Consider the following 56,961-nt stretch of genomic DNA (forward strand, 5'->3'; position numbering starts at 1 on the left):
GTTCTTGACTCTTTTTGCTTTGGTAGTGAGAGGATCTAGGGTGTGGTCTAAAGATTTGATCTTTTTACGCCATTTACTTATGGCAATTTGGAAACTGTCCCCTACAATAGAAATAGCGGAGACGCACGTTTCCGTTCACTCCTCACACCACACCCCGCCTGGACAGTTATTGGTTCGGGCGGCTTCCTTTTAGATATGAAATGGAATACCGCATTTATCATCAAACTAGCTACACCTACAGCGCCCCTGTTGCCCTTGCCCCCCATGATTTACGCTTGATCCCGCGTAGTGATGGCCACCAACGCCTGCGATCGCTCTCCCTCCAAATTTTACCAACTCCCCAAGGCCAAAGTACTGTCCTCGATGTCCATGGCAATCACATTCAACGCTACTGGTGGTCACCACAGCCCACCACCTCCCTGATGATTCAGGTCACCTCTGAAGTAGAAACCTATTGCGACAACCCCTTTAACTATCTGCTTGACTCGTGGGCAGTCACCCTCCCTTTTAACTATCCGCAGCGACTGGCAACTAGCTTGCATCCCTATCTATCACCGTCAGTGGATCCTGTTGCCTATGAATTGGCTTGGCAAATTTTAGCCAGTGGCGATGGCAGTGTCCTCACATTTCTCAGTGACCTCAATAACAAAATTTACCGTACCTGTCAGCACCAAATTCGTGAAACCGGTGCCCCTTGGCCCCCCTGTGTGACTTGGGCAAAACAAATGGGTTCCTGTCGCGATACAGCCGTCTTGTTTATCCATGCCTGTCGGGCTGTGGGCTTAGCGGCGCGGTTTGTCAGTGGCTATCAGGAAGGAGACTTGGATAATCCTGAACGGCACCTCCATGCCTGGGTAGAAGTGTATTTGCCGGGGGCAGGCTGGCGCGGCTATGATCCCACCCACGGCCTAGCGGTGAGCGATCGCCACATTGCCCTTGTGGCTGCCGCTGATCCGACGGATGCTGCCCCCATTCAAGGTACCCTGCGGGGACAAGGGGTGACCTCAACCATGACCTATCAACTACAGATTCAGCGCCTCTCCTAGGTATGGAAGAAAAAGGCGGTGCCGAGAATCCCATAGGTGGCCAACAGCAGCGCCCCCTCCAGCCAGTTGGAGCGGCCATCTAGGCTAATCACATTAGCAATCACGACCGCAATAATCACCGTCACCACTTCAAAAAGACTAAAGTTTAAATCCATCGGCTGACCAATAAACTGGCCAATCAGCACCAGCACAGGTGCCACCAAGAGCGCCACCAAGAGGGATGAACCCAAGGCGATGGACACGGACAAATCCATATTGTTTTTCAGGGCAACCCCCACCGCAGTCACATATTCCGCTGCACCGCCCACCAACGGCAAGAGGATGACCCCAGTAAATAGGGGCGTTAGACCCAAGCCCTCCGTTGCTGCTTCAACTGCGCCGACAAAAATTTCTGACTCAAAGGCTACGCCAATCGTGGCAATCATTAGAACCGTGATCCACAGGGGCAGGTTCGGCTTTTCATGGTGCCCCGCTTCGTCCCCCAGTTCCACCTGACTGACATCGTAAAGATAGCTGTGGGTTTTCAAAGAAAAGAGTAACGTTAGTCCATAGACCAGAATCAGAATGATGGCGGCCACCACTGACATTTTGGAAATTGCGGTTGGCGGCACACTGCTGGAGGTGTAAATGACCATTGCCGGTAGGAGAATCGCGGCGATCGCCACCGTCATTGAGGAAGCATTCACCCGTGCCACCACTGGGGCAAAGGATTGCTCCTTGTAGCGAATGCCCCCCAGCAGCATGGATAACCCCATCACCAGCAAAAGGTTCGCCATCAGGGTGCCCGTAATACTGGCTTTGACAATATCCACTAAGCCCGCTCGCAGCGCCACAATAGCAATAATCAGTTCCGTTGCATTGCCAAAGAGGGCATTCAAGAGGCCACCTATGGTTGGTCCTGTGGCAAGTGCCACCTCCTCTGTTGCGGTGCTCAACCAAATCGCCAAGGGCACGATCGCCAGTGCTGCCAAAATAAAGACGGTGAGGGCACCCCATGCCAGTTTTTCAGCGGCAATAGAGAGGGGAATAAACACCAAAAAACCAATCGAAACCAGTCGCTTCATGGGGGCACCCCTTACATGGTGAACGGAGAAAAATCTCCTCTATCCTAGCCTGCGGTTTGATGAATCCAGCCCAATTCGCGGGAAATGATGCTGATGCCTAACCACTGCGCAGGATCACCCGCTGATTTTGGCGGGCGACAAGGGAAAGGGTGAGAGGGCCAGCGGTATAAACAGAGGTGGGGGTAACTGCACTAATATCAATCGTCCCTTGGTGATCTTTGAGGTCGAGGACAAATTTCACCAGTTCAATTTGGCGAAAGGAGCCAACACTGCCAGTGACCGGATCGGGGAGGACACCCGAGGCGATCGCCCGCTGATTACTGACCGTAAACAACTGATCCAAGCGTTGCAAAATTTGCTCATCGGTCATCTGGCTCGGATCCAAGGAAATGGTAGCTAGATTCTCACCCTCGCGGAAAACCTCCTGATTGCGCGCCACTTGGGGCACCACAAGAATATTACTTTCCCCCTGTAGATAATTGGCCGCAGCTAAAATGCGCACCACATAGGGCTGGCCATCACTAATTTGGCTGCGCAGGCGGTTCACGTCTTCGGTGGTAATTTGAATCACCTGATCCGTCGGTTTGAGGTTCTGGGGACGATTCAGGACAATGGCATTGCGTCGCGCCTCCCGCAGGAGCTCTTCAATAACTTGGGTGGCCTGAGCCGGATCCTTGACATTTTGAATCACCGCAGAGGCCAAGACTTGCCCCGTGCGAATGGCGATCGTCCCCCGCCGTAATCCTAGCAAAAGGATGCTCACGTTTTCCTCAAGGCGTTGGCGACTGGCCTCAAGGGCAGCAATTTCCTGCTGAAGCGTGCGCTGTTGATTGCGTAACACCTGCTGCTGCTGATTGGCAACGGCCAGTTGATCCTGAATGCGATCAATCTCTGCTTGGAGACGATCCTTTTGACCTTCCACCTCGGCAAGGCGCTGTTGAGCCGTGCGAATGGCAGTTTCTAGGGCTGCTTTTTGGCTAGCCACATCCTCGAGGCGGCCTTGGATGGCTTGTCGCTCCCGTTGCAAACGCTGAATTTCTTGCCGCAGGCGTGCCCCTTGGGCTTCAAAGTTTTCGAGGTCTTTTTGGGCTTGGGTGTAGCGGTCTTGAAGTTGCTTGAGTTCTGCTTCTGTGAGGGTTTGACGATTGACGGCCTGCTCTAGGACTTGGTTGGTTTGACTAAGGCGTTGGCGAATGTTGGCCAGTTCAATTTGGGATTGTGCCAGTTCCGCCTCAATTTCATCCTTTTGGGCACGGGTTTCGGCGAGTTCTTGTTCAGCCGCCGCTTGTTGACGGCGAATCGTATCAATGCGCAGCACGCCATCGCGCAATTCACGGCTGAGGGCAAAGAGGATGGCAAGGGTGGAGGCAGAAATTAAACTGCCTGTGAGAATGGTAATCAGGACAGCCGTCTGTCGAGGCCGCAAATTAAACCAGCTCAATCGGGCTTTGCCCACTTTTGAGCCAAGGCGATCGCCCACCGTCGCGATCGCGCCCCCAAGAATAATCACGGCCAACACCAAAACATACCCAGCCATATTTCGGGTACTGCTGCCACTCCCCAACTATACTTTCTACAGTATGTGCCGATGCTGCCCCCTATAACGGTTTGGGCAAATCACTTTGACTGAAATCAACCGATGCCAAAAATTGCTACTTGGAACGTCAACTCAATTCGCACTCGCCTTGACCATGTGTGCCAATGGTTAGACACCACTGGAGTGGACTATCTCTGTCTTCAGGAGACCAAAGTCACAGATGCTGAGTTCCCGCGTCAGCCCTTTCTGGATCGTGGGTATCAAGTTTATTGTAGTGGCCAAAAGGCCTACAACGGGGTGGCCATTCTCAGTCGTCAGCCTCTTGCGGGCGTAGAAGCAGGCTTTGCCCCCCAATTACCCAGTCACAGTGAGTTGGATACGCAAAAACGACTGATTCGCGCCCAATTAGCTCCTGATGTCACCTTGGTAAATGTCTATATTCCCAACGGTGGAGAGTACGACAGTGAGAAATACCACTATAAGCTGCACTGGTTAAAAACCCTCCATGTCTATCTCGAGCAGCTCACTGCCCAAGGGGAGGTGATTCTCTGTGGTGATTTTAATATTGCCCCAGAAGATAAAGACCTTTTTGATGCCAGCGATCGCGCCACAAAAGTGGGAGCCACCGACGCCGAACGCAACCTTTTAGCGGCCATTCGTAACCTTGGCTTCCACGATGCCTTTCGCCACTTTACCGAGGAGCCTGGGCACTACTCTTGGTGGGATTATCGGGCGGGTGCCTTTCGCCGCAATCACGGCTGGCGCATTGATCACCTCTACCTTACCCCTAGCATCACAGCCCGGGCCTGCAACTGTTACATTGATATTGCCCCGCGGCGCTTACCCAAGCCCAGTGATCATGCACCCGTGATCCTAGAGATTGAATAGAGGCTGTACAGTGGGCTGGCGCAGCCATTCCGTTAAATCCTGCACCCCTTGGCCGTAGGTGAGATCAAAGGTCAACGGCGTAATACTAATCAAGTTTTGGGCAATGGCTTCCACATCCGTGGGGGCTTGATTGGGGTCTTGGGGATATTCTTCAACCACTTCACCAGCGAGCCAGTAGTAGGTTTTGCCGCGAGGGTCAATGCGCTTCTGGAACAGGTCATGGTAGCGCCGAATCCCCTGTCGTGTAATGACAACGCCAGCAATTTCACTGGCAGGCAGCGCCGGTACATTCACATTGAGGAGCATCTTTGGGGGCAGGGGGGCGGTTTCCAGCGCCTTGAGCAGACGACTGGCAAAGTCAGCGGCTGGCTGAAAGTCATGAACTGTGAAACTGGTGAGGCTAATGGCAATACTGGGAATTCCCTCAATCACCCCCTCCATGGCAGCAGACACCGTGCCGGAGTAAAGAATATCCGTGCCGAGGTTGGAGCCTTGGTTAATCCCAGAAACAACAAAATCTGGGGGTTCCTCTAGGAGGGCACCAAGGGCGAGTTTGACACAGTCAGAGGGGGTACCGGAGCAGGCCCACGCCTTAATACTGGGGTGAAAGCGATCGCTAACGACTTCGGCGCGAATCGGATCAAAGACCGTGAGGCTATGCCCTGTAGCAGAGCGTTCGCGATCCGGACACACAACCACGACTTCATGGCCAGCGATCGCCAGCGTATCTGCTAACGCCCGAATACCGGGGGCAAAGACCCCATCATCATTAGCAATGAGTAACCGCATTTCCTGCCCCCTGAATCGTGAAGTATTGGCAAAACATTACAGTTGATTGCAAATCGCAACACCCTCCCTGAGAAATGTTAACCTCTAAAAGGGTTAAGTGACGCACCCCACCCTGCCGAACAGTTTGAACGCACCATTCCTGACATGACCGCTTTTGGGGATTGACAGGATCTATGGAACGCCTACTGAACTATCAGTTGAAGGAGAACACTGTGTCTGTGCATCAAAGTCATCCGCTACTCCGCGAAGACCTCAGCGAATACGTTGCCCATTTGCAACTGCACATGGCACTCCAAGCGCGCAATTTGGTGCCTGCCCTGAAACACACCAGCGACAGCCGCGAGCAACTTCTCCATCAAACCCAAGCCACCTTTGAGAAGCACGTCTCCCGTCAAAGCTATATTGGCTAAAGCAATTTTTCTCTGTGCTCAAAAATTAAAACCGATGATATCTAAGCAGGAGTGATCTTGCTGCTTTTTGCGTTCGTTGGGGGAGTTGCTCCTCTCACCACTTTGAGGAACGATCGCAACAGAGTACACTAGGGACGATATTGCTATTTGTAACACTCTTGCCAGCGTTCTCAGGAGGTTTTATGGCGCGGACAGAGTCCACGATGCTTGCCCTTGGTACTGTTGCTCCCGATTTTCAGCTGCCCGATGTGGTGAGTGGGCAAACGATTTCCCTCAGTAGCTTTGCCGATAAGAAAGCCCTACTGGTGATGTTTATTTGTCGCCACTGCCCCTACGTAAAACACGTCCAAGAGGAACTGGCGAAGCTGGGGCGCGACTACAAAGACACAGACTTAGGGATTGTTGCCATTAGTGCCAATGACGCTGCCAACTATCCCGATGATGCCCCAGAGTCCCTGAAGGCGATGGCCACTGAACTAGGGTTTACATTTCCGCTTTGCTACGACGAGAGCCAAGAAACGGCCAAGGCTTACACGGCAGCCTGTACACCGGACTTTTTCCTGTTTGATGGCGATCGCAAGCTTGTGTATCGTGGACAGCTCGATGATAGCCGCCCCCAGAATGGCTTACCGGTGACTGGGAAAGACTTGCGTGCAGCCATTGATGCCGTGTTAGCTGGTCAAACCCCCAGCGAAGATCAAAAACCGAGTCTCGGCTGTAATATCAAGTGGAAAGCGGGGAATGAGCCCGCCTATTATGGCTAAGGGTCAAGGGCAAACAGGGGGGCACTTTTGTTGCCACTTCTGAGTCATTAACCTACTGTTATAGGAATGCCAATGGGTTTGGCTGTGTTGACGCGATTTGTTTTTTAGGTGTGAGCAGTGAATAACCAACTTTTTTCGCCAGTGCGAATGCAGCCAATGGGGGCTGCCCTGAAAACGGTAGCAGTGGCAATGGCAACCGTGGCGATCGCCCTCGGTTCTTTGCATCCCAGTCGTGGCCAAGAAGCCCCGCCGCCTGAAAACCAACCTGCGGAAACTCCAGCATCCCCAACGCCACCAGCGGCAGAGCCTGTGCCTGAAAGCCCTCCCGCAGCAACCCCAGCACCGCCCACCCCGCTACCTGTGAGCCAGCCCCCCGCTGATGAACCTCAAGTTCTCATTGCCGAAGTGGTGGTTGAAGGCGCCACACCCGAACTTGAGCAATTGGTGTATCAAGTCATTCGCACTCGCCCTGGCAGTACCACCACCCGCACGCAACTACAAGAGGATACCAACGCCATCTTTGCCACGGGCTTTTTTGCTGATGTCAATGCCGTCCCCAGCGATACTCCCCTCGGTGTGCGGATTACCTTTGTCGTGCGCCCCTATCCAGTACTGCGAGCCGTTCAAGTAGCGGGCAACCAAGTGCTCACCCCAGAAAAAGTCAACGAGATTTTTGCACCGCAAATTGGTCGCACGCTCAATCTAAGAGAGCTACAGTCTGGCATTGAGCAAATCAACCGGTTCTATAGGGACAATGGCTATATCTTGGGGCAGGTGGTTGGTACACCCCAAGTCGATCCCGATGGGGTTGTGACATTGCAGGTGGCTGAGGGTGTGGTTGAACAGGTCACCTACCGCTTCCTGAATAAAGAAGGAGAGCCGACAAAACAGCGTACCCGTGACTTTGTGATCAGCCGTGAAATGGACACCCAGCCCGGCGTGGTTCTCAACCAAAATACCGTGCAAGCAGATTTGCGACGCCTTTTTGAATTGGGACTCTTTGAGGATGTGCAAGTTGCCCTTGAACCCGGTCAAGATCCCCGCAAGGTTAACTTGATTTTGAATATCAAAGAGCGCAATACGGGCAGTATTTCTGCTGGGGCGGGCTATAGTTCCGCTGCGGGGCTATTTGGCACAGTGGCATTCCAACAAAACAACCTCTTTGGTCGCAACTGGAAATTTGGTGTTGAAGCCCAAGGGGGGACGGAAGGGGAGTTTCTCTTTGACATTAACTTTACCGATCCTTGGATTAAGGGGGATCCCTATCGCACCTCCTACACCGTGAGTGCCTTTAACCGCCTGACAGTGCCCACCACCTTCACCAATGGCCCAATTGATGTTCGCTTGCCCAATGGTGACTTTCCGCGGATTAACCGCTTGGGGAGTGCCGTTTTCTTTACGCGACCCTTTACGAAGGATCGGGATCAGATACGCACCGCTTGGACCGGTTCCTTGGGGCTGCAATATCAGCGGGTTACCTCCCTAGACAGTGGTTTTAGCCGCTTTAATACGGATGCTTCAGGCAACTGCTTAACCTTTCCAGACAATGGTGTTTGCCGTGGTTTTAATGACCTGTTTACGGTGCAGGCGGCAATTCTGCGAGACCTGCGCAATGATCCGCTGCGGCCAACGAGTGGTCAGGTGATTCGCTTAGGGGTGGATCAGTCAATCCCTGTGGGGGCAGGCAACATCTTAATGAACCGGGTGCGCGGCAGTTATAGCTTTTATATCCCCGTGAAGTTTCTGCGCATTGAGGGGCCACAAACCCTTGCCTTCAATATCCAAGCGGGCAACATTTTTGGCGATTTGCCTCCCTATGAATCCTTTACAATTGGCGGCGCTAATTCGGTGCGCGGTTGGGAAGAGGGGGCAATCGGCTCCGGGCGCGCCTTTGTGCAAGGAACAATAGAGTATCGGTTCCCCATTTTTAATATTGTTGGTGGCGCCCTCTTTGTGGATGGGGCCAGTTTGCTCGGTACCCAACGCAGCGTACCCGGTCAGCCGGGGATTGTGCGCGGTAAACCCGGAGAGGGGCTAGGCTATGGCGGCGGCCTGCGGGTGAATACCCCCCTAGGCAATATCCGCATTGACTTTGGCTGGAATAATGAAGGGGGCAGTGCCTTCAGCTTTGGCATTGGCGAGCGCTTCTAGGAGAAATACCCATGGTAACGACCTCTGTACCAACGGCACCGACTGCAACTGCACAGCAAACTCTTGGAAAGGCTGCCCAATGGTCAGGGGTAGGTTTGCATTCTGGTCAATCAGTTGAAGTGACCTTGAAACCCTCACCCGCCAACACGGGGCGACAGTTTGTGCGCCTTGATCTGGAGAGACAGCCCGTGATTCCTGCTCAGATTGATGCGGTTCAATCCACTCAGTTGGCAACGGAGTTGGTCGCCAATGGCGCCAGTGTGCGCACGGTTGAACATCTCTTGGCAGCGCTGGCGATCGCTGGTATTGATAATGTCACGATTGAGATCACAGGCTCTGAGGTGCCGGTGCTCGATGGCTCGGCGCAACCTTGGTTAGAAGGCATTCAAAGGGTCGGTGTTGTCCCTCAGGAGATTCCTCGGCCAGCAGTCATCTTGAAGGAACCTGTCACCATTTACGAAGGAGCAGCCTTTGTCAGTGCCATTCCTGCTCCTGAGCTACGCCTCACCTATGGCATTGACTTCCCCTATGCGGCGATTGGTCGCCAGTGGTGTAGCTTTACCCCTTCAGAACTAGCGGTGGCCGTTGCCCCTGCCCGTACCTTTGGTTTTGCCGAACAAGTGGAGTATCTGCGCAGCCAAGGCCTGATTCAGGGGGGCAGTTTAGAGAATGCTCTGGTGTGCAGTGCCAGTGGTTGGGTCAACCCGCCGTTACGCTTTGCCGATGAACCCGTTCGCCACAAATTACTCGATCTTTGGGGAGATTTAGCCCTCCTAGGGACACCCCCCATCGCGCATTATGTCGCCTATCGGGCGAGTCATCATCTGCATACCCAATTGGCACGGGCGATCGCCCAACAGATGGTTTAGTCGGCAACCATTCTCCCCTATGATTTGTGTATATCTTTGATGTGAAGCTGACCCCTATCCCTATGCCAACGTTGACTGACTCCCCACCCACCACTGTGCTGACGGTAACGGATCTCCAGCAATTGCTCCCCCATCGCTATCCCTTTCTGCTGGTGGATCGCATCATTGACTATGTTCCAGAAAAGTATGCCGTGGGGCTGAAAAACGTCACGATCAACGAACCCTTTTTCCAAGGGCACTTTCCCGGTCGCCCAATTATGCCGGGGGTGCTCATTGTGGAAGCCCTTGCCCAAGTGGGAGGGGTTGTCCTGATGCAGATGAATTGGGCAAAGGATAAGCTCTCTGTGTTTGCGGGCATTGATAAGGTGCGCTTTCGCCGTCCCGTCCTCCCCGGCGATCAGTTAATCCTGCGGGCCGAGCTTCTTGTTGTCAAGCAGCAGCGCATCGGCAAAATGCAAGGACGGGCTGAGGTGAATGGTCAATTGGTCTGTGAGGGCGAGATGATGTTCTCGCTGGTGGACTAGTCACAATCAATGATGCAAACACTGATCCATCCTACTGCTGTCATTCATCCCAGTGCCGAGCTACATCCCACAGTTCGGGTCGGCCCCTATGCCGTGATTGGCGAACAGGTGCGCGTTGGTGCCCATACTGAAATTGGTGCCCACGTGATTATTGAAGGGCCAACGGAGGTGGGGGTAGGTAATCGTATCTTTCCGGGAGCGATCATCGGCACGGCTTCTCAGGATCAAAAATATACGGGTGCCAATAGTGCCCTACGTATTGGGGATTACAACACCATTCGCGAGTTCGTGACGATCAACCGTGCCAACGGCGAAGGGGATGCCACAATTATTGGTAACCACAATCTGTTGCTGGCCTATGTCCATGTGGCCCATGATTGTGTGATTGAGGATCAGGTGGTGATTACAAATGCGGCCTCGATCGCGGGCCATGTTTGCATTGAATCAAAGGCTCGCATTGGCGGTATGGTGGGCATTCATCAGTTTGTCCATATTGGCCGCTTGGCAATGGTGGGAGCTATGGCACGGGTAGATCGCGATGTGCCCCCCTATATGCTGGTGGAAGGTCATCCGGCGCGGGTTCGTGCCCTCAATCAAGTGGGGCTGCAAAGAGCGGGGGTGACGGAGGCAGAAATGCGCAACCTCAAGGAAGCCTTTCGGATTCTCTATCGGCGGGACTTGCCCCTTGCCCAAGCGATCGCCCAATTAGCAACCCTACCCCCTTCTGAGCATTTAGAGCATCTACAGCGCTTTTTAACCTATGCCCGCGAAGAGGGACGGCGCGGCTTAACCCCCAGTGGCCGGGCGACAACGGATTAAGTCTCTAGTTGCCACCGACTCAACGCCATGCCTGCTGTGGTGCTTGTCCATCCCCAAATTCCCCCGAATACAGGCAATATTGCCCGCACCTGTGCTGCCACCCACACACCGCTGCATCTGATTGAACCCTTGGGCTTTGAACTCAGCGATCGCTACCTCAAGCGAGCTGGTCTTGATTACTGGCCCTATGTCACCTTGCACTGCCACCCCGACTGGCCGACGTTCCTCAAAACCACCCATAGCGGGGGGCGTCTGATTGCCTTTGAGCCTTCAGCCCAACAGATTTACTGGGACTTTAGCTTTGCTGAGAGTGATTGGCTGATCTTTGGCAGCGAACCCGATGGCATCCCCGCCGAAGTCTTAGCGACCTGTGACGCCTTTTTGAAAATTCCCATGTGGCAGCCGGCGGTGCGCAGTTTGAATCTCTCGGCTTCGGTGGCGATCGCCCTCATGGAAGTTTACCGCCAACTCTATTCCTCAACTGCTTGATGACCGAATCACTCCCCCTTGATGATTCCCATATTTTAGACAACGGCTGTATCTGGTACTTTGCCTACGGCAGCAACCTCTGTACCGCCCAAAAAAAACGTCGCATCGGTACCGTCCCCACTGCTGAAGTTGCTGAACTGCGGGGCTATCGCCTTGTGTTCAATAAACGCAGTAATGATGGCACTGGCAAAGCAAATGTTGTCCCTGATCCTCACCGTTCTGTTTGGGGTGTGATTTATCGCTGCACAGAAGCAGACATTGAACGCTTAGATTTTTACGAAGGTGTTAAGTGGGGACATTACCGCCATGAATTTGTTAGAGTCATAACGTCCACGGGTCAGGCGATAACAGCTCTGACTTATGTGGCAGGGGAGGATTTTATTGATGAAACCCTGTGGCCTTCAGCCGACTATTTAGAGACAATTCTCCAAGGGGCAAAGGAGCATGGGTTTCCTGTTGAGTATGTTGCTGAGCTGTGGCAGTGGAAAAACCGAATATGAATACCTCATCATCTTCCAGTGCAGTTGCCACCAAACCCCCACAAACTGAGAAACGGCGCCGCATTTTTCGGATAGTGCGGATTGGCTTGGGGGTGACGCTCATTGGCTTAGCGGTCTATCTCCTCTGGTGGCGACAGCGCAATGTGGTCAGTCGTGTCGGCTACCTCAATGGCACAGTGATTACCCTCTATGCCACGATCCCCGGCACCCTAACCCTAAAAGACTTGCGCCCTGGCGAACGCCTGAATGCCGGTACGGAAATTGGTACCATCCGCAACGATCGCAATCCCCAACTGGAAACCGATCGCCAAAATCTAGAAACTCGACTCAATGTCGCCCTTTCCCAGCAGCAGGGACTGCAACAGAAACGCAACAGCCGTATGGCTCTGATTTCTCAACTCGATCGCTATCAGCAGAGTCAGCAAACCCTTGAAGTTCGCTTTGCCCAAGAGGCAGTGCAGCGTACCCTAGGGGAACTGCGCCAAGCCCAAGAAGCTCTGGCCATTGCCCGCATTGAAGCCGATCGCTATACCAGCTTAGTGGAAACAGGGGCTGTGGCGCGCCAACTCGCCGATGAAGCCGTTTCCCGTGCCAAGCAAGCAGCGAAATTTGTTGAGAGTAAACAGGCCGAACTGCGCCGCCAACAAACAGCCCTACAAGCGGCTCGCCAAGGACTGCAACTCGATGCATCACGCACCTTTAGTTTTCCCCAGATCCGTTTGATTGATTTGCAAGTTGAACTGGTCGATATTGAGGTTGAACGCTTGGCAGTGGCCACAACGATTGCCGAGCTACGCCGTGAAATTGCCAATATCAAACAGCAACTCTCCCTGCAACGCCTTGCCCCCGTGACAGTACCGACGACCGCAGTGGTTTGGTCAGTGATCCACAAAACAGGGGATTTGGGTATTCCCCTGACCGCAGGGGATCCGATCGTTAAAATTCTCGACTGTAGCGATGTTTGGGCAACGGGCTTGGTGGCGGAGCGGGATAATCCTCGCCTGCGGGTGGGTCAGGAAGCAACAGTGCGCTTATTGGATGGGAGCGATCGCCGGCTAACGGGGATTGTCCGTGCCATTCGCGGCGGGCCAGGTAAAGTCGAAGTGGGTGAAAATGTGGCTGTGCCCCCTCCCGATCTAGTGCGCAATGAACTGGCGGTTGATGTTCAACTCTACAACCTACCAGAGGACTTAACCGCTGAGCGTTTCTGTGGTGTGGGTCAAAGTGTCGAAGTGGTGTTTGGAACCTAAATCATGCGCCTCAAGTCGTTGCAAGCCGATGGCTGGCTCTTGCTCTTAGGCATTCTCGCCCTCCTAGGGGTACTGCTGTGGCAAGTGAACTGGCGGGATTTACTACCGAATCTTGTCGGTTTTTGGCAGGGCGGACAAGCCATCATGCGCCCCCAAGGAACCACACTTGAGGCTTTACTGCTGCCGGCGTTTGTCTGGTTGGCAATCACGTTTCTCCTAAAGGAACTCTCCCCTAAACCGACCTTCTGGTCACGGCTGATTGTCAGTGTGGGTCTTGCCCTATTGGGGATTCGCTATGAACTCTGGCGCCTGTTGAATAGCCTCAACTTGGATGATCCCCTCAATGGCACGATCTCCGTCGTTCTCTTTTTGGCAGAATTGCTGACAGTTCTCAATAGTGTGGCCTTTTTCTTTCACTGTATTTTCTCCATTGACCGCACACCCGCCGCCGATCGCCTGAGTCAAGCCGTGATTCGCGGTGAGTATTTGCCTTGGGTGGATGTGATCTTACCGACCTACAACGAAGGGGTGGATATTTTGCGGCGTTCAGTCATTGCCTGCCAAGCCATGGACTATCCCCACAAGCGCGTCTACTTGCTGGACGACACCCGACGGCCGGCGGTGCGTGCCCTAGCTGCAGAACTGGGCTGTGAATATCGCGATCGCCCCGACAACCGCCATGCCAAAGCTGGCAACATTAACCATGCACTGCCCACACTCACGGGGGAGTTGATTGCCGTCTTTGATGCCGACTTTGTGCCGAGTCGCAACTTTCTCACCCGCACCGTGGGTTTTTTCCAGGATGCGAAAACGGCAATGGTACAGACCCCCCAACACTTTTTCAATGAGGATCCAGTGACTGTGAATCTAGGGCTAGAGGGGATTCTCAACAACGAGCAGACGCTGTTTTTCCGCTTTATTCAGCCCAGCCGCGATTACTGGGACTCTGTGGTGTGCTGTGGCACCTGTTTTGTGATTCGCCGCCGTGCCCTCGATGAAATTGGTGGCATTCCCACAGACAGTATCACCGAAGACTACATGACAACCATTAAGCTGCAAAGCCTTGGCTATCGCGTCAAATACCTCAATGAAGCCTTGGCGGCGGGGATGTCGCCGGAGACGATTAGTGCCTACATTAACCAACGCTTGCGCTGGGGGCAGGGCACACTGCAAATGCTCTTTTTGGGGGGCAACTTTTTCACTGCCCCTAATCTGCGGTTAACGCAGCGCCTCTCCCATTCCTTGAGTATCATCTACTGGTTTCTTTCCATTCCGCGGGTGATCTTTCTTTTGGCACCGTTGGCCTTTTTGCTCTTTGGTATTGCTCCCTTGCGAGCAACGGTGAACGAGATTCTTTACTTTTACTTTCCCTACTATCTGGGGAATATCATGGCGTTTTCTTGGCTGACTGAGGGTCGCCGCTCCGCTTTTTGGTCGGATGTCTATGAAACAATTATTGCCTTTCCCATGGCCATCACGGTGATTCGCACCCTCATCAATCCGCGGGGCAAAACGTTTAAGGTAACGCCCAAGGGGATTGTGGATCCCCACCGCATCAATGTTAATTGGCCACTCATTCGCCCCCTGCTGGTGATTGCCCTTTTGACGATTGGGGGCTTGATTTGGCGCAGCTCTTCCCTTCAAGAGACGAATGTCAATCCCGATAGTTTGGCGGTGAACATGGTCTGGTCAATCTATAATTTGTCACTTTTGTTGGTGTGTATGCTGGTGGCCATTGATGTACCGCAGCGCCGTTTTACCCGCTTCCTGCGGACTGAACCCTGCGAACTCATTGTTGGGGGCGATCGCTATGTCGGGCAAACTGTGGATATTTCTGAAGAGGGCGCCCGCTTACAAATCCGCCACTGTGACACTTGTCAGGAAAACCATGCTTCACCGCAGGGATTACGAACCTACAGTGCCCAATTTCGCCTCTTGCCTCCTAGCGAACTCGCAGATCTATGGCTCTCGGCAGAGCTGCGCTGGCACGATCAGGAGCGCCTGATTCAACTTCAGCAGGGGGCGAGCAGCAACCCTGTCGAAATGCGCATTCGCTTTCTGGATCTATCCTTGGCAGAGCACCGTCGTCTCATCCCCTACCTCTACTGCCAACCGGGACAATGGGATGAAATTCGTGTGCCTGAAATTAAGACCGCTTGGGCAATGATTCAAAGCGTCTTTCGCCTGCATCCCCTTGCGGAAAGTCGCTAGCCCATTGTTGAATTTTTGCTTTAATTTTTCGGTATAGGCTTAGTTTTGCTAAAGCATTGGGTACACTAGAGGTAAGTTCCCTAAATGGATTAGCACCATGGTGAAAAATTACATCTGTCCCATTCTTGCCAAGCCAAAGCGGCCATATTTTTTAGCCTACGAATTCGCTGCAATTATTCTAGGCAGTCAGAAATTTTGCTGATAATTAGTCTTGCATGTAGAAGCATTGTTATTCATCAAATCAATTAACACGACTGCTACATCCAAGATTCATTGATCAAAGCATTGAAAATAGTTGAAATCTAAAGAGTTGCTCACCCGATCGTAATTTTGAGGTCGTGGCGTTGTTCAACTCTGAGTGAGTACAGGATGTAGAGCTTCATCCCAACTGACTGTGTTCCCATGAAGCTACTTGAAACTAACAACCTATCCCCTAGGGTTTCTCAGCCATCGAGGCCGCCTACGCCACAGGCACCTGCGCGATCGCGACGTATTAGCCCTGATCTGTGGCTTTTACTGTTGGGCAGTGGCACATTTCTGGCCGTCCTGCTGAGTCAACTGGATTGGCAAAACTTTCTACCCAACTTAGTCGGTCTTTGGCACGAGGGGAAAGCGCTGCTGCGGGCTGACGGCACGACGCTTCAAGCACTCCTATTGCCCACACTAGTCTGGATTGCCATTACGTTCTTCCTGAAGGAGATTTCCCCCAAGCCCAATTTTTGGTCGCGTTTTATTGTGGGTTTGGGGCTGACCCTGTTGGCACTGCGGTATATCCTCTGGCGTTTTTTTAACAGCCTCAACCTAGATGATCCCCTCAATGGCACGATTTCGATTCTTTTATTTATTGCTGAACTACTGACCCTAACAAATACCATTTGCTTTTTTGCCCTGTGTATCTTTTCCAAAGACCGCAGCTCTGAGGCCGATCGCCTAAGCCAAGCCGTGATTCGGGGGGAGTATTTGCCTTGGGTGGATGTGATTCTGCCCACCTACAACGAAGGGGTGGACATTTTGCGGCGTTCAGTCATTGCCTGCCAAGCCATGGACTATCCCCACAAGCGCATCTACTTGCTGGACGATACCCGACGGCCGGCGGTGCGTGCCCTAGCTGCAGAACTGGGCTGTGAATATCGCGATCGCCCCGACAACCGCCATGCCAAAGCTGGCAACATTAACCATGCGCTGCCCACGCTCACGGGGGAGTTGATTGCCGTCTTTGATGCCGACTTTGTGCCGAGTCGCAACTTTCTCACCCGCACGGTGGGTTTTTTCCAGGATGCGAAAACGGCAATGGTACAGACCCCCCAACACTTTTTCAATGAGGATCCAGTGACTGTGAATCTAGGGCTAGAGGGGATTCTCAACAACGAGCAGACGCTGTTTTTCCGCTTCATTCAGCCCAGCCGCGATTTCTTTAACGCCGTTGTGTGTTGTGGCACCTGTTTTGTGATTCGCCGCCGTGCCCTCGATGAAATTGGCGGTATCCCCACCGACAGTATCACCGAAGATTACCTCACCTCGCTCTATTTGCAGGGGCGTGGTTATCAGATCAAGTATCTGAATGAAGCCCTCTCAGCAGGAATGTCACCAGAAACCATCAGCGCCTATATTAACCAGCGATTGCGGTGGGGACAAGGTACCCTGCAAATACTGTTTCTCAAGGACAACTTTTTTACCATTCCTAACCTCAACTTCCTGCAGCGTTTTTACCATAGCCTTGGCGTGCTCTATTGGCTGCTGTCGATTCCCCGCCTGATTTTTCTCTTGTCACCTTTGGCCTTTTTGCTCTTTGGGCTGGCGCCGCTGCGCGCCACAATTAACGAGGTAGTGTACTTTTACTGTCCCTACTATTTGGGCAATATCATGGCCTTTTCTTGGCTTACCGAAGGCCGCCGCTCCGCCTTTTGGTCCGATGTTTATGAAACCATCATTGTCTTTCCCATGGCCATCACAGTGATCCGCACCCTGATCAGTCCTAGGGGCAAAACCTTCAAAGTCACGCCTAAGGGGATTGTGGATCCCCATCGCATCAATGTTAATTGGCCAGTCATTCGTCCCTTGTTAATCATTGCCGCTCTGATGATGTTTGGTCTCATTTGGCGGAGTTCGCCTTTGCAAGAGACGCTGGTCAATCCCGATAGTTTGGCCATTATCATGGTCTGGTCTAGCTACAACTTTCTCTTGATTTTGGTCTGTGCTCTGGTGGCCATTGATGTGCCGCAGCGACGACATCCGCGGTTCCTGCGTTCTGAACCCTGTGAACTCATCGTTGGGGACAACTGCTATGGCGGACAAACGGTTGACCTGTCTGAGGAGGGGGCACGAATACGCCTCAATAGGTTGCCGGCGGAGTTGTTAGATGACCCCCGAGGCGAACTGCACTTTCTAGCGCCGAGCCCTTTGGTCTACTTGCGCTTACCGATCCAACTGCGGTGGTCAAGAATGGTGGCGTTAGGAAAAAACGCCACGGCTCTAGAGATTGGTGTGCAGTTTCTTCCCTTTTCTTTGCCAAAGCAACGTCGCTTTATTCGTTATCTTTACTGTCAACCCGGCCAATGGGATGAAGTTCGTGTGCCTGAGATTAAAACCGCTTGGGCAATGATTCAAAGTGTCCTTCGCCTGCATCCCCTCGCCGAGAGCCGCTAACCATTGAGAAGGGTGAGGAGATTTTGAATCGCCATACTGGTAGCGCGAATGGCTGCATGGATATTGGCGTTTTTTGGCTCCACTTGTAGCAGATAGGCCAAGCTGGATTGGAGATACGTCAGCGCCATCTGAATGTTGGGATCAATGTGCTGGTAGGTTTGGGGCGGGTAGGGCTGACCATAACTGGGATGGGCATAGCCAACGGAGTGCTCGTAGTTGGCCGCTGGATACCCTTGGGAATAGTCATAGTTGGGGTGGGGATAGCCCACAGAATGCTCGTAGTTGGCCGCTGGATACCCTTGGGAATAGTCGTAGTTGGGGTGGGGATAGCCCACGGAATGCTCGTAGTTGGCCGCTGGATACCCTTGGAAGTAGTCATAGTTGGGGTGAGAATAGCCGACGGCGTGCTCGTAGTTGGCCGCTGGATGGTCTTGGGTGGCTTCAACCGGTTGTGCAGGCTCAGAGGGGGTTGAAACTGTTGCTGCAACTGCAGGTACTGGTGGCGCTGACGGCAAAATGACGGCGTGATCTTCTTCCTTCTCCGGTTCGCCAGCAGGGGAGGCAATTGGCGTTGATGGGGTGCCACTGGCCTTGGCAGCCATAATTTCCGTAGCCTCAAGGATTTGGGTGGGGGCGCTGTCAATGTCTCCCATGCGTTCTCCCCGTTTGTAGGCACTGATCTGACTGGGACTCTCGGCGGTGTCTTTTTCCTCTTTTTTTAGCCATACCAGAAAGTCAGAGGCACTGTAGGTGGCTTCCCCGCCCAAGGTACGAATGGCAACAAAGCCATTGGCCGCATTGACGCTTTGAATGGGATACCAAGTGCCCCGATAGAGAATCATCGCATCCATCCCAAGGGAGTTACCCCCTGTCAGAGCGCCGCGTCGCTTACCCCGTGCCCAGCGGTCTTTCCACAGCACTCCCGCTTCGGTGTATTGGATCACATAGCCTTCGGGAACGGTGCGATGTTCGTAACGTAAACATCCGGGGGTTTGAGCCACGCCGACTTGGAAGATCTCATAGTCTACCATTACCTCTTGAATCAGAGGCCGATAGGGGGAGGCATCTCGTACTTCAATGGCAAGGGTGGGGGCATCTGTTTTCACCCGAGCAACAATGCCATCTTTGTAGGAAATCAACTGAACTTCATCAAAGGTGGTTTCGACGCGCAGGTGCCGATTCGAGAGCATTCGCGAATTTTTCTGAATCAAGTCTTTAATAAATTGGTCTATTAATTCGCGATCGCCCATAGTTTTTGCTTTGAATCACGGCAAGAAGACTGCCACTGGGCCTAAGGGACGTGCCCCCTTCCTTTCATTATATTCCCTATGAACTTCTTTCTATGAAGGGCATTGCTGAATGCAACTTTGCGACGCTAGACCCGTTCTTGCATAGTGGCCACAGGTTGGTTGAGGAACACTATTGGCGTCAGTGTAGGACAAAAAGCTTGCTGCCAACAACCGTGAATCTACGGATGAAAGGTTTGCAAATACTCCCGCAGCCGCTGCAATGCCTGACCCCGATGACTGACCTGTTGCTTTTCAGTGGGACTCATCTCGGCAAAGGTACGCTGCTGACTGGGCACCCAAAAGATAGGATCGTAGCCAAACCCCCCCCGACCGCGGGGCGCCGTTAAAATCTCGCCTGCACACCGTCCTTCGGTCGTAACGGCAATCGTGCCATCGGGACGCGCGAGGGCAATGACACAAATAAATTCAGCGGCGCGATCGCTGACACCGGCCATTTCCCGTAATAGACGCTCAATACGCTCAGCATCCGTCGCACCGTAGCGAGCCGAGTAGATCCCCGGTGCCCCCTCAAGGGCATGAACGGCTAGCCCCGAGTCGTCGGCGATCGCCCACGTTCCCAGCTCCTGAGCGGCAGTGGTGGCCTTCAAACAGGCGTTGCCCACAAAGGAATCCGCAGTTTCAGCAATCTCAATCGTGGCTGGCAGGGGCAGCAACTCCCCAATCCATGGCTGTAACCAGCCTTGAAACTCTCTGACTTTACCGGCATTGTGACTGGCTAAGACCGCTTGGGCGAGAATGGGCATTTCCTAAGGACGACGCTGCAACTGAATATGATCTTGCCGCAAACTGACATCAAAGTGCTGGAGAAAATCCTGCCCCAATAGGCCAATGGTCATTTCAGGCCCAGCGACAGCAACGGGCACTTGCTTCCGATGAAAACCGCCGACGCTGATGGATTGGACATAGACCACTGGCAGCACCACTTGACCATTCGCGGTATGAAACAGGCGATTATCCACCACTTGAGCGGGGGTAATGCCTAAAGCGCGTGCCATCGATCGCGTAATCACTGTCATACTGGCGCCTGAATCCACTAGCATCTCAAACCGTAACCGTTGATTAAACATCACTGGGATAACGGGAATTCCTCCCTGCCGCCGCAGAATCGGTACGATGCCACTGGGCTGGGTGATCACTGTTGCCATGGGCGGAGCAGGGGTTCGGGGAAGTTGTTGCAGCCGCACCAATTCTTGACGATAGCTAGTAAGGGCTGGCGCCTGTTGGGGATGGGCACGAATGACCTGATCGAGAATTTGCACCGCTGTTGCCCAGTCTTGGCTGGCGATCGCCCGATAAAAACTTTCTGGCAGTGCCACCACAGGCACCCCCTTGGCCGGGGCAATCAGGAGCATCATCCCCGCCAGCGTTGCCAGTGCCCAATATCCGTGTTGTTGGGTCATAATTTTCTTCGTACCCTAGGATCAATAGTAGCGAGATAAGCGTTGGCTATTCTAGGCTGCCAATGAGCACGCAACCTTCGCCACAACTGAGTCCTGAAGACTATCTGCAACGGGAAACCCAAAGTGGGGTCAAGCACGAATACATCAACGGTCAGATCTACGCAATGGCAGGGGCAAGCGATGCCCATGTCACCTTAGCCTTAAATTTGGCAACTCTGCTACGACCAACGGTGCGCCAACGGGGCTGTCGTCTCTACATTTCAGATATGAAAGTGCGTCTGGAGCAGCGAAATTGCTTTTACTATCCGGATCTTTTTGTTACCTGCGATCCACGGGATCGGCAAACCTCTCTCTATAAATCTTTTCCTTGCTTGGTGATTGAGGTGCTCTCTCCTTCAACAGAGGCCTTTGATCGCGGCGATAAGTTCCTTGACTATCAAAGCCTTGAGACGCTAGAGGAATACGTGCTGGTCAATACTCGTCAGCAGCGGCTAGAGACCTTTCGTCGCAGTACCTCGGGCTTATGGGTTTGGCAGGCCTATTCCCCGCCACAAAATTCGGTTGAACTCAAGAGCATCGCTTGGCAAGGCCACTTGTCTGATATCTATCAAGACGTGACCCTTGAGGAGGAGTTGAGGAGTTGAATTAAAAGTTGGTGTGAATCGCCTCCATCGGACACGCGGTCACACATTGCTCACAGACAATGCAACGGGAGCGGGTAAATTGGAGTTGAAACGTCTCTGGATGCAGCGTCAGCGCCTGAGTGGGGCATACCCCCGTACAGAGGCCACAGTGGACACAGGCCTGCTCATCAATCACAATTTCACGGCTGGCAAGGGAAACCTCAATATTCTGTTGCCGCAACCATTCTAGGGCGGCCTCCATTTGATCAATGTCCCCAGCCAACTCTAGAACCAGTTTGCCCACTTGGTTAGGTGCCACTTGGGCGCGAATGATATTGGCAGCAATGTTAAAGTCCTTGGCTAGGCGATAGGTGACGGGCATTTGAATCGTCCGTCGAGGGAATGTCAATGTGACTCGCTTTTTCACTGGTTGAAGCTTTGCATCGCAGTACAGCCCTTTCCACAAGTATCGCACACTCGCAACGCTGTGAAAGTTAGTGCACAGCCCTTTTCATAGGAATTGAAAATGAAAAACCACTAAATTTTGTTTACTAGTCTATAAACCTAAAAGCCATCTCCAAGGTGAAATTGTTACCCTGCTAGATAGGGATGAGATAGAGAATTTTTGTCAAAATTTAATAAATTATTAAAAATGAACATCGCAAAGAAAAACGAATCTCAAATCAAGCTAGAAGGTTCATCCGTTGCTGATGAAATGGCTCTTTTATGGATGCTTGCTGGCTTGATAATCATCTTCTTAAAATTATACTTTTCTCCCATCCTTTCAGTACAGTTGAGTTGTCAGCGCACTGAAACGAAAGATATGACCGCCACTGCCCAGTGCTGAGTTAAAGAATATTGGTTTTGGGGATTGTATAAACGAAATGAAATGTTAGTTGAATACGTCTCAGGGAGTAACATTGAAATCAAAGAGGAAATAGTTCGACGTGGTCACCGACGGAAATATTGCGCTTCTTGGAGCCTAGAGGATCATGGGGGTTCCTCTGTTGGTGGATGGGGTGGGGGAGATTGTGGTGCGATGAAAGCGGCACAAGACTGATTATCAAGATTCCTGTAGTCTAATCGAGAAACCTAGACGTATACCTATAGAAACCGTGATTGGTTACCGAGTGCAATTATATCTATTTTGACTTTGCCTTTGACGGTTAACTTCTTAGCAGTCTCTTATCAGCGATTCTACTATCCTCGTATGTCAGAGTTGTTGAAATATAAGGAAACATTAATCATTGATCGGTCTACAAGAAAGATTATATGGGAGAATCCGAAAACCAAATTTCGCAGAGAATATGACTTTCCCGATATAGAGGCAATGATTGTCCAAAAATATGTCGAAGTGATACAAGGCAGGCATGACCGTTCTTGGGAACAGAATCATTTCAAGATTTACTTCACTCTTAATGTGCCGGGGCCTCCTCGCAGAGTGCCTCTTTATCAAGGATGTAACGATGCCATAGCCGAATCCCTTATTACACAAATTCCTAAGTTTCTACCGGTCAAAATTGAGCACCAACAGTTGTCTCACCGACCAGAGGAAGACTAGGATTGGGAATCGGTGCTGACAATTTCACCGAGGCGTTCAATCTGCAAGGGAGTGTTGGGAAAGTCGGCTTGGGTTAAACGGCGAATCAGTTGCACACTGGCAAAGTTTTGATCAATGTGGGGAATCCCCTTGGCATCGAGGCGTACAGGAATGACTTTACCTTGAAGGAAGCGGCCAGAACCGTCGAGTTCAACATCTAGGATTAAGGACTTGCCAAGGGTGCCGTGACTGCTCAGGGTCTGATAGCCGACAAAGTTCCCTAGGGAATAGGCAATGAGGCGGCCTTTATACAATTCAAGGGCACGGGGGACATGGGGGCCATGACCTAAGATTAAATCGGCACCGTTATCAATCATGGTGCGGGCAAACTGAACCACATTGCCGCGGTCTTCGCCATAAAAGTACTCGGTGCGATCGCGGGTGTGAATTTGATCGCTGCCTTCGGCGCCACCATGGAAACTAACAACCACAATATCAGCGTTTTGCTTGGCCTTCTGTACAAGAGCGGCACCGGCCTTGAGGTCTTGAATGCGATTTTGGCCGTAGTAGGTGGCAAAGCCAATAAATGCGGTTTTCAGGCCATTGACTTCGAGGTAGGTAATTTGATTGAGATCACCAATGGCGGTCATGCCAGCGGCGTTGATGTGGCGAATCGTATCGCGAAATCCCTGCTCATGAAAGTCGTAGCTGTGGTTGTTGGCAATGTTGAGGACATTGAAACCAGCTTGGCGCAACACCTGTGCATAGCTGGGCGGTGAGCGAAAGGCAAAACTACGACCACTACTGGTGTTTTTGAAGGGATGGGGATGATCGGTGAGGGTACTTTCATAATTGCCAAAGAGGAGATCTGCCCCCTGAAGATAGGGTTTCACTTGGGCAAAGAGCTTTTGTGGATCCGCAGGCAAGCGGTTACTCGGAAAATTGGTGCCAAGGACAATATCGCCAACGGCCTTAATCCGCAGCCGGCGATCGCTCGGGGCGGGTGGGGGGGGCACAAGGGGAACGTCGGGTTCAGGGGTTGTAATGGCTGGACTGGGTTCCGCACTCGGCGGGGCATCGACACTGAGTTGATTTTGCAGGGTAAGGGCAACGGCACTCGTGCCCGCGATCGCCAGTAAACTGAGGGCAAAAGCACTGACCGCTTGATGGGATGGCGTGGTGGCAGGTGTTGTTGGATTTGAGCTTGCCTGCACAGACGGCGCCGCTGGTAAGGTCTCCTGTAAGTCAACGGTCTGTGTCCATTCTGGCCATTCTTCGCCAAGGAGCCGAGCATGGAGCCGTACACGTAGAACGCCTTGGGGCGCCAATTGCTTGAGGCCTCGGCAAACAAACTGAACGCAGACTTGGGGAGGGAGCGATCGCGCCGCTTCAAACATAATTTGTAAACAGTCACCCCGTCGCCGAACGAGGGCACGCACTCCCTTGGCCTGAAGCGTGCGGTTCATCAAATGGGCAATGGCCTCTGCTTGACCCTGCCGTGCCTGCTGCCAAATCAAATCAAGGGAAGCGGTCATGATCAAAGAACCCTCAGGCGATCGCGAGCGAACCTGTGGTTATTCTATGGGAGGTCACCAATCTTGAAAGTTAGTGTCAGGCCAATTTGACAAACGTCACGCAGAAGTTTCTTGGGTATGCAGGGCGCGCAACAGATCATGACGGCTAATAATGCCGACCAATTCTCCTTGGGCATTCAAGACCGGCAGGCGACTAATGTGGTGATTCACCATGAGGCGAGCCGCTTCGGCAATGGGGGCATCCACTCCAATGGTGTGGGGGTTAGGGGTCATCACATCCTGCACCTGTTGGCCAAGGGTTTTCTTGAGGTGTTGATGAAAGGATTCTGGAGACTCAAAGTAAATGATGCTGCCGAGGAACGTAATGTACAACGGTGGCTCGAGAGGCGCTTCGCGCACGATCAGGTCAGCTTCAGACACCAAGCCCACCAATTTGCCCTTATCATCCACCACGGGGAGGCCGCGCACCTGTTTTTCTTCCATCAGGCGAACTGCCTCAGAAATCGGGGCATCGGCACGAATGGTAAAGGGGTTGGGGGTCATGTAGTCACGGACAAGAGCGGTCATAGTTAACCTAGGGAATGAGAGGACAGATGGAGGGGATGGTAGTCGCCGTGCATTGCCAGATCGGGACGGAGGCTCTGGGCATGGCGCAGGTAGGCATGGTAAATCGGTTGATCGGGGTTGGGGGTGTTGAAGTAAATCAAGCAGCGGATACAGCGGGGTAAGCCTCCCTCCACATGCATTTGTTGAACATCGAGGAGAGGAATGTTGCGCCAATGGGGACATTCCCGGGCGATCGCCGCCGGAAAGATTTGATCGAGGTCACGGGTCACAGAGAAGGTCACACTAATCACTTCCGAGAAATCGAGGGCATTGCGCCGCTCAATCTCGCCGAGGAGTTCCAAAACCGCCTCACGGATTGCTGGAATTGAATTTTCAGTGGCGGTAGTTGCTCCACGAATTGCTCGGACGCGCCAGCCCACAGTGTGCTCCTCCATCAAGATATCCGCAAGGGTACTGTATCCAGCTTAGGGGCGATAGAGCCATAGGGGAAGTCCATTGGTGGCCATTTCAAATTCCAACCAGTCGAGACCCGCTTGCCACGGAAAGGGGAATCGTTCCTGCTGACGCGGAAACAGCCGAGCCAAGGGCGACTTGGGTTCTTCAATGGTTTGCACCTTGGTTTTGTCGGGGTCAAGTCCTGCCAATTCCGCCAGCCAGCGACGGGCATCCTCCTCGGTTCCCAAGCGATCCACCAGTCCGAGAGCAAGGGCCTGTTCACCGGTAAAGACACGGCCATCGGCAAAACTGCGTACCGTTTCCACATCGAGGTTACGGCCTTCGGCCACGGTTTGGACAAATTGGTGATAGCTGGTGTCAATGAGGTCTTGGAGAATGCGGATTTCTTCCTCAGTGAGGTCGCGATCGAAAGCAAGAATGTCTTTGTAGGGGCCAGACTTGATCACCTTGAATGAGACCCCCACCTTGTCGAGGAGCCGTTGCAAATTGTTGCCCCGCAGGATGACGCCAATACTGCCTGTAATGGTGCCGGGGTTGGCCATGATGTGCTGTGCCCCCATACCGATATAGACCCCGCCAGAGGCAGAGATATTGCCAAAACTGGCAACGATTTTCATTTTCGACTGCAAACGCTTGAGGGCCGCATAGATTTCTTGGGAATCCCCCACGGTTCCGCCGGGACTGTCAATGCGCACCAGTAGTGCCGGATAGCTCCGTTCTTCAATGGTTTTCAGGGCTTTGAGGACACGACGGCGAGTACCCCCAGCGATCGCCCCCGTAATTTCGAGGCGGGCAATTTGACGATGGTAACCACGGGATAAGGGCCAAGGCATAGGCAGCAATCAGTTCAGCAAATCGTAACAATTGACTCGGATTTCTAATCTAGCAAGGTTCTAGGAGGCAGAGGGCGGTGCTTGCTTCACCATCGCTGCTGAGAGTCCCTCGGTCCCGTTGCCGATATACCACAGGGCTGCTGCGGCTTCGGCGTGGGTGACGGGTTTTTGGGGCTGGAGCAAGAGGGTTTCTCCCCAAACGCGGCGAATGTTTGAGAGATCCCCCGCGAGATAGTCAGCGGCCACGGCATTGATGGCGGGGGGAGCAATCCGTTGACTGTCCTTGAAGCCCCATGTTTGCTGAATGCGGTCAATCGTGCTGGGACTGAGCCGCCCCTGTTGATCGAGGGGCACTTTCCACTGCAACAGCGTTTCGCGAGTAAGGGGAGCATTGGGGCGAAAGAGGGTACTAGTATCGCCGGTGAGGGGGCTGGGCAAAAATCCTGCCATCGCCAGTCCCTGAATATAGGGAAAGTCGGGATGATCACGGGGCACATCTTGGAAAATGGGTGTGTCGTTGCGGCTGCCCAAGCGGATTTGGCGTGCGGGGCGATCGGCATAAAAGCGGTTGTAGGTGGTCACCAACCAACGCACAAACTGAGCACGACTGATGGGGGTATTGGGTTGCAGGCGATCGCCGGTGGTGCTGAGAACCCCCAGTTCTGCCAAGTCACGAATGGCCGGCTGTAGGGGGGCAGGGGCGTCCTCTAGATCAGCGAACGTTTGGGGGGAGGAATGGGTGGGCTGGGGAGACGGTGTGGCCGTGGTGCTATTGACGGGTGTGTAGGCCACGGTGAAGGTTGTCAGGTTATTTTCTGGCACCGTGTTGATGGTGACGCTCACTTCCAGTTCAGCACTGCGCCCCTTGAGGGTGATCGTATTGTCGGCTACCTGTTGCTCCACCAGTTGCCAGCCCGACTGTTGAAATTGTTGGCTATAGAATTGCTGGATGGCGATCGCCGGCGCGGGTGCTTGCCAGCGGGTTTCCGTCGTCTGGGGTGACCCCGCTTGGGGCTGATTGGCTACAAGCATCGCATTAGGAAACCGTAAATTCTCTGGTAGCGTTGTCGTCGGTTCTGGCGTGGGTGCCTTCCCTGCCCATTGATCAGCATTGGGGTCAGCAGCAAACCAACTTTGTAGCCCACTGCCCTCACAACTGCTGAGAAGCAGGGCACTCAAGAATAAGATCCATCCCAATTGGCGCGATCGCTTCAACGTTCTTCGACCCTCAGCTTGCTACCGTTTCACTCAGCACTGATTTCAACCGCCATAGGAGGAAAGTCTGCCCCAACTCTAGAGGCAGCGGTGTCACCCCCTCAATACAGGACTGTACCCAGCCCTCTCCCCACGACCATTCTTGCCAGCCCTCAATGGCCTGCCGCAGCACCAATACCAGTCGCTCTGCTGTGAGTAGTTCCACGCGATGTTCCAGTTTTAACCACAGGAATTCACTGGTGAAGGTATCCCCCACTTGCAGGCGATCGCCCGTCGTCTGAATCTGTAGGGGCCACAACCACCGCCGTAACTGTGCTGGCTGCGTCAAATACTCCCGCAGTTGGTCTGCGGTGGCCGGCACCTCAATGCGCAAATGGCTTGACTGAAATGTTCCCAGCATCGCTTTCCCTAAGAGGATAGATACGTGTAGCTGCGCAAACTCCGCTCATAGTTTTCTAGCAGGTGCTGCGCTTCTGCCAATGTAATTTGCTGTTCTGCCAGCGCTGCCTCAGTGCGACGGCGAATTTTTTCTAACAGGGCATCCCCTTGGTACTGCACATAACCGAGGACTTCTTGCATTGTATCGCCCCGCACTAGGTGCTCAATTTCATAACCCTTGGGAGTTAGACGGATATGGACGGCATTCGTATCCCCAAAAAGATTGTGGAGATTGCCCATGATTTCCTGATAGGCACCGTTGAGAAAGAGACCAAGGTAGTAGGGTTCCCTTGGGCGAAAGGGATGCAGTTCCAAGACCGATTTCACATCCCGCAGGTCAATAAATTGGTCAATTTTGCCGTCGCTGTCGCAGGTGAGATCTGCAAGGATGCCCCGTTCTGTGGGTTCTTCATCGAGGCGGTGGATTGGCATGATTGGAAACAGTTGATCGATCGCCCAGCTATCAGGCACCGACTGAAACACCGACAGATTGATGTAGTAAATCGAAGCCATGATTTTCTCAAGATCTTCGAGATCGTCGGGCACATATTCCTGCTGGCGAGCAATGCCGAGGATTTTGGCACAACAGGCCCAAAAGAGACTTTCTGCCCGTGCCCGCTCTGGCAAACTCAAGTAGCCAAAGTTAAAGAGACTGATGGCCTCCCCCTTGAATTGCAGGGCGTCGTTGTAGGCCTCTTGGTAGTTGTTCTCATCAATCGTTTGGTAGGTGTCGTAGAGGTTGCGGATAATCAGGTGCTCGTCCTCCGTGGCCGGTTCGGGGGTAATTTTGGGCACTTCACTGACCCCCAAGACATTGAAAATCAATACCGATTGATGGGAGGCAATGGCGCGGCCACTCTCACTGATGAGAATGGGATCGGGAATGCCCCGCTGCCGACAGGCGTCCTTAATGCCGGCCACGACATCACTGGCGTAGTTTTGCATGCTGTAGTTTTTCGAGGCATGGAAATTGGTTTTGGAGCCGTCGTAGTCCACCCCCAAGCCGCCGCCCACATCGAGGTATTGCATATTGGCACCGAGGCGCACCAGCTCGCCATAAATTTGCCCCGCCTCACGAATCGCATCCTTAATGACGCTAATGGCAGAAATTTGCGAGCCAATGTGAAAGTGCAACAGTTGCAGGGAATTGAGCATTCCTGCTTCTCGCAGTTGTTCGACTGCCGTTAAAATCTCTGGCACCGTCAGACCAAACTTGGCGCGATCGCCCGCAGAAGTGCCCCAGCGCCCCACCCCTTGGGTACTGAGTTTTGCCCGCACCCCCACAATGGGTTCAATGCCCAAAGCCTGACTGACAGCAATCACTTCCGCGACTTCTTCGGGCTGTTCAAGGACAATGATCGGGGTGTGGCCAAGGCGACGCGCCAGAATAGCCGTTTCAATGTAGCCGCGATCCTTATAGCCATTGCAGATTAGCAGTGCCCCCGGTGTATTGAGCATGGCCAAGGCAATCAGCAATTCCGGTTTTGATCCTGCCTCTAGGCCAAACTGATGGGACTGGCCAAAGCGCACGAGGGCTTCAATGATGTGGCGTTGTTGATTGCACTTAACGGGAAAGACCCCCTTGTAGGCTCCCTGATAGCCATAGCGGGCAATGGCGCGGGCAAAGCAGGCATTCAGTCGCTCAATGCGATCCTCAAGGATATCGGAAAACCGCAGTAGCAGGGGGAGGCCAATGTTGCGCTGTTGGAGTGCCTGCACCAATTCATAGAGATCCAATGACCCACCGCGATCGCCCTTGGGAGAAACGGTGACATGACCCGCCGCATTAATCCCAAAGTAGGGTTCGCCCCAGCCCTGAATGCGGTAGAGCTGCTCGCTGTCCTCAATTGTCCAATTACTGGTTTTCGTAACGGTCAAGGCCATCGTGGGTGACACAGCAGCCATAGTGCGCTCCCAAATAAAACCCTGCTGATCCTAACTTGTTTTTGCCAGTGGCACCAATGCAATTGCCGTCGCCTTTTCGGAAGCGTTCGGCTGGCATGGTAGCATTAGGGATCGCTTCCCCTACCGTTGACCGCCATGGCCTTTACGAAAATTTTGATTGCCAATCGTGGCGAAATTGCACTGCGGATTCTGCGTACCTGTGAGGAATTGGGCATTGCAACGGTTGCCGTCTATTCCACCGTAGATCGCCATGCCCTGCATGTGCAATTGGCCGATGAGGCGGTGTGCATTGGCGAAGCCCCCAGTAGCCGCAGCTATCTCAATATTCCCAACATTATTGCTGCTGCCCTCACCCGCCATGTCTCGGCGATTCACCCGGGCTATGGCTTTTTGGCGGAAAATGCCCGCTTTGCCGAGATCTGCGCCGACCACAAAATTACCTTTATTGGGCCGAGTCCCGCTGCCATGCGTGCTATGGGGGATAAATCCACCGCCAAAGCGACGATGCAACAGGTGGGGGTGCCGACAATTCCCGGCAGTGATGGACTGGTGCAAGATGAGGAAACTGCTCGGGCGATCGCCCGCAAAATTGGCTATCCCCTGATGATTAAAGCCACGGCTGGGGGGGGTGGCCGGGGGATGCGCTTGGTGCGCTCTGCTGAAGATTTAGGACGAGCCCTCAGTGCCGCCCAAGGGGAAGCGGAAGCCGCCTTTGGCAATGCCGGCGTCTATCTGGAGCGGTTTATTGAAAATCCCCGCCACATTGAGTTCCAGATTCTGGCGGATAGCTATGGCAATGTCATTCACCTTGGGGAGCGCGATTGCTCTGTACAGCGGCGTCATCAAAAGCTCCTTGAGGAAGCGCCTAGCCCTGCCCTCACCCCCGAACTGCGTGCCAAGATGGGAGCTGCTGCTGTCACTGCCGCCAAAGCCATTAACTACGTCGGTGCCGGCACCATTGAATTTCTCCTCGACGGCCAAGACAACTTTTACTTTATGGAAATGAATACTCGCATTCAGGTGGAGCACACCGTCACAGAAATGATTACGGGGCTGGATCTGATTGCCGAGCAAATTCGCATTGCCCAAGGGGAACCCCTCAGCTTGACCCAAGAGCAGGTTGAGTTGCGCGGACACGCGATCGAGTGCCGCATCAATGCCGAAGACCCAGAGCGCAATTTCCGTCCCCATCCCGGTCGTATTAGTGGTTACTTGCCCCCCGGTGGCCCTGGGGTGCGCATGGACTCCCATGTTTATACCGACTATGAAATCCCCCCCTACTATGATTCGCTGATCGGTAAATTGGTGGTGTGGGGGAGCGATCGCCCCGCTGCCATTGCCCGCATGAAGCGTGCCCTAAGAGAATTTGCGATTATGGGGGTGCCGACCACCATTCCCTTTCATCAGCAGGTGATGGACACACCAGAGTTTCGCAGCGGTATTGTCTATACCAACTTTGTCGATAAGCTCATGACCACATTGGGCTGGAATGTTTAATGCTTGGGCAAAGGAAACTACTGATTGCAGCGAGTGGTACCGGCGGGCATCTCTTTCCCGCACTAGCAGTAGCAGAAGAGTTACCTGAATATGACATCCATTGGTTGGGGGTGCGCGATCGCCTTGAACAGAAATTAATTCCGCCCCATTACCCCCTGCATACGATCAACTTCGCTGGTGTCCAAGGCAAGACCCCTTGGGCAAGGCTGCGCCCCCTCTGGCAATTTTGGGGAGCTTTTTGGCAAACGCGCCAGTTGTTAAAACAGGGACACTTCCAAGGGGTGTTTACCACCGGTGGCTACATTGCAGCGCCAGCTATTTTAGCAGCTCGCAGTTTGGGGCGTGTCGCCCTGCTCCATGAATCCAACGCCCTACCGGGCAAAGTCACCCGCTGGCTGGCGCCTTGGTGTACGCTGGTTGCCTTGGGTACTCCCGCGAGTTTAGCCTACCTCAAATCCAAACGGCTGAACCTACGGGTCACGGGCACCCCGGTGCGTCCCGATATTCTCCATCCCGGCGACTTGGAGTTGCCGATTCCCAAGGAGGTACCCCTGATTCTAGTGATGGGGGGGAGTCAAGGGGCAGTGGCCATCAATCGCCTTGTACGGGAAACGGTTCACCGCTGGCTCGAGGCGGGGGCTTGGGTGGTGCATCTCACGGGCAACAATGATCCCGATGCCCAAAGTGTTCAGCATCCCCACTATCTCGTCTTTCCCTTCTTTGAACCCATGGGATCCCTGCTGCACCGCGCGGATATCGTCATTAGTCGAGCTGGCGCCAGTGCCTTGGCGGAACTAACCCTCACAGGAACCCCAGCGCTGTTGATTCCCTATCCCTATGCGGCTGAAGATCACCAAACGGTGAATGCTGAAGTGCTGGTGAGTGCCGGCGCTGCTGAAATGATCCCGCAGTCGGCATTGACGGGCGATCGCCTCGGGCAGATCATTTTAGAATGGCTAGGGCAGCCGCAAAAATTACAAGCCATGGCCGAGAATGCCCGCCAATTGGCGATGCCCAACAGCAGTCAGCAGGTCGCTGATCTCATCCGTACGTTGATTCCCGCCCCCTAGGAAATGTCCTATGCCCATCCGTCTTCTTTTTGTTTGTCTTGGTAATATCTGTCGCTCCCCTGCTGCCGAAGGGATCATGCAAGATCTGATCAAAAAGGCAGGTTTAGAGTATGAGATTCAGTGTGACTCTGCCGGCACCAGCAACTTTCACGTTGGCGATCCACCGGATGCCCGCATGGTAATGACGGCACGGCAACGGGGACTGCACTTGACCCATCGAGCACGCCAATTTCATGCCGCCGACTTTGAGGAATTTGATCTGATTTTGGCGATGGATCGGGAAAACTACTATGATATCTTGCGCCTTGACCCCGAAGGGAAATACCGCGATAAAGTGCGGTTAATGTGTGATTTTTGCCGTCACCACGACGCGAGGGAAGTGCCCGACCCCTACTACGGTGGCCGTCAGGGGTTTGAGAAGGTGTTGGATCTGCTCACCGATGCCTGTGAAGGCCTCCTAGAGTATCTCAAGGCTCACTACCCCCAACTACAGGAGCAGCATTGATGGACTACCGCAGTGCCGGTGTAGATGTGGCCGCTGGCCGTGCCTTTGTCGAGCAGATTCGCCCCTTGGTGCAGCGCACCCAACGACCGGAAGTAGTGGGACGACTGGGAGGCTTTGCTGGGCTATGTCAAATTCCCAAGGGCTATCGTCAACCCCTTTTGGTGTCGGGAACTGATGGAGTGGGCACGAAGCTAAAACTGGCTCAAGCCCTCGATCGCCACGATACGGTTGGCATTGATCTGGTGGCCATGTGCGTCAACGATGTCCTCACCTGTGGTGCTGAGCCGCTCTTTTTCTTGGACTACATTGCCTGTGGTCGTCTGGCGCCAGAGATGATGACCGCTGTGGTGGCGGGTATTGCCCAAGGGTGTGAAGCGGCGGGTTGTGCCCTCTTGGGGGGGGAGACAGCGGAAATGCCGGGATTCTATGCCGAAGGGGTCTATGACCTTGCGGGGTTCTGTGTTGGTGTCGTTGAGCAGGATCAGGTGCTGGATGGCACGCAGGTGCAGGTGGGGGATGTGGTCTTGGGATTGGCCAGTTCTGGGCTGCACAGCAATGGCTTTAGTTTGGTGCGTAAAATTGTTAGCGATCGCCAGCTCAGTTGGCAGGATACCCCCCTTGGCTCCACCCCCCTTGGCGAGCTGTGCTTAGAACCGACGCGCCTCTATGTCCAACCCATTCGTGCTGCTTTGGCGCAAGGGATTCCCATCCACGGCATGGCTCACATCACCGGCGGTGGTCTGCCGGAAAATTTGCCCCGCTGCTTGGGTCAAGGGCAATCCGCACAACTGGATCCTCAGGCTTGGCCAATTCCGCCACTCTTCCACTGGCTAGGGGAAATGGGAGGGGTCAGTTTGGGCGAACTTTTCAACACTTTCAATATGGGGATTGGGTACACCGTGGTTTTACCGCCGTCAGCGGTTGCAGCGGCGCAGGCCTGCTTTGCCGAGTGGGGGGTTGAGAGTTGGCCAATTGGCACCGTTGTTGCGGGCACCAGTGAGGTACTGGGATTACCTCCTGCTTAGTTGATGCGCATGTACCATTCACCATTTCGCTGACGCCTAGAATAAAGGTGCTGGCTGCTATCACGGACGGTTGCGAAAAATGACGGCTCCTCTCCTCACCCTTGAAAGTGGCGATCGCCTAACCCGCGAGGAATTTGAATACCGCTATGAGCACTCTCCCCACATCAAAAAAGCGGAACTCATCAATGGAGTCGTGTTTGTGGCCTCCCCAATTAGAGTAAGAAAGCACGCTCAACCTCACGGACACATGGTTGTGTGGCTGGGTACCTATGCGACACTGATGCCCAGTTTGATGATGTGTGACAATGCTACTGTACGGCTGGATGACAGCAATGAAGTGCAACCTGATGTGCTATTGCGCCTCGAAGAATCGGCGGGGGGACAATCACGCATTAGTGCCGATGACTACATCGAAGGGGCACCGGAGTTAGTGATTGAAATTGCCTCTAGCAGTGCCGCCTACGATCTCCACGACAAGAAAGACCTCTATTGCCGCTTTGGCGTCAAGGAATATCTGGTGTGGGTGGTCTCAGAACAGGCCTTTTACTGGTATCACCGCGAGCAGGGGAGCTACGTTCAACAACAGCCCGATCGCGAGGGAGTGCTGCGTAGTCAGGAATTTGCCGGCCTCTGGCTGAACTTGCCGGCCCTTTTACAAGGGGATATGAAAAAGGTGATGCTCACATTGCAACAGGGGTTGTCAACAAGAAGTGATCACCCCCTCAGTGAAGGATAGATCATGGAACGCTGGCAGTGGCGACTCAAGAGTTATAAAAAAGCGTTTCAGAGGCTTCAGGAAAGGGTGGAACTGTGCCGTACTCGCCCCTTGAGCAATATAGAAAAGCAGGGAGTGATTCAAGGATTTGAGTACACGTTTGAACTGGCGTGGAACTTGCTCAGGGACTATAGCTATTCCAATCAAGAATGAGATATTATCCAGCACAATAACTGTGAATGCGTCAGGACACCTTTGTAAAGGTCAGCGTCAAGGCAAAACGTTTGAGAGCAGGATGGGACGATGACTATCTCGCTCATCTCCTTGCTACTGCCTGAGTATGCGTTTGCCCTGCGAGGATTTCGGAGCAGCCTCACTGCTTGCCTGTACTGCTTGCCTGTAAGGCTTTGAGATCTAGCAAACTGACGATCGTCCCCGTCATCGGAATGGCAAGGAAAATACCGACAATTCCTGCGACTGTTGCCCCTACTAGGAGGGAAAAAAATAAAACCACTGGATTCAGGTTGACGGTGTTGCGCATGACACGGGGCATGAGAATATTTTCTTCCACCTGTTGCAGCAGAATACAGCTAATCAGCACTTGTACACTCAGGGCAATACTCTTGGGCAGCAGGATCAAGCAGATGAGGGAAATGCCCATCGTTGAGCCAATCCCTGGAATGAGATCCAAGCCACCGGCGATCGCCCCAAGGGCAAGGGCATAGGGGGCACGTAACACCAGCAAGACAAGGAATGTGGCGGTACCAAAGAAGAGAGAGAGAAGCAAACGGCCACTAAAGAAGCCCAAAAAGTTCCGCTCTAAGGCTTGGGGCACGCGATCGCGCCACGGATCAGGCAAAAAACTCAGTAGGTACTGCCATAGCCGCTCCCCCTCCAGCAGCATAAAGAAGGTAATCACAGCCAGAATAATGCCGCTGAGCAACAGCGCAAAGACAGACTGCAACTTGCCAAAACCAAACTGCAGACCCGCAAGGGCAAAGTTGCGTAATTCTGACTCCAGTTGCTGGAAATTGATGTCTAGATTCCATCGCGCCAGAAACTGCTGCATCCTCTCAAGGGAGTCAATCCACAGATCAATTTGGCTGGGCAAATTGGTGATCAAGTCCTGCAACTGGCCAATGATCGCCAACCCAAGGGTAATCCCCAAGCCGATTAGAATTGCCAATGTCCCGAGAAACACAATGGTAACCGCCAAACCATGGGGCAAGTAACGCTTGAGCCAGCCCACGGGATAGTTGAGTAAAAACGCCAGAATGGCTGCAAAAAGAAACATCAGTAAGACGTAGGCAAAGTAGTGCAAAAGTTGCACGCCAATCCAGCCAAGAGCAAAGAGCAGCAGCAGGCGCAGTAGACGGTGGTTTTCGAGGCGATCGAGCCAATTGAACATAGATTGATGTCGGATGCCCTCAACGCCTTGACTATAGCTCATAGGCTGCGTTTTGCGGCTTAGTTACATTACTTTACAAAGCGTCTGACCCTTTGGGATCATGGGATGGGGTTTTAATCGTACGGAGTAGATCGGCGTGGATCAGCACAGTTGGCAAACCAGTTCGCAGTGGATCATGGTGGGGTTATTGCTCTTGTTTGCGATCGCCCACAGTGGATTGGCAAGCTTACGTCCTTGGGCAGAAAAGCGCGTCGGTGCCCGCCTTTATCGCATTTTTTTTGCCTTAGTGAGTCTACCCTTAGCGACAATCTTGATTCTCTACTTTTTGGCCCATCGCTACGATGGCGTGCAACTGTGGCAACTCCAAGGGGTACCGGGGATGGGGGCGCTCGTGTGGGGGCTATCGGCGATCTCGTTTCTCTTTCTTTATCCGGCCACATTTAACTTGCTAGAGATTGCCGCTGTACAAAAGCCAGAAGTGCACCTCTACGAAACGGGCATTATTCGCATTACCCGCCACCCGCAGTTATGGGGACAGGTGATCTGGTGTGTGGCGCATACGCTGTGGTTGGGCACGTCCTTTACACTGCTGACCTCCCTTGGGCTGATTGCCCATCACTGCTTTGGAGTTTGGCATGGCGATCGCCGCTGGTACGCACGGCATGGAGAAGCGTTTACTGCCCTGAAAGCCCGCACCTCAATCATTCCCTTCAAAGCCATTTGGCAGGGCAAGCAACAACTGATGTGGCAAGAATTTTTGCGCCCCGCCTATGGGGGAGTAGCCATCTTTGTCGCCTTGCTGTGGTGGCTGCATCCCTACTTTTACCGTGTGACACCGCAACTCTTGCCCTTTTAGCGTCTCCCCTGGAAATTGCGCATAATTGCGCATAATTAAGTTAGAGCTATCCCGTTTCAGGCAAATTTTTTCCACCAGTGTCCTCCCTCTCCCCCCTTTTTGCTGCTGAATCTCGCCTCACTCGTCTTTTCAATCAATTACAACCGCCCCCGGAAACCGTCGTACTGGTCTTGGCAGTACTCATTGGCGGTAGTGCAGGGCTGAGTGTGCTGCTGTTTCGTTACCTGATTGAGACAATTCATCACATGGCCCTTGAAGACTTGATGGGGCTTATTGGTCGATGGGGCGCTTGGACACTGGCCTGCGTTCCGGCCTTGGGAGGCTTGCTGGTGGGGATCATCCGCTGGTTTGTCCAAGAGTTTAGTCCCAACCTGATGTCATTGATGGGTGCTGTAGAAGCAGGCAAGGAAATTCCCTTCATTCGCCCCATTGCCAAAACCCTTGCGGCGGCGATTTCCCTTGGTACAGGTGCGTCCCTTGGTCCAGAAGGCCCCAGTGTGGAAGTGGGTGCCAACATCGGCATTCTCTTGGGTCAAGCGCTGAAGGTTTCCCGAGAACGGCAAAAGTTGCTCCTCGGTGCAGGGGCGGCGGCAGGGTTGGCAGCAGGCTTCAATGCCCCGATCGCTGGCGTGTTCTTTGCCCTAGAGGTGGTATTGGGCACCACGTTTGAAACAACGGCTGTGAGTGTGGTGCTTTTGGCTGCTGTGATTTCTGCCCTGATTACCCAAATTGGCTTGGGGGCACAACCCGCCTTTGATTTGCCCACCTATGAGGTGCGCAGTTCCCTTGAGTTGCCCTTGTATTTGGGCTTAGGACTGTTGGCCTACGGCGTTGCCATTGTCTATACCCAGTTACTTCAGTGGCTCCCCCAAGTCTTTCAGGGGAAGATTCCACCCATGCAGTTTTTAGGTCGTATTCCCCTAGCGCTGCGTCCCCTAGTGGGTGGCCTCTGCGTTGGCCTTGTGGCTCTGCATTTACCGCAAGTGCTGGGCATTGGCTATGAAACGGTGGAAGCAATTCTCAGGGACGTGAACCTCTCCCTTGGTTTGTTGTTGGTATTGCTGCTAGCCAAAATGGTACTGACAGCAGTGAGTCTTGGCAGTGGCTTGGTGGGGGGCATCTTTGCACCAGCCCTATTTCTGGGGGCTTCTCTAGGAGCTGCCTACGGTAAGGTGTTGCCGATCCTGCTACCCATGTTTGCCAACAGTATTGCTGCACCAGCAGCCTATGCCACAGTGGGAATGGCAACTGTCCTCGCGGCAAGTGTCAATGCTCCCTTAACAGCTATTTTGCTGCTGTTTGAAATGACGCGGGACTACCGCATTATTTTGCCCTTGATGGCAGCGGTGGGCTTAAGTGTCTGGTTGGTGAATAGTTTGAGTGTTCAAAAACGGGGCGAACTGCCCGCATTGGCACCCAGCGCTCAGACCCAGAAGGAGGAGCAGGAGGAAAGTCCCCCCAATCTTTCTGTGGCGGAAGCCATGCAATCGGAGGTGCTGTTTCTTAGCGAAGCAATGCCTGTGGTTGAAGCTGGCTTGCAACTGATTGAAAAAAAAGCCTACTGCGCCTTTGTGACCGATAGTCAGCAGGACTTGATGGGGTTGGTCACCCTTGGGGATATTAATCGGGTGCTGACCCGTTGGGAAGCGGATCAGGAAACAACCGCCTATCAAACGCAAATGGTGGGGAGTGTCTGTACGCGAGACTTGTTACTGGCCTATGGGGATGAACCCCTGAAGGACGCCCTCGATCGCATGGCAGCGCGGGATTTAAGGCAGTTGCCCGTGGTCGATCGCAACAATCCGCAACGGGTTTTGGGACTGCTCACCAGAGAGAATATCCGCCTTGCCTATTCTCTGGATCAAACGCGACGTAAGCTTTTGCCCTATTTGGAGCAGGCGATGCTGTCGCTGCCCCTAGAACCCGCTGTTTCAGATCTGGTGGAGACCTCCCATTAGCTGGCAGCGCAGGTGAATGACCTCACCAATCACAATCAAGACAGGCGTTTGAATCTGTGCCTCGTCATAGGTGGCGATCGCTCGCTCTAGGGTTGTCACCACCACCCGTTGCTGCGGTGTTGTCCCTGATTCAATAAAGGCCAAGGGCGTCTGGGGCGATCGCCCCCCTGCCAGGAGTTGCGGCACAATTTCCCGCAGATGATGGAGTCCCATGTAAATCACAATCGTATCCACCGCCGTAGCCAGAGCCGACCAATTTACACGCGGTTGATAGCGACCAGCAGCCTCATGGCCCGTGACAAAAACCACCGAAGAACTAAAATCCCGATGGGTGAGGGGAATGTGCGCATAGGCAGGTGCAGCCACCCCACTGGTGACCCCCGGCACCACTTCGACAGTAATGCCAGCCTCGACAAGGGCAAGACACTCTTCACCCCCTCGGCCAAAGACAAAGGGATCACCCCCCTTGAGGCGCACAATCACCGCATGGCGCTGAGCCAAGTCAATCAACAGGCGACAAATCTCTGCTTGGGAGAGGGTATGGTTGCCCCGCCGCTTGCCCACATGAATTTTTTCCGCTTCGGGGTTGATCAAGTTAAGAATTTCGGGGCTAATCAGCGCATCGTAGAGCACCACATCCGCCCACTCCAGTAGCGTCTTGGCACGCACCGTCAGTAGCCCCACATCGCCGGGACCTGCGCCCACTAAATATACTTTGCCAATTAATTGCGATGAACTCATTCTTGAATCAAACCTTGTATAACGGTTTCTATCTGCTGAAAAGCTGGAGTGGCTCACTCAACAGTCACCAGTTCTGCTGGCAGCGCTTCCCACCCTTGTCCCTTGCGTACCAGTAGCGGGGGGTCAACGGTGAGATCAAGGATACTCGACATTTGCTGTCCGGGGGGTTCGCCGGTATCAATAATTAAATCCACCCGTTTGTCAAAGGCATCGAAGAGATCTGCGGTATTCACGTAATACGTCTCGTCGTCGGGCAGTCGTGCTGAGGTGGAAATAATCGGATTCCCCAAGGCGGTCAACAGCGCTTGGCTCACAACGTGGTCAGGTACGCGAATCCCTGTGGTTTTGCGTTTGGGATTTTGGACAAGGCGGGGCACCAGTTTGGTAGCGGGGAGCAAAAAGGTGTAGGGGCCTGGGATCAGGCGACGCATGAGGCGATAAGCGGCATTGCTGACATAGGCATACTGGGCAATGTTGGAGAGGGAAGAGCACAAAAAAGTGACGGGTTTATCGTTGGAGAGTTGCTTGAGTTGGCGTACCCGTTGCACCGCTCCTTTGTGGTTCATGTCGCAGCCAATGGCATAGACGGTATCCGTGGGGTAGAGCATGACTGCCCCTTCCTTGAGGGCCTCAACAATTTGGGCGATCGTGCGGGGCTGGGGGTTAACCGGATGAAGCTCAAAAATCGCTGCCATTCAAAGATCCGCAAGGGCACTGCCGCTATAACGTAGTTTTAGTTTAACGGCAATAGCACGGGCGAATGCACCTCATCTAGTGTTTTGAGCTAAGTGTCCGTTTCGGGGAGCCAATTCTGGGTCAAAACCCTCTCTAGGGGATAAGGGCAGGTTTCAGGAAAGGTGCTCAGCGGTAAACCCGTTTGCTCTGCTGCTTGGCGGCGAGCGCGTTCATAGTTTATGGCAAGTTGGCTGGCCGGATAATCCCGCAAGCTCGGACTATCAGCTATGGTCAGCTCAATTTGAGTGCGGGCATCCGTGATCGAATCCAACCAACTATCGGATCGGCGCTGGGGTTGATATTGCCACTTTAAGAGGTGTAGCAGCAGACGAGTTAACTGGCTATTGATGGCGCGCCGTTCACTTTTGCCCAAGTCCTCTACCTCAGCAATGAGATGGGGCAGATCCAACTCTTGCCATCGTCCTTCTCGCAATAATGCCACTGTTTCTGCAATCCACGCACTGTAATCTTGGTCGTACTGCTGCTTCATTGTTCCTAGATAAGGCGTGCCAGCATGATTCTTAGATGCAATTTTCAGAATAGCGGAACTACAAGACGGTACTCGCGGTCTTTAGCTCTAGCACTATGTGGAGTACAGTACACTAGATTCGGTTAGTGGATGGTTCTCAATGAAAAACTCCTTGCGCTATCTCCTGTTTGGCTTGGGTGTGGGGCTGGCGATCGCCCTTGTGCCCCGTTTACCTGTTTTGCACTCTCCCGATATGGTCATGGCGCAGGGAACCAGTCAGACCATTTCCCCCCAAGGGCTGGCGAACCACCTCAAGAAAATCAATGCCAAGATGTACGGTGCCTACTGGTGTCCCGCTTGCATGAAGCAAAAAGAACTCTTTGGCAGCGCTTTCAAAAGTATCAACTATATTGAGTGCGATGCCCGCGGTACCAATGGCCAGCCAGAACTGTGCAAGCAGGCCAATATCCGTGCCTACCCCACATGGGAAATCAACGGTAAACGCTATGAGGGGGTCTATCCCCTAGAGGGTCTAGCTCAGCTTTCGGGGTATCAGGGGCGCTAATGCTCGCGAAGCCTAAAAACTCTTTATGAGGAGAGAACTTGGCACCAATTTTTATCGTCGGTTGTCAATTGATTGTCTTGTTGTTTATCATCAAAAAGTAGTAGGGTGTTTGCGCTAGTCAGCGATCAAAGGTACCTAAGTCATTCTTGTGATTAGGATCACGGGAAAAACGTGCTTTCGATCACCAGTTAACGATATGTTGCCTTCTATGATGCAGGTATGTTAGACCCTCTCAATTGTGCCCCTGAATTCCAGCACGGTCGGTAGCGGCGTGGCTTAGGAGCGCATTATCCCCTATGAATACTTGGATAAAGACAAACGACTACCAACTGATTTATGAACACTTGCTGGAATGCGTGCAGCACGAGAGTCCACAGCAAGTCATTGAGCGGTTTCGTGCCCTTTTTCTCATGGGCTATACCTATCCCGATCGCCAGATTCAAGAAGTGATGGATCGGATTGTGACGGGGGCACGGGTGGCAGATAATTTTCGTCCCTTTATGAACCGCTGCTGCCACATTTTGATTAACCGCTGGCAGTCGCGTCCTTTGCTCCAAGGGGCAGTTCCCGAATTTCTGGCTATGCTGCAAACGCCTGTGGCGATGCCGGCGGGGGGTCTGAGCCGGGCACCGATTGTGCGTAAGCTGCGGCTGCTCCTCAAGGATTATTTAGAGAGTGAAGCCTTTCAGAAGCTCCAGCGCATGGTGCAATTTCTGCAAGAAGATGCCCAAGACGTTTCACAGATTCAGCAAAATAGCGATCGCCCCCTTGCTACCTTAATTCGCCGCTATCCCTATCTCTATAACCACTGCTTGGTGGGCGATGACACGACACCCGAAGACCTGCGCTACATTCAAGACTTTCAGCAAAAGGCCACTCAGCAGTTTGAAATGAACCTGAGTCAATACCTCACGAGTGAGTTTCGCCGTGCTCAGGGGCATAACAATATCCCACTGGTGAAAAATCCTACGTTGCTCTCTGCTGAGGAAGTCAGAACCTCGATTCAACATTTTGTCGGTAAGGTGGATGGCCGCCACACCTATCGCGACTTGGCCAGTCAATTTGGACAGCGGCTGCAACGCCTGAAATCCACCCGCGACTTTCGGGATGCCTTCTTTCACTACTTGACGGACACCACAGCGGATGTGGGGCGGAGTCGCTTTCGCCAGCGCTTTTACCAGTATTTGGAAACGCTGCCCCTCTTTCAGCAGCCACAACCTCTGAATGAATTTACGATTGTGCGCACCTGTAGCCAGACCCTCAACTACTTAGTGGTGGATAGCGCCCAAAATCCTAACCATCTGGTTTTTGTTGACTTGCTCAATACCATCGGCACGGCGGCAACGATTGGCTTATTGCTCAAGGTTGTGCTCCTCAGCAAGAAAGTAAAACCCTACCTTGAAAAACGCTTTGCGATCCTGTTTAACCACTATCAGTCCTTTAGTCGCGGCAAGGTACGCTGGCTGGTGAATTGCCTAGAGCATTTTAATATCGCCCATGTCACCCACTTTGGTAAGTTGGATTTTTCCTTCTTTGCCCGCTGGTAGGTGACTCTATTCCAAGTCCTCAGCCAAGACCTTGGCGATCGCCACCTGAGATTGTTGGCGAAATTGACTGACATCCACTCGTTTCAGAAGCAAGACAGCGGCCAGCATTCCCAGCATCGGCAGACAAAAGACAAATCCATAGGCGAGGATCGGCACGCCAAACAGTTGACGCCCAATATCAAGGGCCGTTCCGCCGACAACAGTCGCTGATCCCCGGGCAATAGCCTGCGCTAAGCCCCAAGCGCCAATAAATGTCCCCGCTGTTTCCGCCGCCGTTAAGTCCAGCATGAGACTGAGGGCACCCGTTGTTGTCACCCCAGCGGCAATGCCAAAGAGAAAGAGTTGCAACTGAAAGAGCCACACCTGCTGCGTGACGCCTGAGATGATCAAGAGCAAGAACATCAAGGCCACCCCCCAACAGCCATAGGTGGTGGTGCGGATCTTGCCGAGGCGGGGCACAATCAAAAATCCGGTGAAACTTAGACCCACAAGGGTACCCATGCCCCAGTAGGCATTCAAGCGGGTGGTTTCGGCGATCGTCATGCCAAAAACTTCACCGCCAAAGGGTTCCAGAATCGGTTCCTGAATAAATAAACTCAGGGTCATCAGGACAAGGAAGAGAAAAAAGCGCCACGTTTGGGAGTTGGCCGTGAGAATTTTCAGGGCGCGACCAAGGGTAATGTTTTCCGGATTGTCACAGGCACGGCTGCGCACATGGTAGCGGGAATACTTGGCCTCAACCCCCCACGTGCTGGCGATCGCGAGGGCAAAGACCACCGTCAAAACCACCAAAAAGAGGCGATTAACACTTTGTTGTAGCAGTTCAATGGGGGGGTCTAGCTCCAACTGCCGCAGCAGCACACTACTGAGAATGGCACCCGCCACAATGCCCACGGTCAACATGGACCAGACAATGCCCACCAATTTGCCCCGATCTTCCTCTTCGGAGACATCCACGAGCAGGGCAGCAAAGGGGGTCGAGCTACTACTGACACAAATGCCATAGGCGGCAAAGAGCAATCCCAATAGGCCAATCCACCCTTGGGTGATGAGACTCCAGCCCGCTTGATCTAAACTCTGCCCCACCTGCCAGATCACTTGAACAATCGCGTAGGTGACCAACGTAAAGGCCAAAGCCCCACCCCAGACATACCCCGTGCGATGATAGCCGCCAATGGGATGGGCATCGGAGAGCTGACCAAACCACACGCGCACCGGTGAGACAAATTGATGCATGGCGATCGTCAGCGTCACCAATGTGGCCGGCACCGCCAGTTCTTTAATCAGGATGCGGTTGAGCACCCCCAACACCAGAATCGACATCATCCCCAGTGCCATCTGAAACAGACCCAAGCGAAACATGACCCACAGGGGCAGCGGCGGGGGTGCAGCGGCAGAACGAGTGGCCATACCTCACTCAACTCACATCACTGATAGAAGATGATAAATGATTTTCAGGGCAAATTTAGATTGCCATCAAGAAGGAAATCGTCAATGATACAACTAGGGCAATCAGTGTCAAAAAGAGCGATCGCTTCAAAGATTCCGTATAAGCAGACATGGGTGGCATCACCTCATCAGTAGGATGTTTTGGGCTGTGTCCAATCGATGGGAAAAGGACTGTATTGTGTTAAGTTGTAGTCTTTTATTGTACTGCCTTTTTCTGGGGGTCAAAACCGTACAGGGCAGGCATCCATCAGTTGAGGACGTATCACATCAATGGGGATCAACCTACGCTCACCATTATTCATTGTTTTACTCACAATTGTCATCGACCGTTTGGGTGAGAGTCTGATTTTCCCCATTTTGCCCTTCCTCGTGGAGCGATTTAACTTTGATGCGTTGAGCTTGACGCTGTTATTTTCTGCCTTTGCTGCTGCCCAATTCATTGCTGCTCCCCTTTTGGGTGCCCTCTCGGATCATTGGGGACGTCGCCCGGTGTTGCTGATTTGCATTGCCGGTACGGCCCTGTCCTACATTCTCTTTGCTGTGGCGACGGTTCCTTGGCTGCTCTTTGTCTCGCGGATTATTGATGGTCTCACGGGGGGCGTGGTTTCAACGGCTCAGGCCTATATTGCTGACACCTCTGCTCCAGCAGATCGGGCTAAGAACTTTGGTTTAACGGGGGCAGCCTTTGGCATTGGCTTCATTTTTGGGCCGGCCATTGGCGGCAGTCTAGCAGCCATTGATCTCAAGTTGCCGATTTGGTTTGCAGCGGGCTTGGCACTGGTGAATGTCATCTTGGCCTATTTCATCTTGCCAGAGTCATTGCCCGCAGCCCAGCGATCGCCCCTGACCCTAAAGAGCTTTGCCTTGCAGCAACAGTGGTTGGAGCTATTCAATCAACGCACCCTCCAAGCCTTACTCATGGCCTTCTTTATTTTCAACTTTGCCTTTGCTGGCTTTACCAGTATCTTCGTCCTCTTCTTGAAGCGGCAATTGAGTTGGGGACCTGCCCAAGCGGGGATCATTTTTGTGATTATTGGCGTGGTGAGTACGATTGTGCAGGCGGGCTTGATTCGCTCATTGATTCCTCGCTTTGGTGAGCAGCGCTTGAGCTTGGGGGGATTGCTCCTAGTGGCCTTGGCCTTGTTGGGGATTGCGGCGGTGCCCAGTGCGGGCGGCTTTAGTGCGCCCTTGCTTTATGGGTGTGTGGTGGGTTTGGCCTTTGGCGTGGGAATCATGTTGCCCTCGCTGCGAGGGGTGATCTCCAATCGGGTGCGAGATCAAGATCAGGGGAAAATTATTGGCGCTAGCCAATCACTCCAAAGTGTGGCGGGGATTGCTGGACCGGCATGGGCAGGGTGGGTCTTCGATCGCTGGGGTGGGGTGGCGCCCGCTTGGCAAAGCAGTGTGATGATGGCGATCGCCCTTGGCTTTTTGGCGCTGGGATTGGGCAAGCCCAAGGATGCGACCCCTAGCACTCTCTAAGCAAAATATGTCAAACTGCTAAGCAAAGACCTTTATTCGCCCATTTTTTCAACCTTTGAACCCTCTCGACGCTCACCTATGATGCGGTTGTCTTTTCCTCAGCCTTCTCGACAGCCCCGTTGGCTCCATGCTTGGCGACGATCGCTCCGCTATCACTATTTGCGCTTGATGCGCTCCCACAGTAGCACTGAGAGTATTGCCCGTGGCCTTGGGGCAGGGGTCTTTGCTGGCATGCTGCCCCTGTTTGGGGGGCAAATACTTATTGCCGTCACGGTGGCCCTCCTTGTGCGCGGCAACAAGCCCTTGGCTGCCCTTGCCACTTGGGTGAGCAACCCCTTCACCTATGTCCCCCTGTTTTGGTTTAACTTTCAGGTGGGTTGGTGGCTGATGGGGCAGCCTGCCCTATCTTTTGGTGAGTGGCAATCTTGGGAAAAGCTCCTCGAACAGGGGGGGCAAATGGCAACGATTCTGATTTTTGGCAGTGTTTGGGTGGGCGTGGTTGCCGGACTCCTCACCTACGCCCTGTGTTTGCGACTGCTACCCACCCTGCGACAACGCTTTCGGCGGCGTTCTGCTATGGCTGCTGTAAATTTTCTAAACCGGCCACAACCTTAGCGGATTGCAGGCGATCGCCCTGTTGGATCCTGTCCACCACGTCCATACCATCGGTGACATAGCCAAAGACGGCATAATTGCCATCCAGAAAATCCAGTTGATCAAGGGCAATATAAAACTGGGCTGAGGCCGAATCGGGGAGTTGCGATCGCGCCATGGCCACCGCACCGCGCGTATGATTGAGAACGGGTGAGACTTTGCCCGCTTGGCTATAGGTGGGGGTGTCACTGCCCTGACCGAGAATTTCTAGGGGAATGTAGCGGGGGCGATTGGTCGCGGGGTCAATGAATGAACCCGTGCCGTAGAGTTGCGGCGACACACTGGGGTCTTTGCTCTGGGGATCCCCGCCTTGAACCACAAAGGGTCGGGGTTCACGAACCACACGGTGAAAAATCGTGCCATCATAGACTCCCCGCTGCACTAAATCCACAAAATTGCCAGCGGTAATCGGGGCAGCATCCCCCTTCACTTGAATCGTAATCGGGCGATCGTTGACTGTCAGTACAACCGTTGCATCGCCATTGAGTCGAGGTAAATTGGCCATAGGGGTTGGGCTTTGTGCTCCTGGAATTGAACTGGTGTCAGCCACTGAGGAGAGTGACGCGCAACTCACCAGCAGAAGCACACCGAGCACCATCACCAACTGTGGCAGAAATCGGGGCAATCTTGTGCCGAACTTCAGGGGTTTCATTGACCAGCCACTCCAAGCTAACCGTTCTATTATGCCGTGCCCTTGCGCCCTAATGACTGCGGGGAAGGGGTTGCTGTGTTGGTTGTTGCCGCAGTTGCACTAAGGGTTCATCGGGGTTCACCAAGTCAATAAAGACCATTTGGCGGGGATCCAAGTACTGAGGTAACTGCTTGAGGCTGGCTAGGGCACTGAGTTGTTTCTTCAATGTGGGACTATGCCACTGCACCACCCCAAGATGAACCGGCGCGAGGGGGGTTTGGACAATTAGATTCTGTTCATTGCGCCAATCTAAACCCGTAATCGGTAAATCCTGCTGCTGGAGAATCTGGTGAATTTGCTGCCACTGCTGCTGGCGATCGCGATCGATGGCCATTGTCTGCGGGCGCGGTGCATCCTTAACGGGTACAAAATACCCCTGCAATTGGAGTGTGGGCATTGGCTTCACGGCACTGGCTTGATAGCTACTCAGCGGGGCAACAAATCCGAGGCCATCCACCAACCAGCGACTGGCAGGCCCTTGCAGCTGCCCGGTTGCACTCATTACCCAGCATTGATTGCAGGTGGCGACTGCGACAGGCTTGCGTTCTTGGACTTCGACAATCAGTGTCGGCGGAAAGAGTTGGCGGGCGATCGTCACCCGTTGCAGAGGCAGCGTCGTTTCTAAGGCATGAATGATCTCCTGTGGCCGCAAACGCAGCAGTGACTCCGGATACTCAAGGGGCAATTGTGCCTGCAACGCTTCCGTTTTCAGCAGTTGATTGCCGCGAATCACCACTTGCTCCGGGCGGCGGATAACCCAGTCCGGCAGCGTCAGTCCCCAAACCAGTCCCCCTGTTAAGGTCAAGAGGACACTGGTACGCCAAAGCCCTGCCAGTTGCCGCCAGCGGCGTTTACTTTGCAATTGGCGGCGCCGTTCCCGAATGGCATCATGAGCCGTTGTCCCCTGAGGGGTGGGATTTACCATGGCCACGGCCTCAGTCTTGAGGAAAATTGGAACTTAGGATCCTGCACGGGCTGTCATTACTTGGTGATAAGATACGCGATGTTGATTGTCCGCTTGACTGCCTCTATCTTAGTAAAGGCTTCGCACCATGCCCCTGAATACATTTGCTCACTGCTCAAGATCATCGCTGCTCCTCGGGGTGTTACTACTGGGGGTACTCCCGCGGGCGGTGTTTGCTCAGAATCAATCTTCTAGCCCCAATGTCCAGATTGTGAATCCCACACCCCCACCCAGCTCTTCAATCTATACCCTTGAGGGGGGCAAGCGCTTGATGGATGAGGCTGCCGCCGCAGTCAATAGCCAAAATTATGCCGTCGCCGCTCGCAAGCTCTTAGAAGCCCGTACGGTGATGAACCAACTCTCGAACTTTTACCAGTCCCTCAACTCTAGCTTTTTGGGGATTGATACTGCGGCTGCCGATAGCAACCGTCGCCGTGCCCTAGAAGCAGCACAACTGCGCGATCAAGCGACTTTTCAACTGGCTTTGGTCTATCGCGCTAATAACCAACCTGAGCTTGCCGTGCCCCTTTTGGTAGAAATTATCCGCAGCCAAAACCCCACCCGTGAACTGGGACAAAAGGCCTATCAGCAATTGCTAGAATTAGGTTTTGTGGATGTGCCCTTTCCGCGTACGGGGGCAATTCCTTCCGGAACGCCTGCGGCGAGTCCACCGCCAGCCACCTCTGCCAATCCCCAACCGCGTCAGTAACGCTTCATGAACGACTCTCTCCTCAGTAATGGCCACGCGCCTCGGTTGCGCCAAGCCACGGTCGATCGCCAGACCAAAGAAACTAGCGTTCACGTTGAACTGGTTCTCGATGGCAATGGTCGAGCGGACAATCACACGGGGATTCCCTTTCTCGATCACATGCTGGATCAGCTTTGCTCCCACGGCCTTGTGGATTTGCGGGTGCAGGCCACAGGCGACACCCATATTGACGACCACCACACCAATGAGGATGTGGGCATTACCTTGGGGATGGCACTCGATCAAGCCTTGGGCGATCGCCGGGGGATTCATCGTTTTGGTCACTTTGTGGCTCCCCTTGATGAAAGTTTGGTGGAAGTTGCCCTAGACTTCTCGGGGCGTCCCCACCTTAGCTATGGGTTGCAGATTCCCACGCAGCGGGTGGGCACCTATGATACGCAACTGGTGCGGGAGTTTTTCGTTGCTTTGGTGAACCATAGCCGCATGACGCTGCATATTCGCCAATTGGATGGCATTAACTCCCACCACATTATTGAAGCGACCTTCAAAGCCTTTGCCCGTGCCCTACGCATGGCGATCGCCATTGACCCGCGCCGCAGTCAGCACATTCCCAGTTCTAAGGGGGTGATCCAAGCTTAGGTGTGGACGTGCCCATCGGGCATAATCGCTCCCGTGAGGCGTGCCCCGGTCAGTTTCACTAGGAGGCGATTGCCTTGGCTCATCTTTGCTCCCCGTAAATCGGCACCCCGCAGATCAGCCCCACTCAAGTCAGCACCAATGAGATTAGCCTCTTGCAGGTCGGCATAGCTGAGATCTGCTTGCAGCAAATTGGCGCGAAAGAGATTGGCGTGGCGCAGGTTAGCACGGTGGAGAATCACGCGGTGCAAAAAGGCATCACTGAGATCGGCATAGCTGAGATTGGCATGGCTGAGATTGCGCCCCTCAAAGTCCTTTTCGCTCAGGTTGGCTCCCTGTAAATTCACCCCCGACATATCCTTGTGGGGAGGCGTCGTGCGGGGTGGTTCTGGGGGCGGGGGCGCGGCTGTGCGTTGGCGCTGATAGGTGCCGTAGGTGTGGTTGTGGTGTTGGCTATAGGTCTGGTGCGTCGTTTGCTGCGGCTCACGGGGCGCATGATAGCTGCGATAGGTGTAGGGATTGGATTGATAGCGTGGGGGTGGCGGCGAGGAACGATAGGTTTGCCGCTGGCTAGCAGTCCGCTGGGAGGTTTGGCTGCCGTGTCGGGCAATATGTTGCCGCAGTTGATCCCGCGCTTCATTAAACTGCTTAATTTTCTCTTGTGCCTTCTCGATTAGCCGTGTGTTGTCCTTCGGGATGCGATCGGGATGCCAAATAAACACTAAATCCCGATAAGCTCGGTTCACTTCCTCGAGGGTTGCCCCCGGCTCCAACTCCAGTACCCGGTAGCAGGTGTCTAAATCGAGCATTTTCTGACGGCTTATCATGGATATTGATGATCTTAACCACGGGACTGCTCACCTAGGGTTGCGAAAGAATGCGTTAGTATGAACTTATGTAAAGACTTTTCACTTTTCCTAGCGGAGGATGGCGATCGGTGAATAAACAATGGCGAAACGCAGGTTTATATGTTCTTCTTGCAATCGTGGTGCTGGCCTTGGCCACTGCCTTCTTTGATCGCCAACCCACGACCAAACAGACATGGCCCTACAGTGAGTTCATCCAACAGGTCGAAAATCAGCAAATCACCAAAGTCAGTATTACCCCCGACCGCTCGCAGGCACAAGCGATTACCCAAGATGGCACGCGGGTGCTGGTCAATCTTCCCAACGATCCTGAACTGTTGGACATTCTCATTAGCAACAATGTGGACATCGCCGTCTTGCCCCAAAGCAACGATGGCTTCTGGTTCCGCGCCCTGAGCAGCTTACTGGTTCCCATTGGTCTTTTGGTACTGCTCTTTTTCCTGTTGCGGCGTGCCCAAGCAGGTCCTGGCAACCAAGCGATGAACTTTGGTAAGTCCCGGGCACGGGTACAGATGGAACCCCAAACCCAAGTGACCTTTAATGATGTGGCTGGCATTGATCAGGCCAAGCTGGAACTGGGTGAAGTGGTGGAATTCCTCAAGTACGCCGATCGCTTTACCGAAGTGGGCGCCAAAATTCCCAAGGGGGTTCTCCTTGTCGGGCCTCCCGGAACGGGTAAAACCCTGCTTGCGCGGGCAGTGGCTGGTGAAGCGGGCGTTCCCTTCTTCTCAATTTCTGGTTCTGAGTTTGTGGAAATGTTCGTTGGGGTGGGTGCCTCACGGGTGCGCGACCTCTTTGAACAAGCCAAAGCCAATGCCCCTTGTATTGTCTTCATTGATGAGATTGATGCCGTCGGTCGCCAGCGCGGTGCTGGTCTGGGGGGGGGCAATGATGAACGGGAGCAAACCCTCAACCAACTGCTGACGGAAATGGATGGCTTTGAGGGGAATACGGGCATCATTATTATTGCTGCAACGAACCGTCCGGATGTTTTGGATGCAGCACTATTGCGTCCGGGGCGTTTTGACCGTCAAGTGGTGGTGGATCGTCCGGATTACAAAGGTCGCCTCGATATTCTCAAGGTTCATGCCCGTGGCAAAACCCTCGCTAAGGATGTGGATCTCGATAAAATTGCCCGCCGTACCCCCGGCTTTACCGGTGCGGATCTCTCGAACCTACTCAATGAAGCGGCTATTCTGGCGGCTCGCCGCAACCTGACTGAAATCTCCATGGATGAGATTAACGATGCCATCGATCGCGTCCTCGCTGGGCCTGAGAAAAAAGACCGTGTCATGAGCGATCGCCGCAAGAAGTTAGTCGCCTACCATGAGGCGGGTCATGCCCTTGTCGGTGCCCTGATGCCCGACTACGATCCCGTTCAAAAAGTGAGCATCATTCCCCGGGGGCGGGCAGGCGGTCTGACTTGGTTTACTCCCAACGAGGATCAGATGGATTCGGGTCTCTATAGCCGTGCCTACCTGCAAAACCAAATGGCCGTTGCCCTTGGGGGTCGCATTGCTGAAGAAATTGTCTTTGGTGAAGAGGAGGTGACAACCGGTGCCTCAAACGACCTGCAACAGGTGGCACGGGTGGCTCGCCAAATGGTTACCCGCTTTGGCATGAGCGATCGCCTAGGACCTGTGGCCTTGGGACGGCAAACCGGGAATGTCTTCCTTGGCCGCGACATTATGGCGGAACGGGACTTCTCCGAGGAAACGGCTGCCACCATTGATGACGAAGTGCGCAATCTCGTCGAGCAAGCCTATCGCCGTGCCAAAGAGGTCTTGGTGAACAACCGCCATGTCCTTGACCAAATTGCCCAAGTGCTGATTGAAAAAGAAACGATCGATGCTGAGGAACTCCAAAGCATCTTGGATCGCAACGATGTGAAGATGGCAACGATTCCCTAGGCTTGCCCTTTGCGATCGCCCCAAGGGTCGTGCTAATGTAGTATTCCTTGGGACTGCGGGCATGGTTTAATGGTAAAACCCTAGCCTTCCAAGCTAGAGACGCGGGTTCGATTCCCGCTGCCCGCTTAACACTCAACTCCTTGAAGAACCTGCATTTTGGCGTATTGCAAAGACTCTGGGATGCTCTTTCAAAGTCTCAAAATAGGCTCAAACTGGATTTAGCACCCTATTCTATTGGTGGCCTATGGCTCAGCCACTTCGGCTAGGATAGCGCTTCTGGATTGATGAATGATTCTCACTGAAAATCTCAATGTCCTCTGGGCGAGCGTCCTCTTTGAAACCCTCTATCGCTTAGGACTGCGGACAGTCGTTCTCTCGCCGGGATCACGTTCGGGACCATTGGCGATCGCGGCTGCTGCCCATCCCCATCTTGAGGCCCTGCCGATTCTTGACGAACGCTCGGCAGCTTTTTTTGCCCTTGGCCTTGTCCAACAGCAGGGACGACCCGTTGCCCTTGTCTGCACTTCAGGTACTGCTGCGGCCAATTTCTATCCCGCGATTATTGAAGCAAGCCTTAGTCATTTACCGTTAATTGTGCTGACCGCCGATCGCCCCCCCGAATTGCGCTTTTGCCAAGCGGGACAAGCCATTGATCAGGTGCATCTCTATGGTCATGCCGTACGTCACTATCGCGAACTAAGTCTGCCGGAACTTGCTTTGCTGCCCTACCTGCGGCAAACCCTCTGCCATAGCTGGCAAACTGCCCTCTGGCCAGATCCAGGCCCAGTCCATTTGAATATTCCTCTACGGGATCCCCTTGACCTGCGCTCTGAGGCCAATTTTCATGGGGCACTTCCTGAAAACTTCTTTGATCAGGTGCAGCCCTTTGTGCCGCCTCGGGTTGTCACCGCTCTCCCTTGGCAAACATGGCAACAGATGCAGCGGGGGTTGATTATTGCGGGACCCAGTCATGGGGTGGAGCCTTTGGCGGAAGCGGACGCGATTGATCGCCTGAGTCGGTTTCTGCAGTGGCCAGTGCTTGCCGATGCCCTCTCCTACGCACGGGGACTGCCCCACGGCATTACCCATTACGATCTGCTGCTGCGAAATGGCCACCTACGGGAATCCTTGCGTCCTGAAGCAGTGATTCAACTGGGACCGCTGCCCACCAGTAAAGCCCTGCGGGAGTGGCTCAGTGCCTGCGATCCGCTGATCTGGTGCCTTGACCCCACGGGCGATAACAACAATCCCCTCCATGGCCGCTGTCAGACGCTGGCGATCGCCCCCCAAGATCTGGACTGCCCCACCGACCCCCTGCCCCCCAACCCCTACCTCAAGGACTGGCAAGACCACGATCAACGAGTACATGAGCAACTGAAGCGAACCTTGGAGGCCATTGATTGGTTCTGTGAGGCCAAGCTGATTTACCATCTGCCGCAGTGGTTGCCATCGCAAACGGCGATTTTTGTGGCCAGTAGTATGCCCGTGCGCGATGTTGAGAGTGTTTGGCGGGCGAGCGATCGCCACCATCGTTTTTACTTTAATCGAGGCGCCAACGGCATTGATGGCACATTATCTAGTGCCCTTGGGGTTGCCCATCGCGGTCAGCCCACCCTCTTGATCACGGGGGATTTGGCCTGCTTGCACGATACCAATGGCTGGCTGATCACGCCCCAGTTTCAAGGGTGTCTAACCGTACTGCTGATCAATAACAACGGCGGTGGTATTTTTGAGCATCTACCGATTCGGCGGTTTGATCCACCCTTTGAGAGCTTTTTTGCCACCCCCCAAGCGGTCAATTTTGCCCAGCTTGCAGCGGCCTACGGCATTCCCTATCACTGCTTACAAGACTGGGCGGATGTGAAAACCCAACTTTCCCTTGCCCCTTGGCCAAAGGTACGACTTTTGGAATTTAAGAGCGATCGCCAGCAAAATGCCCAATGGCGCCAGCAGGTACTGGCTCACCTCACAATTTAACTTGCGGTACCTCAGTGGCTATGGATGTGGTGGGAGAGCAACTGCTCCTCTAGCGCCGCAATCTGATTGTAGGCCGCCGTGAGTTGTGCCGTCAGCCGTTGAATTTGCACCTCTGGACTCAGGGGGCGATCGCCACTGAGGTTGCGTGTTTGGCTATAGTCATCATCCACCAGAATATCCTTGTGTTCTGGGGTACTCACCAAAGGACGCGGTTTGGGCAGAGGATTCTGCTCAGTAGGGGTTACAGGCAGAGGCTTGAGCCGCCCCTCCTCTAGAGCCTTAGAAACCTTTTGGTTGAGTTGTTCAACGATCTGGTAGAGGGCATCAATTTTGTTACTCAGAACCAGAATCTGCTTATGTAATAAATCCACAGGCCAAATCCTCTCGTGGTGGAATGCTGTAGTTGTCAACTCAACTGCCTCTAGGGAAAATAGCGGTGCGAGGCATCACCAACCCTAGGCACTAGAAATACACTTGATAGAGTAGGCATTTCCCCAAGCGTAGGATGCCTAGCGTCAGGAGCATCGAGTGCGGAGACCAAGCTTGCCGAGAAACAAGGGTATTACTATAGATCCAGCCTAGGGAAAGTCACTCGCCAATGGCAACTTTTTCAAAAAGACTTAAGACCAAGTAAACTTTTGTAAAAGTATGGATTGTTTTATCAATGCAGAACACCTGCCGACAAGCAATATTCTTCAGGAACTTCACACTTGGCTGAGCGAGGGTAGCTAGCTTCTGGTCTCTCACTTGTTGTTTGATATGGGTTGATCAACGTTCTATCAACTGCCCTAGCCTTTGGAGACAGACGGTGGAAATTCAGCGACTAACCCTAAAAAATTTTAAGACCCACCGCGATCGCACGTTTGAGTTTCTGCCCGGTGTGAATGTCATCTGTGGCGAGAATGGTGCGGGCAAAACCAGTATTTTTGAAGCCATTGCTTGGGTTCTCTTTGATGCCACCTCGGGCTATGGCAGTGGCTTTAATAAGGCGATTATTCGCAAGGGTGCTAAACGCGCCGAAGCCACAGTTCAGTTTATCTCGGCAGCAGATGGTCGCTCCTATGTGGTACGGCGCAATACGCAAATGGGGTACGCGATTTATGACCCCCAAGTGGGAGACCTCGGTCTTTCGTTGCGTGAAGATGTGCAGGTGTGGTTGCAGGAGCACCTTGGTATCCGCAGTGCCTTTCCGCTTCGGGATCTCTTTGAGCAGATCATTGGCATTCCCCAAGGGATGATCACGGCGGATTTTCTCAAGCCACCCGCCCAGCGGCGGCAAGTTTTTGAACCGATTTTGCAAGTCAGTGACTATCGCCAAGCCTTTGACAATGCCCTTGCCCTCGTGAATTTTTCCCAAGAGCGGGTGGTGTCCCTAGAGCGGCAGTTGGCTGTGCAAAAGCAGGAACTGGCCACGCGATCGCAATATGAACAACAGGCAACCGCCTTGGCAGCGGAGCTAGAGCGCGATCGCCAGCAGTGCGAGGAATTACACCAACAATGTCAGGCCTTAGCCACCGAAAAACAGCAATACGAAGCTGCCGTTGAAACGCTGAACCGTCTTGCGCAAACCTGTCAGCGCCTCGAAGCCCAACTGCGTCAGCAGGAGGAACTCTGTCGCGATCGCCAGCGCCAGTTGGCCGCAGCTCGCAATAGCCAAGCCCAGTGCCAGCAACTGCAATCCGACTATGATCGCTATCGGCAGCAAGAGAGCCGCTACCAAGAACTTGAGCAGCAACTACGGGGACGAGCTGCCCTTGAGCAGAACATTCGCAAGCTAGAGCAGCAGCAACAAAAGCTGGCCACCCAATTAGCTAGTATTGAAAGCCAACGCCAAGCGATCGCCACCATTGCTAGTCAACTTGCTGCCCTTGAACCCCAAATTGCTGCTGCTGACGCCCTCGATGCCGAAATTGTCCCCCTTGAGGCGCGCTACCAACAAGCCCAACAGGCAGATCAAGAACTGCGCCACCTCAAGCAACAAGCGGCAACGTTGCAAGCCCGCCTTGAGAAAATTGCGCAACAGGTGCAAGCCCTAGAGCAACAGCGTCCCATAGCCGCCACCTTGAGCGCTAAACAGGCAGAACGGGAGCGACTCCAAGCCCAACTCAGCCACGCCACCGCCGCCCATGCCTTTGCTGCTACCCTCGATCCCATTCTCAAGAGAGCGCAAACCCAAGCCACGGAAACGGATCCCCTTGTAGCGGCGGCGATCGCCGAACTCACTGCCGCTCAGCAATTTGCTCTAGTTCGCCCTGCCATTGAACAGGGGCTAACGGCACTCCAACAGCTGCAGGAGAACTACCGTTGGCTTTTGGATCAACTCACGGCACTGCGACAAACCCTCACAGATCCTGCCGCTATTCCTGCCCTCAACCAAACGTTAAAACAGTTAGAAACTGACATTGCCCGTGCTGCCGCCGCAGAACGATCCCTCTTGCAAGCCCAAGCCCTTGAGGAGGAACGCAGCCGTTTGGCAGCAGAGCTTAAGCAGTTGAGCGATCGCCAGCAAACCGTAGAACCCCTAAGCAAAGAACTCACTGATTTAGAACGCCGCTTGAACGAGTTACGGGAAGAACGCGCCAACCTTGGCCAACCCCATGCCCAGCGCCAACTGTTACTGGAGCAGCAGGCAGCAGCCCCCCAACTGGAAGCCGACTACGCACGTTTGGGTACCGAACAGGCCACCCTACAAGCTCGCCTCACCCCCCTTTATGAGGAACGCCAACACTATGCCACCCTTGAGGAACAGCGGC

General features: G+C 53.5%; 54 protein-coding genes and 1 tRNA gene (1 of these 55 cut by a window edge). 32 read left to right on the plus strand and 23 right to left on the minus strand.

The genetic code is table 11. The features are described from left to right. Window positions 1-200 precede the first annotated feature (200 nt). On the plus strand, window positions 201-1,046 hold the full coding sequence (locus RHI63_RS11520) for a transglutaminase family protein (RefSeq protein ID WP_206200274.1): 846 nt from the start codon (window positions 201-203) through the stop codon (window positions 1,044-1,046). Here the strand turns inward: RHI63_RS11520 and cax are convergent. Together cax and RHI63_RS11530 are read right to left on the minus strand one after the other, a co-directional pair. Next, window positions 1,043-2,110, minus strand: a complete 1,068-nt coding sequence (gene cax / locus RHI63_RS11525; RefSeq protein WP_206200275.1) for a calcium/proton exchanger — start codon at window positions 2,108-2,110, stop codon at window positions 1,043-1,045. The two genes, RHI63_RS11520 and cax, sit on opposite strands and share 4 nt — an antisense overlap. A 97-nt stretch (window positions 2,111-2,207) precedes the next feature. Further along, a complete protein-coding gene (locus tag RHI63_RS11530) occupies window positions 2,208-3,647 on the minus strand; it encodes a DUF3084 domain-containing protein (protein WP_310744577.1) in 1,440 nt (479 codons plus the stop codon). A 102-nt stretch (window positions 3,648-3,749) separates the two neighbouring features. On the opposite strand from RHI63_RS11530, the gene xth reads away from it, so the two are divergent. Next, window positions 3,750-4,535 (plus strand): exodeoxyribonuclease III, encoded by a 786-nt coding sequence (xth, locus tag RHI63_RS11535; protein WP_310821616.1) that lies wholly within the window; start codon window positions 3,750-3,752, stop codon window positions 4,533-4,535. Here xth and surE read toward each other — a convergent pair. Continuing rightward, window positions 4,521-5,324, minus strand: a complete 804-nt coding sequence (gene surE, locus RHI63_RS11540; RefSeq protein ID WP_302677506.1) for a 5'/3'-nucleotidase SurE — start codon at window positions 5,322-5,324, stop codon at window positions 4,521-4,523. The genes xth and surE overlap by 15 nt on opposite strands. A gap of 173 nt (window positions 5,325-5,497) precedes the next feature. On the opposite strand from surE, the gene RHI63_RS11545 reads away from it, so the two are divergent. The 11 genes from RHI63_RS11545 to RHI63_RS11595 all read left to right on the plus strand — a co-directional run bounded on the left by RHI63_RS11545 (window position 5,498) and on the right by RHI63_RS11595 (window position 17,957). Beyond that, window positions 5,498-5,734 (plus strand): hypothetical protein, encoded by a 237-nt coding sequence (locus RHI63_RS11545; RefSeq protein WP_225901576.1) that lies wholly within the window; start codon window positions 5,498-5,500, stop codon window positions 5,732-5,734. A 182-nt stretch (window positions 5,735-5,916) separates the two neighbouring features. Then, window positions 5,917-6,498 carry a thioredoxin family protein gene (locus RHI63_RS11550; protein ID WP_206200279.1) on the plus strand — a complete coding sequence of 194 codons (582 nt, stop codon included), beginning with the start codon at window positions 5,917-5,919 and terminating at the stop codon, window positions 6,496-6,498. Between the two features lie 117 nt (window positions 6,499-6,615). Further along, window positions 6,616-8,649 (plus strand): BamA/TamA family outer membrane protein, encoded by a 2,034-nt coding sequence (locus RHI63_RS11555; RefSeq protein ID WP_310744578.1) that lies wholly within the window; start codon window positions 6,616-6,618, stop codon window positions 8,647-8,649. Window positions 8,650-8,660: 11 nt separating this feature from the next. Continuing rightward, complete coding sequence (gene lpxC / locus RHI63_RS11560) at window positions 8,661-9,518, plus strand: UDP-3-O-acyl-N-acetylglucosamine deacetylase (protein ID WP_206200281.1); 858 nt, start codon at window positions 8,661-8,663, stop codon at window positions 9,516-9,518. Window positions 9,519-9,580: 62 nt separating this feature from the next. After that, window positions 9,581-10,042 carry a 3-hydroxyacyl-ACP dehydratase FabZ gene (fabZ, locus tag RHI63_RS11565; RefSeq protein ID WP_206200282.1) on the plus strand — a complete coding sequence of 154 codons (462 nt, stop codon included), beginning with the start codon at window positions 9,581-9,583 and terminating at the stop codon, window positions 10,040-10,042. Window positions 10,043-10,054: 12 nt separating this feature from the next. Beyond that, on the plus strand, window positions 10,055-10,861 hold the full coding sequence (gene lpxA / locus RHI63_RS11570) for an acyl-ACP--UDP-N-acetylglucosamine O-acyltransferase (protein ID WP_206201699.1): 807 nt from the start codon (window positions 10,055-10,057) through the stop codon (window positions 10,859-10,861). Between the two features lie 27 nt (window positions 10,862-10,888). After that, window positions 10,889-11,350: a tRNA (cytidine(34)-2'-O)-methyltransferase gene (locus tag RHI63_RS11575; RefSeq protein ID WP_149819613.1), complete on the plus strand. Its 462-nt coding sequence runs from the start codon at window positions 10,889-10,891 to the stop codon at window positions 11,348-11,350. Beyond that, window positions 11,350-11,850: a gamma-glutamylcyclotransferase family protein gene (locus tag RHI63_RS11580; protein ID WP_206200283.1), complete on the plus strand. Its 501-nt coding sequence runs from the start codon at window positions 11,350-11,352 to the stop codon at window positions 11,848-11,850. Before RHI63_RS11575 ends, RHI63_RS11580 begins: the two co-directional genes overlap by 1 nt. Further along, window positions 11,847-13,100 (plus strand): HlyD family efflux transporter periplasmic adaptor subunit, encoded by a 1,254-nt coding sequence (locus RHI63_RS11585; RefSeq protein WP_310744579.1) that lies wholly within the window; start codon window positions 11,847-11,849, stop codon window positions 13,098-13,100. The genes RHI63_RS11580 and RHI63_RS11585 overlap by 4 nt, the downstream gene beginning before the upstream one ends. A 3-nt stretch (window positions 13,101-13,103) precedes the next feature. Then, complete coding sequence (locus RHI63_RS11590; RefSeq protein WP_310821617.1) at window positions 13,104-15,311, plus strand: glycosyltransferase; 2,208 nt, start codon at window positions 13,104-13,106, stop codon at window positions 15,309-15,311. Between the two features lie 402 nt (window positions 15,312-15,713). Continuing rightward, complete coding sequence (locus RHI63_RS11595; RefSeq protein WP_310821618.1) at window positions 15,714-17,957, plus strand: glycosyltransferase; 2,244 nt, start codon at window positions 15,714-15,716, stop codon at window positions 17,955-17,957. Here the strand turns inward: RHI63_RS11595 and RHI63_RS11600 are convergent. The 3 genes from RHI63_RS11600 to RHI63_RS11610 all read right to left on the minus strand — a co-directional run bounded on the left by RHI63_RS11600 (window position 17,954) and on the right by RHI63_RS11610 (window position 20,667). After that, window positions 17,954-19,207 carry a hypothetical protein gene (locus RHI63_RS11600; RefSeq protein WP_206200287.1) on the minus strand — a complete coding sequence of 418 codons (1,254 nt, stop codon included), beginning with the start codon at window positions 19,205-19,207 and terminating at the stop codon, window positions 17,954-17,956. The genes RHI63_RS11595 and RHI63_RS11600 overlap by 4 nt on opposite strands. Before the next feature lie 218 nt (window positions 19,208-19,425). After that, window positions 19,426-20,010 (minus strand): RdgB/HAM1 family non-canonical purine NTP pyrophosphatase, encoded by a 585-nt coding sequence (gene rdgB / locus RHI63_RS11605; protein ID WP_310801038.1) that lies wholly within the window; start codon window positions 20,008-20,010, stop codon window positions 19,426-19,428. 3 nt (window positions 20,011-20,013) lie between these two features. Beyond that, complete coding sequence (locus RHI63_RS11610; protein ID WP_206200289.1) at window positions 20,014-20,667, minus strand: TIGR02281 family clan AA aspartic protease; 654 nt, start codon at window positions 20,665-20,667, stop codon at window positions 20,014-20,016. Window positions 20,668-20,729: 62 nt separating this feature from the next. Here RHI63_RS11610 and RHI63_RS11615 point away from each other — a divergent pair, with 62 nt between their 5' ends. Continuing rightward, window positions 20,730-21,311: a Uma2 family endonuclease gene (locus RHI63_RS11615; RefSeq protein ID WP_206200290.1), complete on the plus strand. Its 582-nt coding sequence runs from the start codon at window positions 20,730-20,732 to the stop codon at window positions 21,309-21,311. A gap of 1 nt (window position 21,312) precedes the next feature. On the opposite strand, the gene RHI63_RS11620 is transcribed toward RHI63_RS11615, so the two are convergent. The 8 genes from RHI63_RS11620 to speA form a co-directional block, all read right to left on the minus strand. After that, window positions 21,313-21,717 (minus strand): NIL domain-containing protein, encoded by a 405-nt coding sequence (locus RHI63_RS11620; RefSeq protein WP_206200291.1) that lies wholly within the window; start codon window positions 21,715-21,717, stop codon window positions 21,313-21,315. A 1,130-nt stretch (window positions 21,718-22,847) separates the two neighbouring features. Beyond that, complete coding sequence (locus tag RHI63_RS11625; RefSeq protein ID WP_206200293.1) at window positions 22,848-24,365, minus strand: CapA family protein; 1,518 nt, start codon at window positions 24,363-24,365, stop codon at window positions 22,848-22,850. Between the two features lie 96 nt (window positions 24,366-24,461). Next, window positions 24,462-24,932 (minus strand): CBS domain-containing protein, encoded by a 471-nt coding sequence (locus RHI63_RS11630; RefSeq protein WP_206200294.1) that lies wholly within the window; start codon window positions 24,930-24,932, stop codon window positions 24,462-24,464. 2 nt (window positions 24,933-24,934) lie between these two features. Further along, the gene (aroH, locus tag RHI63_RS11635) at window positions 24,935-25,366 is read right to left on the minus strand and encodes a chorismate mutase (RefSeq protein WP_149819637.1); all 432 of its coding nucleotides are present in this window, start codon (window positions 25,364-25,366) and stop codon (window positions 24,935-24,937) included. Between the two features lie 30 nt (window positions 25,367-25,396). After that, window positions 25,397-26,221 (minus strand): signal peptide peptidase SppA, encoded by an 825-nt coding sequence (gene sppA / locus RHI63_RS11640; protein ID WP_206200295.1) that lies wholly within the window; start codon window positions 26,219-26,221, stop codon window positions 25,397-25,399. Between the two features lie 60 nt (window positions 26,222-26,281). After that, window positions 26,282-27,400: an S-layer homology domain-containing protein gene (locus tag RHI63_RS11645; protein WP_310743078.1), complete on the minus strand. Its 1,119-nt coding sequence runs from the start codon at window positions 27,398-27,400 to the stop codon at window positions 26,282-26,284. A 49-nt stretch (window positions 27,401-27,449) separates the two neighbouring features. After that, window positions 27,450-27,836, minus strand: coding sequence for a hypothetical protein (locus RHI63_RS11650; protein WP_206200297.1), 387 nt, complete (start codon window positions 27,834-27,836; stop codon window positions 27,450-27,452). A gap of 8 nt (window positions 27,837-27,844) precedes the next feature. Further along, on the minus strand, window positions 27,845-29,758 hold the full coding sequence (gene speA / locus RHI63_RS11655; RefSeq protein WP_206201700.1) for a biosynthetic arginine decarboxylase: 1,914 nt from the start codon (window positions 29,756-29,758) through the stop codon (window positions 27,845-27,847). A gap of 156 nt (window positions 29,759-29,914) precedes the next feature. On the opposite strand from speA, the gene accC reads away from it, so the two are divergent. From accC to RHI63_RS11685, 6 genes are all read left to right on the plus strand, one after another. Continuing rightward, window positions 29,915-31,276 carry an acetyl-CoA carboxylase biotin carboxylase subunit gene (gene accC, locus RHI63_RS11660; RefSeq protein WP_310821619.1) on the plus strand — a complete coding sequence of 454 codons (1,362 nt, stop codon included), beginning with the start codon at window positions 29,915-29,917 and terminating at the stop codon, window positions 31,274-31,276. Continuing rightward, complete coding sequence (gene murG / locus RHI63_RS11665; RefSeq protein ID WP_310821620.1) at window positions 31,276-32,346, plus strand: undecaprenyldiphospho-muramoylpentapeptide beta-N-acetylglucosaminyltransferase; 1,071 nt, start codon at window positions 31,276-31,278, stop codon at window positions 32,344-32,346. The genes accC and murG overlap by 1 nt, the downstream gene beginning before the upstream one ends. A 10-nt stretch (window positions 32,347-32,356) precedes the next feature. Further along, window positions 32,357-32,851 carry a low molecular weight protein-tyrosine-phosphatase gene (locus RHI63_RS11670; RefSeq protein WP_206200300.1) on the plus strand — a complete coding sequence of 165 codons (495 nt, stop codon included), beginning with the start codon at window positions 32,357-32,359 and terminating at the stop codon, window positions 32,849-32,851. Then, window positions 32,851-33,876: a phosphoribosylformylglycinamidine cyclo-ligase gene (gene purM / locus RHI63_RS11675; RefSeq protein WP_302678362.1), complete on the plus strand. Its 1,026-nt coding sequence runs from the start codon at window positions 32,851-32,853 to the stop codon at window positions 33,874-33,876. The genes RHI63_RS11670 and purM overlap by 1 nt, the downstream gene beginning before the upstream one ends. A 79-nt stretch (window positions 33,877-33,955) precedes the next feature. Continuing rightward, window positions 33,956-34,612: a Uma2 family endonuclease gene (locus RHI63_RS11680; protein ID WP_302678363.1), complete on the plus strand. Its 657-nt coding sequence runs from the start codon at window positions 33,956-33,958 to the stop codon at window positions 34,610-34,612. A 3-nt stretch (window positions 34,613-34,615) separates the two neighbouring features. After that, entirely contained in the window at window positions 34,616-34,804 is a 189-nt protein-coding gene (locus RHI63_RS11685) for a nucleotidyltransferase substrate binding protein (protein WP_206200303.1), read from the plus strand. A 160-nt stretch (window positions 34,805-34,964) separates the two neighbouring features. Here RHI63_RS11685 and RHI63_RS11690 read toward each other — a convergent pair whose 3' ends face one another. Beyond that, window positions 34,965-35,999 carry an AI-2E family transporter gene (locus tag RHI63_RS11690; RefSeq protein WP_206200304.1) on the minus strand — a complete coding sequence of 345 codons (1,035 nt, stop codon included), beginning with the start codon at window positions 35,997-35,999 and terminating at the stop codon, window positions 34,965-34,967. 175 nt (window positions 36,000-36,174) lie between these two features. On the opposite strand from RHI63_RS11690, the gene RHI63_RS11695 reads away from it, so the two are divergent. Continuing rightward, window positions 36,175-36,855: an NnrU family protein gene (locus tag RHI63_RS11695; RefSeq protein ID WP_399375820.1), complete on the plus strand. Its 681-nt coding sequence runs from the start codon at window positions 36,175-36,177 to the stop codon at window positions 36,853-36,855. A gap of 77 nt (window positions 36,856-36,932) precedes the next feature. After that, complete coding sequence (locus RHI63_RS11700; RefSeq protein ID WP_310821621.1) at window positions 36,933-38,813, plus strand: chloride channel protein; 1,881 nt, start codon at window positions 36,933-36,935, stop codon at window positions 38,811-38,813. Here the strand turns inward: RHI63_RS11700 and cobA are convergent. The 3 genes from cobA to RHI63_RS11715 form a co-directional block, all read right to left on the minus strand. Next, window positions 38,787-39,554: a uroporphyrinogen-III C-methyltransferase gene (gene cobA, locus RHI63_RS11705; RefSeq protein WP_206200306.1), complete on the minus strand. Its 768-nt coding sequence runs from the start codon at window positions 39,552-39,554 to the stop codon at window positions 38,787-38,789. The two genes, RHI63_RS11700 and cobA, sit on opposite strands and share 27 nt — an antisense overlap. A 53-nt stretch (window positions 39,555-39,607) precedes the next feature. Further along, window positions 39,608-40,249, minus strand: a complete 642-nt coding sequence (locus RHI63_RS11710; RefSeq protein WP_206200307.1) for an L-threonylcarbamoyladenylate synthase — start codon at window positions 40,247-40,249, stop codon at window positions 39,608-39,610. Between the two features lie 89 nt (window positions 40,250-40,338). Then, the gene (locus RHI63_RS11715; RefSeq protein ID WP_206200308.1) at window positions 40,339-40,779 is read right to left on the minus strand and encodes a DUF29 domain-containing protein; all 441 of its coding nucleotides are present in this window, start codon (window positions 40,777-40,779) and stop codon (window positions 40,339-40,341) included. A 139-nt stretch (window positions 40,780-40,918) separates the two neighbouring features. Between RHI63_RS11715 and RHI63_RS11720 the strand changes: the two genes are divergently transcribed. Then, window positions 40,919-41,323, plus strand: coding sequence for a hypothetical protein (locus tag RHI63_RS11720; RefSeq protein ID WP_149819669.1), 405 nt, complete (start codon window positions 40,919-40,921; stop codon window positions 41,321-41,323). A 296-nt stretch (window positions 41,324-41,619) separates the two neighbouring features. After that, window positions 41,620-42,870 carry a hypothetical protein gene (locus RHI63_RS11725; protein WP_206200309.1) on the plus strand — a complete coding sequence of 417 codons (1,251 nt, stop codon included), beginning with the start codon at window positions 41,620-41,622 and terminating at the stop codon, window positions 42,868-42,870. Between the two features lie 6 nt (window positions 42,871-42,876). Here RHI63_RS11725 and RHI63_RS11730 read toward each other — a convergent pair whose 3' ends face one another. Further along, the gene (locus tag RHI63_RS11730; protein ID WP_206200310.1) at window positions 42,877-44,280 is read right to left on the minus strand and encodes a BCD family MFS transporter; all 1,404 of its coding nucleotides are present in this window, start codon (window positions 44,278-44,280) and stop codon (window positions 42,877-42,879) included. 309 nt (window positions 44,281-44,589) lie between these two features. Between RHI63_RS11730 and RHI63_RS11735 the strand changes: the two genes are divergently transcribed. Next, on the plus strand, window positions 44,590-45,801 hold the full coding sequence (locus tag RHI63_RS11735) for an MFS transporter (RefSeq protein ID WP_206200311.1): 1,212 nt from the start codon (window positions 44,590-44,592) through the stop codon (window positions 45,799-45,801). A 78-nt stretch (window positions 45,802-45,879) separates the two neighbouring features. Then, complete coding sequence (locus RHI63_RS11740; protein WP_206200312.1) at window positions 45,880-46,416, plus strand: DUF2062 domain-containing protein; 537 nt, start codon at window positions 45,880-45,882, stop codon at window positions 46,414-46,416. Here RHI63_RS11740 and RHI63_RS11745 read toward each other — a convergent pair. Next, window positions 46,376-47,107 (minus strand): peptidylprolyl isomerase, encoded by a 732-nt coding sequence (locus RHI63_RS11745; RefSeq protein ID WP_206200313.1) that lies wholly within the window; start codon window positions 47,105-47,107, stop codon window positions 46,376-46,378. The two genes, RHI63_RS11740 and RHI63_RS11745, sit on opposite strands and share 41 nt — an antisense overlap. 49 nt (window positions 47,108-47,156) lie before the next feature. Continuing rightward, on the minus strand, window positions 47,157-48,071 hold the full coding sequence (locus RHI63_RS11750) for a cell division protein FtsQ/DivIB (protein WP_225901580.1): 915 nt from the start codon (window positions 48,069-48,071) through the stop codon (window positions 47,157-47,159). Window positions 48,072-48,198: 127 nt separating this feature from the next. Between RHI63_RS11750 and RHI63_RS11755 the strand changes: the two genes are divergently transcribed. Together RHI63_RS11755 and hisB are read left to right on the plus strand one after the other, a co-directional pair. Further along, window positions 48,199-48,819: a hypothetical protein gene (locus RHI63_RS11755; protein ID WP_206200315.1), complete on the plus strand. Its 621-nt coding sequence runs from the start codon at window positions 48,199-48,201 to the stop codon at window positions 48,817-48,819. 6 nt (window positions 48,820-48,825) lie between these two features. Continuing rightward, entirely contained in the window at window positions 48,826-49,458 is a 633-nt protein-coding gene (gene hisB, locus RHI63_RS11760) for an imidazoleglycerol-phosphate dehydratase HisB (protein ID WP_206200316.1), read from the plus strand. On the opposite strand, the gene RHI63_RS11765 is transcribed toward hisB, so the two are convergent. Next, window positions 49,455-50,282 carry a pentapeptide repeat-containing protein gene (locus RHI63_RS11765; protein WP_206200317.1) on the minus strand — a complete coding sequence of 276 codons (828 nt, stop codon included), beginning with the start codon at window positions 50,280-50,282 and terminating at the stop codon, window positions 49,455-49,457. The genes hisB and RHI63_RS11765 overlap by 4 nt on opposite strands. A 110-nt stretch (window positions 50,283-50,392) precedes the next feature. Between RHI63_RS11765 and ftsH3 the strand changes: the two genes are divergently transcribed. From ftsH3 to menD, 3 genes are all read left to right on the plus strand, one after another. Continuing rightward, window positions 50,393-52,231 carry an ATP-dependent zinc metalloprotease FtsH3 gene (ftsH3, locus tag RHI63_RS11770; protein ID WP_302677465.1) on the plus strand — a complete coding sequence of 613 codons (1,839 nt, stop codon included), beginning with the start codon at window positions 50,393-50,395 and terminating at the stop codon, window positions 52,229-52,231. 55 nt (window positions 52,232-52,286) lie between these two features. After that, window positions 52,287-52,357: transfer RNA gene (locus RHI63_RS11775), tRNA-Gly, on the plus strand. A gap of 162 nt (window positions 52,358-52,519) precedes the next feature. Next, on the plus strand, window positions 52,520-54,208 hold the full coding sequence (menD, locus tag RHI63_RS11780) for a 2-succinyl-5-enolpyruvyl-6-hydroxy-3-cyclohexene-1-carboxylic-acid synthase (protein ID WP_310821622.1): 1,689 nt from the start codon (window positions 52,520-52,522) through the stop codon (window positions 54,206-54,208). A gap of 11 nt (window positions 54,209-54,219) precedes the next feature. Here the strand turns inward: menD and RHI63_RS11785 are convergent, their stop codons facing one another. Next, on the minus strand, window positions 54,220-54,579 hold the full coding sequence (locus RHI63_RS11785) for a hypothetical protein (protein WP_206200320.1): 360 nt from the start codon (window positions 54,577-54,579) through the stop codon (window positions 54,220-54,222). Window positions 54,580-55,016: 437 nt separating this feature from the next. Here RHI63_RS11785 and RHI63_RS11790 point away from each other — a divergent pair, with 437 nt between their 5' ends. After that, window positions 55,017-56,961 carry the 5' portion of an SMC family ATPase gene (locus RHI63_RS11790; protein WP_310821623.1) on the plus strand. It continues 818 nt past the right edge of the window, so only the first 1,945 of its 2,763 coding nucleotides appear in the window; it begins with the start codon at window positions 55,017-55,019; its stop codon lies off the right edge, out of view.

It is taken from the genome of Thermosynechococcus sp. GLH187 (genome assembly GCF_031583395.1).
Taxonomy (GTDB): domain Bacteria; phylum Cyanobacteriota; class Cyanobacteriia; order Thermosynechococcales; family Thermosynechococcaceae; genus Thermosynechococcus.

Excerpts from the sequence above, each read along its gene's own strand:
- RHI63_RS11695 (WP_399375820.1), top strand. The coding sequence starts at position 36,175 with ATGGTGGGGTTATTGCTCTTGTTTGCGATCGCCCACAGTGGATTGGCA.
- RHI63_RS11650 (WP_206200297.1), bottom strand. The coding sequence starts at position 27,836 with ATGCTGGGAACATTTCAGTCAAGCCATTTGCGCATTGAGGTGCCGGCC.
- RHI63_RS11550 (WP_206200279.1), top strand. The coding sequence starts at position 5,917 with ATGGCGCGGACAGAGTCCACGATGCTTGCCCTTGGTACTGTTGCTCCC.
- RHI63_RS11685 (WP_206200303.1), top strand. The coding sequence starts at position 34,616 with ATGGAACGCTGGCAGTGGCGACTCAAGAGTTATAAAAAAGCGTTTCAG.
- RHI63_RS11585 (WP_310744579.1), top strand. The coding sequence starts at position 11,847 with ATGAATACCTCATCATCTTCCAGTGCAGTTGCCACCAAACCCCCACAA.
- RHI63_RS11710 (WP_206200307.1), bottom strand. The coding sequence starts at position 40,249 with ATGGCAGCGATTTTTGAGCTTCATCCGGTTAACCCCCAGCCCCGCACG.
- surE (WP_302677506.1), bottom strand. The coding sequence starts at position 5,324 with ATGCGGTTACTCATTGCTAATGATGATGGGGTCTTTGCCCCCGGTATT.
- RHI63_RS11745 (WP_206200313.1), bottom strand. The coding sequence starts at position 47,107 with ATGAAACCCCTGAAGTTCGGCACAAGATTGCCCCGATTTCTGCCACAG.
- RHI63_RS11690 (WP_206200304.1), bottom strand. The coding sequence starts at position 35,999 with ATGTTCAATTGGCTCGATCGCCTCGAAAACCACCGTCTACTGCGCCTG.
- lpxA (WP_206201699.1), top strand. The coding sequence starts at position 10,055 with ATGCAAACACTGATCCATCCTACTGCTGTCATTCATCCCAGTGCCGAG.
- RHI63_RS11630 (WP_206200294.1), bottom strand. The coding sequence starts at position 24,932 with ATGACCGCTCTTGTCCGTGACTACATGACCCCCAACCCCTTTACCATT.
- fabZ (WP_206200282.1), top strand. The coding sequence starts at position 9,581 with ATGCCAACGTTGACTGACTCCCCACCCACCACTGTGCTGACGGTAACG.
- purM (WP_302678362.1), top strand. The coding sequence starts at position 32,851 with ATGGACTACCGCAGTGCCGGTGTAGATGTGGCCGCTGGCCGTGCCTTT.
- accC (WP_310821619.1), top strand. The coding sequence starts at position 29,915 with ATGGCCTTTACGAAAATTTTGATTGCCAATCGTGGCGAAATTGCACTG.
- RHI63_RS11735 (WP_206200311.1), top strand. The coding sequence starts at position 44,590 with ATGGGGATCAACCTACGCTCACCATTATTCATTGTTTTACTCACAATT.
- xth (WP_310821616.1), top strand. The coding sequence starts at position 3,750 with ATGCCAAAAATTGCTACTTGGAACGTCAACTCAATTCGCACTCGCCTT.
- RHI63_RS11740 (WP_206200312.1), top strand. The coding sequence starts at position 45,880 with ATGATGCGGTTGTCTTTTCCTCAGCCTTCTCGACAGCCCCGTTGGCTC.
- RHI63_RS11545 (WP_225901576.1), top strand. The coding sequence starts at position 5,498 with ATGGAACGCCTACTGAACTATCAGTTGAAGGAGAACACTGTGTCTGTG.
- RHI63_RS11520 (WP_206200274.1), top strand. The coding sequence starts at position 201 with ATGGAATACCGCATTTATCATCAAACTAGCTACACCTACAGCGCCCCT.
- RHI63_RS11750 (WP_225901580.1), bottom strand. The coding sequence starts at position 48,071 with ATGGTAAATCCCACCCCTCAGGGGACAACGGCTCATGATGCCATTCGG.
- lpxC (WP_206200281.1), top strand. The coding sequence starts at position 8,661 with ATGGTAACGACCTCTGTACCAACGGCACCGACTGCAACTGCACAGCAA.
- RHI63_RS11580 (WP_206200283.1), top strand. The coding sequence starts at position 11,350 with ATGACCGAATCACTCCCCCTTGATGATTCCCATATTTTAGACAACGGC.
- murG (WP_310821620.1), top strand. The coding sequence starts at position 31,276 with ATGCTTGGGCAAAGGAAACTACTGATTGCAGCGAGTGGTACCGGCGGG.
- RHI63_RS11720 (WP_149819669.1), top strand. The coding sequence starts at position 40,919 with ATGAAAAACTCCTTGCGCTATCTCCTGTTTGGCTTGGGTGTGGGGCTG.
- RHI63_RS11600 (WP_206200287.1), bottom strand. The coding sequence starts at position 19,207 with ATGGGCGATCGCGAATTAATAGACCAATTTATTAAAGACTTGATTCAG.
- RHI63_RS11590 (WP_310821617.1), top strand. The coding sequence starts at position 13,104 with ATGCGCCTCAAGTCGTTGCAAGCCGATGGCTGGCTCTTGCTCTTAGGC.
- cobA (WP_206200306.1), bottom strand. The coding sequence starts at position 39,554 with ATGAGTTCATCGCAATTAATTGGCAAAGTATATTTAGTGGGCGCAGGT.
- RHI63_RS11575 (WP_149819613.1), top strand. The coding sequence starts at position 10,889 with ATGCCTGCTGTGGTGCTTGTCCATCCCCAAATTCCCCCGAATACAGGC.
- RHI63_RS11595 (WP_310821618.1), top strand. The coding sequence starts at position 15,714 with ATGAAGCTACTTGAAACTAACAACCTATCCCCTAGGGTTTCTCAGCCA.
- sppA (WP_206200295.1), bottom strand. The coding sequence starts at position 26,221 with ATGCCTTGGCCCTTATCCCGTGGTTACCATCGTCAAATTGCCCGCCTC.
- menD (WP_310821622.1), top strand. The coding sequence starts at position 52,520 with ATGATTCTCACTGAAAATCTCAATGTCCTCTGGGCGAGCGTCCTCTTT.
- RHI63_RS11730 (WP_206200310.1), bottom strand. The coding sequence starts at position 44,280 with ATGGCCACTCGTTCTGCCGCTGCACCCCCGCCGCTGCCCCTGTGGGTC.
- RHI63_RS11765 (WP_206200317.1), bottom strand. The coding sequence starts at position 50,282 with ATGATAAGCCGTCAGAAAATGCTCGATTTAGACACCTGCTACCGGGTA.
- hisB (WP_206200316.1), top strand. The coding sequence starts at position 48,826 with ATGAACGACTCTCTCCTCAGTAATGGCCACGCGCCTCGGTTGCGCCAA.
- speA (WP_206201700.1), bottom strand. The coding sequence starts at position 29,758 with ATGGCCTTGACCGTTACGAAAACCAGTAATTGGACAATTGAGGACAGC.
- RHI63_RS11615 (WP_206200290.1), top strand. The coding sequence starts at position 20,730 with ATGAGCACGCAACCTTCGCCACAACTGAGTCCTGAAGACTATCTGCAA.
- RHI63_RS11755 (WP_206200315.1), top strand. The coding sequence starts at position 48,199 with ATGCCCCTGAATACATTTGCTCACTGCTCAAGATCATCGCTGCTCCTC.
- aroH (WP_149819637.1), bottom strand. The coding sequence starts at position 25,366 with ATGGAGGAGCACACTGTGGGCTGGCGCGTCCGAGCAATTCGTGGAGCA.
- RHI63_RS11715 (WP_206200308.1), bottom strand. The coding sequence starts at position 40,779 with ATGAAGCAGCAGTACGACCAAGATTACAGTGCGTGGATTGCAGAAACA.
- cax (WP_206200275.1), bottom strand. The coding sequence starts at position 2,110 with ATGAAGCGACTGGTTTCGATTGGTTTTTTGGTGTTTATTCCCCTCTCT.
- RHI63_RS11530 (WP_310744577.1), bottom strand. The coding sequence starts at position 3,647 with ATGGCTGGGTATGTTTTGGTGTTGGCCGTGATTATTCTTGGGGGCGCG.
- RHI63_RS11625 (WP_206200293.1), bottom strand. The coding sequence starts at position 24,365 with ATGACCGCTTCCCTTGATTTGATTTGGCAGCAGGCACGGCAGGGTCAA.
- RHI63_RS11670 (WP_206200300.1), top strand. The coding sequence starts at position 32,357 with ATGCCCATCCGTCTTCTTTTTGTTTGTCTTGGTAATATCTGTCGCTCC.
- RHI63_RS11610 (WP_206200289.1), bottom strand. The coding sequence starts at position 20,667 with ATGACCCAACAACACGGATATTGGGCACTGGCAACGCTGGCGGGGATG.
- RHI63_RS11725 (WP_206200309.1), top strand. The coding sequence starts at position 41,620 with ATGAATACTTGGATAAAGACAAACGACTACCAACTGATTTATGAACAC.
- RHI63_RS11680 (WP_302678363.1), top strand. The coding sequence starts at position 33,956 with ATGACGGCTCCTCTCCTCACCCTTGAAAGTGGCGATCGCCTAACCCGC.
- rdgB (WP_310801038.1), bottom strand. The coding sequence starts at position 20,010 with ATGCCCATTCTCGCCCAAGCGGTCTTAGCCAGTCACAATGCCGGTAAA.